This window comes from Methylobacterium sp. 275MFSha3.1, assembly GCF_900108435.1.
GTDB lineage: Bacteria > Pseudomonadota > Alphaproteobacteria > Rhizobiales > Beijerinckiaceae > Methylobacterium.
Map to the genome: position 1 here is coordinate 1 of NZ_FNWP01000034.1, position 42,687 is coordinate 42,687.

The 42,687-nt window shown below is 72.9% G+C and carries 38 protein-coding genes and 1 pseudogene; 25 read left to right on the top strand and 14 right to left on the bottom strand.

Annotation, left to right across the window (positions count from 1 at the left end; translation table 11 throughout):
• On the bottom strand, positions 1-1,862 hold a 1,862-nt coding region (locus BLW78_RS27515), incomplete at its 3' end, for a S8 family peptidase (protein ID WP_244527080.1).
• A 499-nt stretch (positions 1,863-2,361) separates the two neighbouring features.
• Here BLW78_RS27515 and BLW78_RS27520 point away from each other — a divergent pair.
• The gene (locus tag BLW78_RS27520) at positions 2,362-3,417 is read left to right on the top strand and encodes a helix-turn-helix domain-containing protein (RefSeq protein WP_091683300.1); all 1,056 of its coding nucleotides are present in this window, start codon (positions 2,362-2,364) and stop codon (positions 3,415-3,417) included.
• Between the two features lies 1 nt (position 3,418).
• Positions 3,419-4,606: a transporter substrate-binding domain-containing protein gene (locus tag BLW78_RS27525; RefSeq protein ID WP_091683301.1), complete on the top strand. Its 1,188-nt coding sequence runs from the start codon at positions 3,419-3,421 to the stop codon at positions 4,604-4,606.
• A gap of 13 nt (positions 4,607-4,619) precedes the next feature.
• Here the strand turns inward: BLW78_RS27525 and BLW78_RS27530 are convergent, their stop codons facing one another.
• From BLW78_RS27530 to BLW78_RS27555, 6 genes are all read right to left on the bottom strand, one after another.
• Positions 4,620-5,993 carry an LLM class flavin-dependent oxidoreductase gene (locus tag BLW78_RS27530; protein WP_091683302.1) on the bottom strand — a complete coding sequence of 458 codons (1,374 nt, stop codon included), beginning with the start codon at positions 5,991-5,993 and terminating at the stop codon, positions 4,620-4,622.
• Positions 5,993-7,231 carry an SfnB family sulfur acquisition oxidoreductase gene (locus BLW78_RS27535; protein WP_091683303.1) on the bottom strand — a complete coding sequence of 413 codons (1,239 nt, stop codon included), beginning with the start codon at positions 7,229-7,231 and terminating at the stop codon, positions 5,993-5,995. Before BLW78_RS27535 ends, BLW78_RS27530 begins: the two co-directional genes overlap by 1 nt.
• Positions 7,232-7,241: 10 nt before the next feature.
• On the bottom strand, positions 7,242-8,483 hold the full coding sequence (locus tag BLW78_RS27540) for an SfnB family sulfur acquisition oxidoreductase (RefSeq protein ID WP_170855266.1): 1,242 nt from the start codon (positions 8,481-8,483) through the stop codon (positions 7,242-7,244).
• A gap of 208 nt (positions 8,484-8,691) precedes the next feature.
• Positions 8,692-9,345, bottom strand: coding sequence for a methionine ABC transporter permease (locus tag BLW78_RS27545; protein ID WP_020096012.1), 654 nt, complete (start codon positions 9,343-9,345; stop codon positions 8,692-8,694).
• 78 nt (positions 9,346-9,423) lie between these two features.
• Positions 9,424-10,590 (bottom strand): methionine ABC transporter ATP-binding protein, encoded by a 1,167-nt coding sequence (locus BLW78_RS27550; RefSeq protein ID WP_091683304.1) that lies wholly within the window; start codon positions 10,588-10,590, stop codon positions 9,424-9,426.
• A complete protein-coding gene (locus BLW78_RS27555; RefSeq protein WP_091683305.1) occupies positions 10,590-11,390 on the bottom strand; it encodes a MetQ/NlpA family ABC transporter substrate-binding protein in 801 nt (266 codons plus the stop codon). The genes BLW78_RS27550 and BLW78_RS27555 overlap by 1 nt, the downstream gene beginning before the upstream one ends.
• A gap of 562 nt (positions 11,391-11,952) precedes the next feature.
• On the opposite strand from BLW78_RS27555, the gene BLW78_RS27560 reads away from it, so the two are divergent.
• From BLW78_RS27560 to BLW78_RS27590, 7 genes are all read left to right on the top strand, one after another.
• On the top strand, positions 11,953-12,159 hold the full coding sequence (locus tag BLW78_RS27560; RefSeq protein ID WP_091683321.1) for a hypothetical protein: 207 nt from the start codon (positions 11,953-11,955) through the stop codon (positions 12,157-12,159).
• A gap of 334 nt (positions 12,160-12,493) precedes the next feature.
• On the top strand, positions 12,494-13,717 hold the full coding sequence (locus BLW78_RS27565) for a metallophosphoesterase family protein (RefSeq protein ID WP_091683306.1): 1,224 nt from the start codon (positions 12,494-12,496) through the stop codon (positions 13,715-13,717).
• 67 nt (positions 13,718-13,784) lie between these two features.
• A complete protein-coding gene (locus BLW78_RS27570) occupies positions 13,785-15,053 on the top strand; it encodes an arsenic transporter (protein WP_091683307.1) in 1,269 nt (422 codons plus the stop codon).
• Positions 15,054-15,087: 34 nt separating this feature from the next.
• Positions 15,088-16,008, top strand: a complete 921-nt coding sequence (locus BLW78_RS27575) for a DMT family transporter (RefSeq protein WP_020096018.1) — start codon at positions 15,088-15,090, stop codon at positions 16,006-16,008.
• A gap of 12 nt (positions 16,009-16,020) precedes the next feature.
• Positions 16,021-17,418: a TAXI family TRAP transporter solute-binding subunit gene (locus tag BLW78_RS27580; protein WP_091683322.1), complete on the top strand. Its 1,398-nt coding sequence runs from the start codon at positions 16,021-16,023 to the stop codon at positions 17,416-17,418.
• 1 nt (position 17,419) lies between these two features.
• Entirely contained in the window at positions 17,420-18,865 is a 1,446-nt protein-coding gene (locus BLW78_RS27585) for an adenylate/guanylate cyclase domain-containing protein (protein ID WP_244527081.1), read from the top strand.
• 112 nt (positions 18,866-18,977) lie between these two features.
• The gene (locus BLW78_RS27590; RefSeq protein ID WP_020096021.1) at positions 18,978-19,217 is read left to right on the top strand and encodes a hypothetical protein; all 240 of its coding nucleotides are present in this window, start codon (positions 18,978-18,980) and stop codon (positions 19,215-19,217) included.
• An 82-nt stretch (positions 19,218-19,299) separates the two neighbouring features.
• Here the strand turns inward: BLW78_RS27590 and BLW78_RS27595 are convergent, their stop codons facing one another.
• The 4 genes from BLW78_RS27595 to BLW78_RS27610 all read right to left on the bottom strand — a co-directional run bounded on the left by BLW78_RS27595 (position 19,300) and on the right by BLW78_RS27610 (position 25,292).
• Positions 19,300-20,241, bottom strand: a complete 942-nt coding sequence (locus tag BLW78_RS27595) for a hydroxyacid dehydrogenase (protein ID WP_091683308.1) — start codon at positions 20,239-20,241, stop codon at positions 19,300-19,302.
• 88 nt (positions 20,242-20,329) lie between these two features.
• Positions 20,330-22,813 carry a putative bifunctional diguanylate cyclase/phosphodiesterase gene (locus BLW78_RS27600; protein ID WP_244527082.1) on the bottom strand — a complete coding sequence of 828 codons (2,484 nt, stop codon included), beginning with the start codon at positions 22,811-22,813 and terminating at the stop codon, positions 20,330-20,332.
• Entirely contained in the window at positions 22,803-24,260 is a 1,458-nt protein-coding gene (locus BLW78_RS27605) for a cytochrome P450 (RefSeq protein ID WP_091683310.1), read from the bottom strand. Before BLW78_RS27605 ends, BLW78_RS27600 begins: the two co-directional genes overlap by 11 nt.
• 168 nt (positions 24,261-24,428) lie before the next feature.
• A complete protein-coding gene (locus BLW78_RS27610) occupies positions 24,429-25,292 on the bottom strand; it encodes a S1 family peptidase (protein ID WP_091683311.1) in 864 nt (287 codons plus the stop codon).
• A 381-nt stretch (positions 25,293-25,673) separates the two neighbouring features.
• Here BLW78_RS27610 and BLW78_RS27615 point away from each other — a divergent pair, with 381 nt between their 5' ends.
• The 14 genes from BLW78_RS27615 (at position 25,674) to BLW78_RS27680 (ending at position 38,178) form a co-directional block, all read left to right on the top strand.
• The gene (locus BLW78_RS27615) at positions 25,674-27,557 is read left to right on the top strand and encodes a methanol/ethanol family PQQ-dependent dehydrogenase (RefSeq protein WP_026605374.1); all 1,884 of its coding nucleotides are present in this window, start codon (positions 25,674-25,676) and stop codon (positions 27,555-27,557) included.
• Between the two features lie 162 nt (positions 27,558-27,719).
• A complete protein-coding gene (gene moxJ / locus BLW78_RS27620) occupies positions 27,720-28,628 on the top strand; it encodes a methanol oxidation system protein MoxJ (protein ID WP_091683312.1) in 909 nt (302 codons plus the stop codon).
• Between the two features lie 96 nt (positions 28,629-28,724).
• Entirely contained in the window at positions 28,725-29,312 is a 588-nt protein-coding gene (moxG, locus tag BLW78_RS27625) for a cytochrome c(L), periplasmic (protein ID WP_020096029.1), read from the top strand.
• Between the two features lie 86 nt (positions 29,313-29,398).
• Positions 29,399-29,689 carry a methanol dehydrogenase [cytochrome c] subunit gene (locus BLW78_RS27630; protein ID WP_012321128.1) on the top strand — a complete coding sequence of 97 codons (291 nt, stop codon included), beginning with the start codon at positions 29,399-29,401 and terminating at the stop codon, positions 29,687-29,689.
• Positions 29,690-29,791: 102 nt separating this feature from the next.
• Entirely contained in the window at positions 29,792-30,823 is a 1,032-nt protein-coding gene (locus tag BLW78_RS27635; RefSeq protein WP_091683313.1) for an AAA family ATPase, read from the top strand.
• The gene (locus BLW78_RS27640; RefSeq protein ID WP_091683324.1) at positions 30,820-31,674 is read left to right on the top strand and encodes a DUF58 domain-containing protein; all 855 of its coding nucleotides are present in this window, start codon (positions 30,820-30,822) and stop codon (positions 31,672-31,674) included. Before BLW78_RS27635 ends, BLW78_RS27640 begins: the two co-directional genes overlap by 4 nt.
• A gap of 2 nt (positions 31,675-31,676) precedes the next feature.
• On the top strand, positions 31,677-32,693 hold the full coding sequence (locus BLW78_RS27645) for a nonribosomal peptide synthetase MxaA (protein ID WP_244527083.1): 1,017 nt from the start codon (positions 31,677-31,679) through the stop codon (positions 32,691-32,693).
• A 4-nt stretch (positions 32,694-32,697) separates the two neighbouring features.
• A complete protein-coding gene (locus BLW78_RS27650; RefSeq protein ID WP_091683314.1) occupies positions 32,698-33,750 on the top strand; it encodes a vWA domain-containing protein in 1,053 nt (350 codons plus the stop codon).
• On the top strand, positions 33,747-34,379 hold the full coding sequence (locus BLW78_RS27655) for an MxaK protein (RefSeq protein WP_091683315.1): 633 nt from the start codon (positions 33,747-33,749) through the stop codon (positions 34,377-34,379). Before BLW78_RS27650 ends, BLW78_RS27655 begins: the two co-directional genes overlap by 4 nt.
• Positions 34,376-35,443, top strand: coding sequence for a vWA domain-containing protein (locus BLW78_RS27660; RefSeq protein ID WP_091683316.1), 1,068 nt, complete (start codon positions 34,376-34,378; stop codon positions 35,441-35,443). The genes BLW78_RS27655 and BLW78_RS27660 overlap by 4 nt, the downstream gene beginning before the upstream one ends.
• 2 nt (positions 35,444-35,445) lie before the next feature.
• The gene (locus BLW78_RS27665; protein ID WP_056529798.1) at positions 35,446-36,000 is read left to right on the top strand and encodes an SRPBCC family protein; all 555 of its coding nucleotides are present in this window, start codon (positions 35,446-35,448) and stop codon (positions 35,998-36,000) included.
• An 8-nt stretch (positions 36,001-36,008) separates the two neighbouring features.
• Positions 36,009-36,959, top strand: a complete 951-nt coding sequence (locus BLW78_RS27670; protein ID WP_091683317.1) for a YncE family protein — start codon at positions 36,009-36,011, stop codon at positions 36,957-36,959.
• Positions 36,956-37,489, top strand: a complete 534-nt coding sequence (locus tag BLW78_RS27675; RefSeq protein ID WP_091683318.1) for an MxaH protein — start codon at positions 36,956-36,958, stop codon at positions 37,487-37,489. Before BLW78_RS27670 ends, BLW78_RS27675 begins: the two co-directional genes overlap by 4 nt.
• Positions 37,486-38,178: a response regulator transcription factor gene (locus BLW78_RS27680; RefSeq protein ID WP_091683319.1), complete on the top strand. Its 693-nt coding sequence runs from the start codon at positions 37,486-37,488 to the stop codon at positions 38,176-38,178. The genes BLW78_RS27675 and BLW78_RS27680 overlap by 4 nt, the downstream gene beginning before the upstream one ends.
• Before the next feature lie 26 nt (positions 38,179-38,204).
• Here BLW78_RS27680 and BLW78_RS27685 read toward each other — a convergent pair whose 3' ends face one another.
• Positions 38,205-38,639: a hypothetical protein gene (locus BLW78_RS27685; RefSeq protein WP_244527084.1), complete on the bottom strand. Its 435-nt coding sequence runs from the start codon at positions 38,637-38,639 to the stop codon at positions 38,205-38,207.
• Between the two features lie 95 nt (positions 38,640-38,734).
• On the opposite strand from BLW78_RS27685, the gene BLW78_RS27690 reads away from it, so the two are divergent.
• Positions 38,735-39,031, top strand: coding sequence for a hypothetical protein (locus BLW78_RS27690; RefSeq protein ID WP_234081578.1), 297 nt, complete (start codon positions 38,735-38,737; stop codon positions 39,029-39,031).
• Between the two features lie 39 nt (positions 39,032-39,070).
• Here BLW78_RS27690 and BLW78_RS27695 read toward each other — a convergent pair whose 3' ends face one another.
• Entirely contained in the window at positions 39,071-39,427 is a 357-nt protein-coding gene (locus BLW78_RS27695) for a VOC family protein (RefSeq protein ID WP_020096043.1), read from the bottom strand.
• A 246-nt stretch (positions 39,428-39,673) separates the two neighbouring features.
• On the opposite strand from BLW78_RS27695, the gene BLW78_RS27700 reads away from it, so the two are divergent.
• Positions 39,674-41,785, top strand: a complete 2,112-nt coding sequence (locus BLW78_RS27700; RefSeq protein ID WP_020096044.1) for a putative bifunctional diguanylate cyclase/phosphodiesterase — start codon at positions 39,674-39,676, stop codon at positions 41,783-41,785.
• 530 nt (positions 41,786-42,315) lie between these two features.
• Here the strand turns inward: BLW78_RS27700 and BLW78_RS27705 are convergent.
• Positions 42,316-42,687 (bottom strand): annotated as a pseudogene (locus BLW78_RS27705) (porin family protein); the annotation flags it as partial.

Genomic DNA, 42,687 nt, shown 5'->3' on the forward strand with positions numbered 1-42,687 from the left:
CCGGCATTGGCGAGGCCGCCCGTGATGGTGCCGCTGTTGGCGAGGACGCCGAAGTTGCCGACGTTGCCGGAGACGAGGCCGGCATTGAGGAAGCTCGCCGCCGAGCCGACGAGAACGGGCGCGGTGAGGCTGCCGGTGGCGGTCAGGGCCAGGGTGCCGGTGCCGACCAGGGCGCCGCCCGTGAACGTGTTGGCGGCCGAGAGCACGGCGGTGCCGGGGCCGGTCTTGACGAGCACGCCCGGCTGGCTGCCGTCGGCGATCGGCCCCGCGAAGGTGGCGGTGCCGAGGTCGATCTGCAGGGTGCCGGGGCCGGAGAGCGTGAGCGGGCGGGCGGTGGCGAAGCCGTCGGCCAGAACCTCGAGGGTGCCGCCGCCGAGAGTCAGGCCGGTGCCGGCGGCGCCGAGATTGGCGTCGCGGGAGACGGCCAGGGTACCGCCGAGGACGGCGGTGCCGCCGGCATAGGTGTTGGTACCGGCGAGTTCGAGCGTGCCGAAACCAACCTTGATCAGACCGCCGACGCCCGAGATGTCGTTGGCGAAGCGGCCGTAATAGGCTTGGCCATTGTAGGTGGTGTTGACCGTCCAAGTGGAGGTGAACTGACCCGGGCCGTCGATGGCCTTGCCGAGGTTGAGCAGGCCCCAGCCGTAGATGGCGTTCGGGGCGTTGGCGGGCCCGTCACCGAGATGGGTGGCGGTTGTGAACATGGTCTGGGCGATCTGCGGCGCCGTCAGGAACGGGAACGCCTGACGCAATACGGCCGCAGCACCGGCTACGTGCGGCGCGGCCATCGAGGTGCCTTGCAGAGGCCCATAGTTCGAACCATTGAGAATTTTATTGTTGTTGGCGTCGAAGCCGCTGTAGCCCTGTCCGACCTGCACGGTTGAATAGATATTGACGCCCGGTGCCGCGATGCACCACGCTGCCGTAACACCGCACCAGTTGCTGAAATTGGCGATCTTCTTGTTTTCGTTGACCGCGACTACTGACACGATAAAGCCGTCGAGTTTAGAAAAATCGATTTTGCTTTGATCGACGGGGCCGGTGGGCGCATAGTCGGGGCTGGGATCGCCATTAGGGTCAGTCCCGTAGGTGGTATAAAATTGGTAGAGACCGCTATTCGCATTCGCTGGCTTGATGAATGGATAGAATGCGGCGCCGCTCGGGTTTTGAGTTACATCAGGTTGACTTCTTCGATCGTTGCCTGCGGCAAAGACCATGAGCATGTCTGACTGTGCGGCCCTAAGAAGCGCACTGGCCTCTCTCTCATCTGATATCTCGAATTCTTGAATTGACATTCTTCTATAAGTGGGATTTAAAAATCCATCGACAATCGGAGAAGAGGTCGTCGGTCCATAGCTGCCATTCAAGACCAGGGCGCCGCTTTGAGTTGCTGCCTCCACTGCAGAGATTGTATTGCGTAAATTGAATAACGCCAATATATTGCTGTCGAAACCGACCCCCATCATCCCGACGCCATCACGGGCAGCCGCAATTGTACCAGCCACATGGGTTCCATGACTGGATGCAGTGTCCGTATCGAATATAAGGGTTTGATTTAGTCCGGGAATAAAATTTCTTGATTGCTGAGAGATCCGTCCTCGGAATTCTGGATTCGTGGGGTCGATCCCGGAGTCAATCACGGCAACCAATACGCCTAGACCGGTGAAGCCTCGGGCGTAAGCGGTGGCGGCATTAATCGCAGACAAGCCCCAGTCGGCTCTGTATTCGGGCGTGTCGAACTGCGCCGCGGTCAGGGGAACGCCAAAAGCATCGAACGTCGAAGGCGAGCGCGCCGGCACGGTCTGCGCCGCAACAGGTCCGAGAGCCAGCGCGAGCGTCGCGAGCGAGCTGCCGACCAGCAATCCGAGCCGTACGGGGCCGCGCCGCCGGGTTCCGGCGCGCGCGCCCCGGCTCGGATCACAGGATCCGGTCACACGCTCTACATCGCTATACTGTTGGACCACCGGACTGACCCCCGTCATGCCTGCCGCAAGCTTTGCACGGGAGTTAGAAAATGCGGCTTTAACGGACTATCACATCGCGGCCACACCCGGCGCCGCGCGCGACGTCCTGAAACGGGGATCCCCCTTTCTGGGACGGATGGAACCACACCGCCGGCTCGCGGGTCACGTTGATCGGACGTTGCACCGGGGGCGGTCCGGTCGGGCGGCGCCCGCGTCGAATCGCACGCCGCCCCGGCAAACGACAGTGTACAGCCGCCCGGGTCGGCGGGAGACAGGAGGACTGTCCGGGTGGACGCGGCTAACGTGCGGGACGACCGGACCGCGTTGCCACGCGTCACCTTGGGACAGGCCCCCGTTCTTCATCGGTCGCGCGAACAGCAGGTGTCAGGCTCTACGTATGTCTTCCGAGGAGAGAAACCACGACCTGGACGCGGCACCGGCCGGGGGGGAGGCGCCGGGCGGCGAGGTCGCCTGCCTGCGGTTCGAGCCGCCCGGGGATCCCGCGGCGCTGGGGCGGGCGTGGCAGGACCATCTCGCGCCCATCTTCGACGTGAGCTTCCGCCCGGAGACCGATCTCACCGTCCCGATCGCGATGCGCAGCTACCATCTCGGCGACCTGCTGGTCGGCGACGTGGTGGCGCCGGCCCACACCCTCGTGCGGACGCGGGAGATGATCGGCCAGCAGGGCCTCGACCACATCCTGCTGCAATTCTACCGGCGGGGGCAGAGCCGCGTGGAGACCGATCAGGGCACCGGCCCCGTGAACGAGGTGCAGTGCATCGTCTTCGACCTCGCCCAGCCCGTGCGCATCGTGGCGGGTGCGGTCGACGCCACGAACGTCGTGATCCCCCGCGCCTTGCTGGAGAAGCAGGGCTGCCACCCCGACGCCCTGCACGGGCGCCCCCTCGACCACGACGGCGACCCGTTCGGGCGGCTGGTCCACAATTTCGTCGCCAACGTCGTCGCCTGCGGCGACCTCCTCGACCGCCGCGAGGCCCTGGCGGCCTCGGCGGCGATCACCCAGCTCTGCGCCAGCTGGCTGCGCGGGCAGGAGGAGGGGCGCCCCTCCCAGCACCAGGACATCCGGATCCGGGTCCGCCGCCTCGTCGAGGCGGAACTCGGCAACCCGAAGCTGACGCCCGCCCTGATCGCGACCCGGCTCGGCCTGTCGCGCTCGACCCTGTACCGGCTGTTCGCCCCCAACGGCATCGTGGCGTATATCCGCGACCGCCGCCTCATGGCGGCGATGCGGATGCTCGTGCGCGACGATGCCCCCAAACCCCTGCGCATCTCGCAGGTCGCCTTCGCGGTCGGTTTCTCGGACGAGCGGACCTTCCGGCGGGCGTTCAAGCGCCGGTTCGGCTTCATCCCGAGCGACGCGTCCCAGCGCCTGGAGACCGGCCCCGAACCCGCGCCCGGCGCCGTCCTGCGCAACTGGATCGAGAGCCTCTGACGTGCCGCGCCGGTCGGCCGGCCGGCGGCGCGCCGGCGCCGCGGGCGTCCTGTCCCTCTGCCTGTGCCTCTCCCTGTGCTGCGCGGCCGCCGCGCCGCTCGCCCCGGGCCCCGTCCAGGCCGAAACCCGGGAGGCGGCGCCCGCGCTCCGCACCGGCGAGCCCGAGACGTGGCGGGTCGCGACCCATCCGGTGCCGCCCCTGGTCATGGACGAGGACGGCCGGCTGCGCGGGTTCAGCATCGATCTCTGGAACGCCCTCGCGCGGGATCTCGGCGTCCGGACGGCCTACCTGCGCGTCGACGACCTGCCGGCGCTGTTCGCGGCGGTCTCGGACGGGCGCGCGGACCTCGCCATCGCGGCGGTGTCGATCACCGCGGAGCGCGAGCGGCGTTTCGACTTCTCCGTCACGATGCTGGAGACCGGCCTGCGCATCGCCGTCCGGTCGGAGCCGGACGCGACCGGCTCGGCCACCGCGCGGGCTCTCCGGGCGCTCCTGAGCGACGCCGCCTTCCTGCAGGTCCTGCTGGGGCTCGCCGCCCTGATCCTGGCGGTGGCGGCCCTGGTCTGGTGGCTCGAGCGGCGCCACCCCGGCGGCATGGCGGCGCGCTCGGGACCGGCGCGCGGCTTCGCCCACGTCGTCTGGTGGGCCCTGAGCAGCCTCGCCGCCCAGGCGGAGGAGATGCCGCGCAGCCCGCTGGCGCGGGCCGTCACGGTGCTCTGGCTGTTCACCTGCATCGCCCTGGTGGCGTGGTTCACCGCGGGCCTGACCAGCACGGCGACCGTGGAGCGCCTGCGCGGCGCGATCAACGGCCCGCAGGACCTGCCGGGCAAGCGGGTGGGCACGGTCGCCAACACCACCTCGGTCGCCTACCTCGCGGACCATTTCGCCACGCCGGTGAGTTTCGCGACCCTGGAGGAGGCCTGCGCGGCGCTGCAGGCCGGCACGGTCGCGGCAGTGGTCTACGATGCCCCCGCGCTCAGCTACTACGCGACCCGGCCCGGCCACGAGGCCCTGCGCCTGGTCGGCACCGCGTTCAACCGGCAATCCTACGGCATCCTGTTCCCGGCCAACGACCCCCGGCGCAAGCGCGTCAACCAGGCCCTGCTGGGCCTGCGCGAGGACGGCCGCTACGACGAGATCTACGGTCGCTGGTTCGGCTCCGAGAGCGGCGAGTCCCAGGGGCGCTGATCAAGGTCGCTGATCAGGGCCGCCGAGGCGCGCCGCGATAGGCCTCGGCCGGGTGGCGGGCGGGCAGCCGGTCCCCCTGGCCGAACAGCTTCGCTCGCAGCGAGCCCTCGGCGTAGGCGGTCTTGTAGAGGCCGCGGTCCTGCAGTTCCGGGATCACGAGGTCGATGAAGTCGGAGAAACTCTCCGGCACGACGATCCGGCTGAGGTTGAACCCGTCGACCTCGCCCTCCGTGATCCAGGCCTGGAGTTCGTCGGCGATCGTCACGGCGTCGCCGGTGAGGACCGCGTAGCGGCCGCCGAGCTGCAATTCGGCGAGGAGGTCGCGCTTCGTCAGCCCGCGCCTGGCCGCCGCCGCGGTGGCCGACTGGATGGCGTTGCCCGGCGCGTAGGGGATCGGCTCGTCGAGGCCGTAGCGGGCGAAGTCGATCCCCGTGGAGGCGGAGAAATGTGCGAGCCCCGCCTCCGGGCTCGCGTAGGACAGGTACTCGTCCCGCTTGGCCTCGGCCTCCGCCCGGGTCCGCCCGGGGATCACCGCGAGGCCGACGAACACCTTCACGTCGTCGGGTTCCCGGCCGGCCGCGACCGCCTCGGCCCGGATGGCGCGGACGGAGTCGCGGGCGGTGGCCGGGTCGCGGGCCGAGATGAACACGCACTCTGCGTGGCGGCCCGCGAAGGCGCGGCCGCGGCCCGAGGCGCCGGCCTGGTACAGGACCGGCGTGCGCTGTGGCGACGGCTCCGACAGGTGGTAGCCCTCGACCGCGAAGAACTCGCCCCGGTGGACGACCTTGCGGATATGGGCGGGATCGCTGAACACCCGCGCCGCCCGGTCGCGGCGCACGGCCGCGTCGTCCCAGCTGCCCTCCCAGAGCCGGTAGAGCACCTCCAGGTACTCGTCGGCGTAGTCGTAGCGCCGGTCGTGCGCCGGCAACGCGCCGCCGCTCTGGGCGCGGTGGGCGCTGTCGAGGTAGCCGGTGACGACGTTCCAGCCGATCCGGCCGCCCGTCAGGTGGTCGAGGGTCGAGAGGCGCCGGGCGAAGGTGTAGGGCGCCTCCTGGTGGACGTTGATCGTCACCCCGAAGCCGAGATGCTCGGTCACCGCCGCCATGGCGGAGATCATCACGGTCGGGTCGTTGACCGGGAGCTGCACGGCCTCCCGGGCGGTCACGTCGATGCCGCCGCCGTAGACGTCGTAGACGCCGATGATGTCGGCGATGAACAGGCCGTCGAACAGGCCGCGCTCCAGGAGCCTCGCCTGCTCGGTCCAGTAGGACAGCGTGTTGTAATCGGCCGAGCGGTCGCGCGGGTGGGTCCAGAGCCCGTGGTTGATGTGGCCCGCGCAGGTCATGTTGAAGGCGTTCAACAGGATCTGCTTCTTTCCGAGGGCCATCAGAGCGCTCCGTGCCGGGGCGGCTGCCGGCCGTCGAGGTGGTAGGCGCCGATCCAGTGGTACTTCCAGCGCACCGGATCGTGCAGGGTGTGGGTGCGGACGTCGCGCCAGTAGCGGTCGAGCGCCTCGGCCCGGTCGGTGGCCGAGGTGCCGCCGAGCTCGACGAGCTTGTTGGCGGCGAGCAGGCCGGCCCGGTGGCTCGCCGCCCGGGCCTCCGCCACCGCCACGGAGGCGGCCGCGACGCGGTCGGCGTCGGGGGCTTCCTGCGCGGCGTCCACGTAGCGGCCGGCCCGCGCCAGCAGGGCGTCGGCCGCCGCGAGGCGCACCTGGACGTCGCCCAGCGCGTGGAGGGTCAGGGGATCCTCGCTCGCCCGCGCGACCCCGGAATCGATCCACGGCCGGGCGCGGTCGCGCACGAAGGGCAAGGTCGCCGCGAAGGCGCCCGCGCCGATGCCGAGATCGATCCCGGCGTGCAGGATCTGCGCGAAGGGGCCGAGGGCGGTGGGCCGCTCCAGCGAGGCCTGGAACGGCACCACCCAGTCGGGCTCCACGGCGACGCGGTCGAACAGGACCGAGCCCGAGCCGGTGAGGCGCTGCCCGAACCCGTCCCAGTCGTCGACCAGGGTCACGCCCGGCGCGTCCCGGGGGACGAAGACGAGGTAGGCGACCGCCCGGCCGTCCTCCTCGGCATTGGCCAGGGTGGGGATGCGGTGGGCGTAGAGCGAGCCGGTGCAGTAGTCTTTGCGGCCCTCGACAGTCCAGCCGGCCGGGTCGCGCACGAGGCGGGTGCGGCGGGTGTGGTCGCGCGCGCCGGTCTCGGCGAGCGCGTTGCCGAAGCGCTCGCCCGCCAGGACGCGGCCGTAGAGGGCGCGCTTCTGGGCCTCGGTGCCGCCGTTGCGGAGCACCTCCAGGGCGTAGAAATGGTTCTGCGGGATCTGGCCGAGGGAGCCGTCCGCCGCGGCGATCCGGGCGATCACCTGGGCGACCGTGGCGCTGTCGAGGCCGGGGCCGCCGTATTCCCTCGGCACCGTGATCGCCCAGAGGCCGGATTCGGTGAAGCGCGCGATCTCGCCGACCGGCAGGTGGCGCTCCAGGTCGCGCTCGGCGGCGGCCTCGGCGAAAGCCTCCGCCAGCCGGTCGGCGACGGCGAGCGCCGCGGCGGCGTCCGGAAGGACCGGCACCGGGCGCGGCGGCGCGGGTGCCTGCGTGAAGGCGGTCTCGTGGGGCTGGAGCGGCATCGCCCGGTCCTCAGTTCCACTGGTGCCGGGCGGGCAGCACGCCGTTCAGGGCGTGGTTCCCGAGGAGGTGGTACTTCCACCGCACGGGGTCGTGCAGGGTGTGGACCCGGGCGTCGCGCCAGTACCGGCCGAGATTGTACCCGTCGCGGGTCGCCGAGGCGCCGGCGAGCTCGAGCAGCCGCTCGGAGGCTTCCAGGGCGATCTCGGTGGTAAGGATCTTGGCCTGCGCCACCGCCACCGAGGCCTCGGCCGCGCTCTCAGCGGTGACGGGGGCCGCGGCGATCCGGTCGAGCGCCCGTCCGGCCCGGGCCAGGACCTCCTCGGCGGCGTGCAGGTCGACGGTGAGCCGCCCGACCTCGCCGAGGATGTGGGGATCCTCCGCGACGGTCTCGGCGGTGAAGGGATAGGGCCGGGTCCGGGTGCGCAGGAAGTCGAGGGCGGCGGCCGCCGCGCCCCGGGCGAGCCCGGCGTCGATCGCCGCGTGGATCAGCTGCGAGACCGGCCCGAACAGGCCCGGGCGCCCGGCCAGGGGCGCGAGGTCGATCGTCAGCTCCGCCTCGACCGGGGCCTGCGCGAAGATCACGCTGCCGCTCGCCGTGGTGCGCTGGCCGAAGCCCTGCCAGTCGTCCACCACCCGCACGCCGGGGGCGTCCCGGCGCACGAAGACCAGGAGCGGCCCGCCGTCGGGGCCGACCGCGCGCGTCGGGATCCAGTGGGCGAAGAGCGCGCCCGTCGAGTAGAAGCGCGTGCCGCTGAGCCGCGGGCCCTCCGGCCCGGCGGTCAGCCGCGTGTCCACGCCGGTGATCGCCTTGCCGTTGCGGGCGGGGCCGGCATTGCCGATCCGGTGGCCGGCGAGCACGTCCCGGTAGATCCGCGCCTGCTGGGCGGGGCTGGCGGCGGCCGCGACCAGCGCCAGGACGCCGAACTGGTTCTGGGGGATCTGCGCCGCCGAGCCGTCGGCGGCGGCGAGGATCGCGAAGACCTCCGCGAGCGTCGCGTGCGAGACCCCGGCGCCGCCGTGTTCGCGCGGCACCGTGATGCCGCCGAGCCCGCTCTCCGTGAAGGCCGCGATCTCCGCCCAGGGCAGGCGCCGGTCGCGGTCGCGCTCGGCCGCGCCCGCCGCGAAGATCCGGGCCACGGCCCGCGCGGCCGCGATCGCCTCGGCGTCCGAGCGGATCCGGTGCGGCGGCGACGGCGGCGGCAGCCGATCTTCGACCGGGTCGGTGACGGGATCGTCCAGGTGCAGGCTCATACGGTTTCCGGTTGACCGCTCGGGTTGGGACGTCCCGCCGTCATCGCGAGCGCTGCGAAGCGCCCCGGGGGCCGCGCGCGGTCGGAAGACGCGGCGCGGCCTGGACGGCTTCGCTCCGCGCGCGCGGACGGCGATGTCGAGGTCGTCGACCGGGGACGATCCATCGGTGTGGGCTCCCGGTCGGATCGCCCAGATCGGGCGGTTTCGCTCAGCGGGCCCGGAGCCGCCGCACCGCGGTGTCGCCCGCGAACTGGACCGCGCACACGAGGGCGATCAGGATCGCGATCACCACCACCATCACGGTGGTGTCGAAGCGCTGGTAGCCGTACCGGATGGCGACGTCCCCGAGCCCGCCCGCGCCCACCGCGCCCGCCATCGCGGAGGCGCCGATCATCGCCACCACCGTGATGGTGAAGCCGGCCACGATGCCCGGCAGCGCCTCGGGCAGGAGCACGTGGGCGAGGATGTGCCGGCGCCGGCAGCCGATGGACTGGGCGGCCTCGATCAGGCCCGCATCCACCTCCCGCAGCGAGACCTCGGCGATCCGAGCGAAGAACGGGGTCGCGCTCACCGAGAGCGGCACGATCGCCGCCCAGACGCCGATCGTGGTGCCGGCCACCAGCCGGGTGAACGGGATCAGCGCCACCAGCAGCACGATGAAGGGCACGGCCCGGAAGCCGTTGACCACGGTCCCGACCACCCGGTGGGCCGTCGGCGCCGCGAAGATGCCGCCAGGCCCGGAGGTGACGAGGAACAGCGCCAGGGGAATGCCGGCGACCACGGCGATCCCGGCCGAGACCCCGACCATGAGCGCGGTGTCGAGGAAGGCCTGCCAGAGGCGTTCGATCATCTGCGGCGACATGGCGGGCCTCCGGGTTCGGGGTGCAGGGGCGGCGGTGCAGCGGTCGGGGTATCGGGGGAGGAGCGGTCCCGCATCGTCTCACCCCTCCGCCGGGTCGGCGGGGACGTAGCCGACCCGCTCCACGTCGCCGCCGAGCGTCCGCAGCCGCGCCTCGGCGCCCGGATCCTCGGCCGGGACGGCCACCAGCATCCGGCCGACCGCGTGGCCCTGGATCCGCTCGATGCCCGCCTGGAGCAGGCGCACCGGCGCCCCGGCCCCCGCGAGGCCCGAGAGATCCGGCGCGGCCCGGCCCGAGCAGGTGATCCGCAGGATCGCCCAGCCGCCCGGCGCGGGCCGCGGCTGCAGCCGGGCCGCCAGATCCGGCGGCAGGCCGCGGGTCAGGGGTTCGAGCAGCGCCCGGGTGGTCGGGTGCTCGGGCGCCCCGAACACGCGCCAGACCGGCCCGGTCTCGACGACCCGGCCGCCCTCCAGCACCACCACGTCGCTGCAGATCTCGCGGATCACGCTCATCTCGTGGGTGATCAGGATGATGGTGATCCCGAGCCGCCGGTTGATGTCGCGCAGCAGGTCGAGGATCGCCAGCGTCGTCTCCGGGTCGAGGGCGGAGGTCGCCTCGTCGCAGAGCAGGATCTCCGGATCGCTCACGAGCGCCCGGGCGATGCCGACCCGCTGCTTCTGGCCCCCGGAGAGCCGCGACGGGTAGGTGTCGGCCTTGTCCTCCAGGCCGACGAGGCGCAGGGCCTCCGCGACCCGCGGGCCGATCGCGTGCCGCGGGACGCCCGCGACCGTGAGCGGCAGCGCCACGTTCTGCCGGACGGTCTTGGCCGCCAGCAGGTTGAAGTGCTGGAAGATCATGCCGATGCGCCGGCGCAGGGCGACGAGCCCGTCGGTGTCGAGGGCGTCGATCGGGGCGCCGTCGACCAGGACCCGGCCCGAACTCGGCGCCTCCAGCCGGTTGACCGTGCGCAGGAGGCTCGACTTGCCCGCCCCCGAGCGGCCGATGATGCCGAAGATCGCCCCGGCGGGGATCGCGAGGTCCACCCGGTCGAGCGCCTGCACCGGTCCGGCGGCCGAGCGGTAGGTCTTCGAGACGGACTCGAACCGCACCGTTCCGGTCTCCCGGCCGGCCTCGCTGCCGGGCGCGGCGACCGGGGTCCGGGCGGCGGTCGCGGCGCCCGGGCTCGTCCGCCCGGCCGCGGCCGGCGTGCCCGGATCGCGCAGGCTGTCGAAGATCAGGCCGACCATCAGTTCTGCCACGCCAGCAGGTAGAGCTTGTCGCTGTTGGCGAAGGACTTGCGGATCTGCTGTTTCACGGCCTCCGAGTTCTGGAAGAGCGTCACGAATTTCCGGATCACGGGGTCCTCCTTGCGGGCGGCCTTGGTGACGAAGCTCACGGCGAAGCGCCGGTCCTCGATACCGGAATAGATCAATCCGCTGGTCGGGTCGAAACTGCCGGCCGCCACGATGAAGTGCGGGTAGCCCAGGGCGAGGTCGACGTCGCCGGTGATCCGCGCGAGCTGCGGCCCCTCGACCTCGGTGAACCGCAGCGTCTTCGGGTTCTCGACGATGTCGTCGAGGGTGCCGAGGAAGCCGACACCGTCCTTCAGCGTGATCAGCCCGGCCTTCTGGAGGAGCAGCAGGCCGCGGCCCTGGTTCACCGGGTCGTTGGCGATCGCCACCGTGCCGCCCGCCGGGATCTGGTCGAAGCTCTTATGCTTCAGGGAGTACAGGCCGATATTGGACAGGATCCCGAGCCCGACGATGTCGAACGCGTAGCCCTTCTGCTTGGCGGCGTTCTCCATGAAGGGGCGGTGCTGGAAGAAGTTCACGTCGATGTCGCCGGCGTCGAGGGCGACGTTGGGCGTCGTCCAGTCGCTGAACTCGACCACCTTGACGTCGAGGCCCTCGGCCTTGGCCTCCCGGGCCGCGACCGTGACGGCGTCGCCGTAGGCGCCGGGCACGACGCCGACCCGGAGGGTCTCCGCCCCGGCCGGCAGGGCCCCGAGGCTGAGCGCCGCGACGGCGAGGAGACGCAGGAACTTCATCGGGCGGGAACTCTGATCGGGATGGACGGGGGCAAGTCCGGCTGCCGGGCCGCGATGGTTCGCGCCGCATCCGAAGGCATGCGGACACGATCCATCAAGTCGACAGGCGCCGTCTCACGTGGATGATTGTCTCGCGTCAGGTTTAGATCAGCGCGGCCCGCCCCGAAATTCTAAAGATCGTCGTTCGACGACACGAACGATCTCCCGATACCCCTGAACCGGAGAGGCGCATGCTGCGCCCCCGCGGGGCGCCGATCCGTCCCGCGCGCGCGGTCTCAACGAGCGGTCCGGTCGCGGAAACTGGGCAGGGCGCCCAGGCGGGTCCCGGCCGGCCGGACCGGTCGCCGAATACAGGTCGGTCCGGCGGGGGGAGCGCCGGAACAAGCCTTGTCGGATCGGATTGAACCTGCGATTATCCAGTCATCGCAACGGCTTAGTGAAGATCATGCTCTTCCGCGAGCACTCCGCGAACGAAACCTTCTCCCCCATCCTCGATCCGGGGGATGAGCCTTCCCGGGTCGCGGAGATGCCCCGCCGCCCGGTTCCCGAGGCCTGGTCCGGCATCGCCGCGCCGGCCCTCGCCCCGGGCGACGAGGTGGTCTTCGACCGGCTCGACCTCGCCGAGATCCTCGGGATCTGGCGCCATGCCCGCGGCCGGGTCGTGGGGCTCCACCGCCCGTGGGGCGCGGCCGCCACCGTGGACGTGCAGTTCGAGGGACACGAGACCCTGGAACGCTACCTGCCGGACCTGTTCCGGCGCGTGCACTGAGGCGCGCCGACAAACCCGCCGGCCGGCGGAGTCATTGGCTGACCCCGGGCTGACCCCGGGCTGACCTTGCGCCGACATCGCCCGGATCTGTCGGCTGAGAGGACAGCGAGTGTCTGTTTTCACGACACTTCGCGGCGCCGGGCACGGATCGGGCCCGCGCTCACGAAAATGTAGGGCCCCACCGGCGCGCGTCTCCCCCCGGGGCCGGAACCCCGCCGGCTCCGAAACGTCGGGCCGGTCGCGACCACCGCGGCCGATCTCCCGGCCGGGGCGGACGGGCCTGTCCGGGGGGCACGATGGCTCAGGGAAACCACAGACGGCGCGCGGGCGCGCCATGACGGCGAGCCACGGCGTGTTCGCCTTCGCGCATGTCGGCGACCTGCATCTCGAGCGGGCCTCCGACCCCCACGCCGCCGACCTGCGGGCGATGCTCGCCGAGGTGGCGGGGCTGCACCGACACGGTCTCCTCGACTTCGTCTACATCCCCGGCGACCTCGCCGAGGACGGGCGGGCGGAGCAGTACGCGGTCCTGCGCGAGGCCCTGGACCGGCACTCGGACCTGCCGGTGCGCCTGATCGCCGGCGACCACGACCGCCAGCACGGCACGATGGCAGATTTCGACGCCCTGTTCGCCGCGGTCGCGGGCAGCCCGCGCGGCGGCGGCCACGCGGCGCGGCGCCACGACCTGCCGCGCCCGCGCGACCCCGTCTCGGTGACGCACTACTACTTCGCCGAGACCTGGGCGGGCGTGCGCTGCCTGTTCCTCGACATGGTCAGCCCCGGCTACGGCCAGAAGGGCTTCGGCCTCGATTTCCGCCTCGGCCCCCACCAGCTCGCGTGGCTCGGCGAGGAGCTGGCCCGGGCCGAGCGGGAGGGCCAGCCCTGCGCGGTCTTCGCCCACACCTACCCGGACGACCTCTGCGTGCCCGACGAGCGGGCGGCGCTCGCCGGCCTGATCCGCCACTACGGCGTCCGCCTCGTCGAGATGGGCCACACCCACTACAACGAGCTTGCCCCGGACGGGCGCACCCTCTACGCCGCGGCCCGCTCGGTCGGCCAGAACGAGGACGGCTCGGTCGGCTACGCGGTCGCGGCGATCGACGGGCCGGTCGCGAGCTGGCGGTTCAAGCCCCTCGACCGGGCGCTGCCCTTCGTGATGGTCACGAGCCCCGCCGACCGGCGCCTCGCCACGGCGCCCCTCGACGCCGCCGACGGCACGGTCTCGGTGCGCGCCCTCGTGCTGTCGGACCGGCCGCGGGCCGCGTGGCGCTGTCACCTGCGCGTCGATGGCGGCCCGGCCCACCCGATGGTGCCGGACGGCCCCCGGACGGTCCACGCCCGCATCCCCTGGCGGGACGGCGCGCGTCGCCTCGCCGTCACGGTCGCGGACGGCACCGGCCACACCGACACCGAGGTGATCGAGCCCGTGGACCGGAGCTTCGTGCCGCCGCCCGCGCACGAGCGGCCCGGCAGCGACGCGTTCCGCCTGCCGGCCTGGCCCGAGAAGGGGCTCCGGGGCGACCAGCTCGGGCCGAACCGCAACGGCCGGCACTGGTAGCCGGTCCCGCCCGAATCGCGGCACACCGCGCCGCACGATCCACCCCACCAGAGGACCACCGCAACCGATGGGCGCGCTGACGCTGACCCCCAACATCGCGACCTGGACGATCGCCGGCCTCGCGACCCTCGGCGTCATCCTGCGGCCGTTCGCGTGGCCGGAGGCGATCTGGGCCGTGCTCGGGGCCGGCGCCCTCGTGGCCCTCGGCCTGCTCGCCCCCGCCACCGCCTGGGACGGCGTGCTGAAGGGGACCGACGTCTACCTGTTCCTCGTCGGCATGATGCTGATGTCGGAGGTGGCCCGGAAGGAGGGCCTGTTCGACTGGCTCGCCTCGATCGCCGTGCGCGCCGCCAAGGGCTCGGCGACCCGGCTGTTCACCCTCGTGTACCTCGTCGGCACCGTCGTCACGGTGTTCCTGTCCAACGACGCCTGCGCGGTGGTGCTCACGCCCGCCGTCTACGCGGCCACCAAGGCCGCCAAGGTGGAGAACCCCCTCCCCTACCTGTTCATCTGCGCCTTCATCGCCAACGCGGCGAGCTTCGTGCTGCCGATCTCGAACCCGGCCAACCTCGTGGTCTTCGCCGAGCACATGCCGCCGCTGGTGCGCTGGCTCGGCCTGTTCGCCCTGCCCTCGCTGCTGGCCATCGCGACGACCTACGCGGTGCTGCGGCTGACACAGGCGAAGACCCTGCGCGGGCAGGAGGTCGCCACCGACGTCGAGGCACAGCCGCTCTCCCGCACCGGCCTCGTGGCGGGGATCGGCATCGTGGCGACCGGCGGCGTGCTGATCGCGGCTTCCGCGCTCGGCCTCGATCTCGGCCTGCCCACCTTCGTGGCCGGGCTCGCCACCACGATCGTCGTGCTGCTGCTCAAGCGCGGCGGCCTCGTCGAGGTGGCCAAGGACGTGTCGTGGAGCGTGCTGCCGCTGGTGGCCGGGCTGTTCGTCCTGGTGGAGGCCCTGGAGAAGACCGGCGTCCTGGCGATGCTGGCGGACCTCCTCAAGGGCTACGCCCACGCCGCCCCGGAGGCCACCGCCTGGGGGGCGGGCGGCCTCGTCGCGGTGCTGTGCAACCTCGTCAACAACCTGCCGGCCGGGCTGATCGCGGGCGCCGCCGTCCAGACCGCCCACGTGCCCGAGAAGGTGGCGGGCGCGATCCTGATCGGCGTCGATCTCGGGCCGAACCTGTCGGTGACCGGCTCGCTCGCGACGATCCTCTGGCTCACCGCCATCCGCCGCGAGGGCCAGGATGTCGGCGCCTGGACCTTCCTCAAGCTCGGCCTGCTGGTGATGCCGCCGGCCCTCGCGCTGGCGCTCGCTGGCCTGCTCCTCGTCTGACCCTCCCTCCCGGCAAACCCGAAGGTCCGCGCGCGTGACGGCTGCCCTCCTCTATCCCTTCATCCTGGTGGCGGGCGCGCTGCAGGCGATCGGCAACGCCATGAACGCGCAGCTGCGCGGCCGCATGGTCAATCCGTGGCTCGCCGCGACGGTGTCGTTCCTGCCGATCGTCTTCGTGTTCACGACCCTGTTCCTCACGATGCCGACGCCGCTGCCGAGCCTCGACTCCCTGGGCAAGATGCCCTGGTACGCGCCCCTCGGAGGCCTCGCCGGCGCGGTCGCGGTGTTCGGCGGGCTCGCCTTCATCGACAAGGTCGGCGCCGGGCCGTTCAACGGCCTGACGCTCACCGCCAACATCCTCACCTCCCTGGCGATGGACGCGCTCGGCCTGTTCGGCCTGCAGGCGGCGGGCTTCAAGCCGATGCCCTGGCTCGGCGGCCTGCTGATGGCGGTGGGCGTCACCTTCATCGCGCGCTCGGGCGGCAAGAGCGACGGCGGCGGCTCGGGGGTCGGCGGCAAGCTGCTCTACCCGTTCATCCTCGTGGCCGGCGCCCTGATGGCGATCGGCGTGGTCTGGAACGCGCAGCTCCGCGGGGCCCTGGAGAATCCCTGGCTCGCCGCGACGGTGTCGTTCGTGCCGGTCGTGTTCGTGTTCGCGCTGATGTTCCTGCTGCGGCCGTCGCCGCTGCCGACCCGCGACGACGTCGCGGGCGTTCGCTGGTGGATGCCCCTCGCCGGCCTCACCGGGGCGGTCGCGGTCTTCGCCGGGCTGCTCTTCGTCGACAAGGTCGGGGCCGGCGCCTTCAACGGCCTGCTCATCACCGCCAACCTCCTGACCTCGGTGGCGCTCGATCATTTCGGCTGGTTCGGCATGAAGCGGGTCAAGGCCGGCCCGCCGCGCCTGATCGGCGCCGCCCTGATGGTCGGCGGCATCGTGCTGATCTCGCTGTTCTGAGTGGCCGGGGCGATGTGGACCCTCCCCGCCTGGATCCTGCGCCGGGAGACCCTGCTCCTGGCCGGGGCCGCCCTCCTGGGCGCGGGCGGGGTCGCGGCGTGGTACCTGCTCCAGGCGACGGTGCTCACCATCGCGGTCGCTCCCCGGGACGGGACCGAGCCCGGCCTGATCAAGGCCTACGCGGACGCGCTCGAGGCCGCGCACGAGAATGTCCGGCTGAAGATCCTGTCCTTCGACGACGTGCGCGAGAGCGCCGCCGCCCTGCAGGACGGGCGCGCCGACCTCGCGGTGGTCCGCCCCGACGTGCTCCTGCCGACGAACGGCCTGACCCTGGCGATCCTGCGCGACCAGGCGATGGTCATCGCCTCGCCCGAGCAGGCCGGGATCACCAGCTTCCCGAAGCTCGCCGGCAAGCGGCTCGGCATCGCGGCGCACCGGGACGCCGATCTCTGGCTGCTCCGGAACCTCCTCGGCTATTACGGGCTCACCCTGGAGGAGGCCGCCGGCCCGGCCCGGGACTCGACGGTCCTGCTGGTCCCGGTCGACCAGGAGGCGGTGGCCGGCGCCTTCCGCGAGAAGCGGATCGACGCCTTCGTCAGCATCATCGCGCCCTCGGCGCCGAAGGCGCTGGCCCTGGTCTCGGCCGTGCAGGGCGTCGCCCGCGGCGGCAAGGTGGCGTTCGTCGCCGTGGAGGATGACGGCGCGGTGATCGAGCGCTTCCCGCGGCTCCAGGCGGTCACCGTCCCGGGCGGCCTGTTCGGCGGCCGCCCGAAGCTGCCGGCCGACGACGTGAAGACGGTGGGCGCCTCGTACCGGCTGATGGCCCGGGCTTCCTTAAGCCGCGTCGTGGCGGCCGACGTGACCCAGCAGCTCTTCGAGAAGCGCGGCGCCGCCGCCCTGGCGACGGACGCCGCCGAGTACGTCCAGGCCCCGGCCTACGACACGACCGTGGCGGCCACCAGCGCCCGCATCCCGATCCATCCGGGGGCGATCGACTATTACGAGCGCGACCAGCACGGCTTCATCGAGCGCTACGGCGACACGCTCTACCTCCTCGGCGCGCTGGTGGGCGGCCTCGTCTCGGTGCTGGCCTGGATCCGGCAGCGCCTCGCCAGCCTGCGCCGCGAGCGCATCGACGAGCTCCTGGACCGGCTCCTGGAGATCGCCGGGCAGGCCCGGGCGCTGCGCGACCCGGCGGCGATCGAGGCGCTCACCGTCGAGGTCGACGCGCTGGCCATGGACGTCGTCCGCTACGCCCGCGAGCGGGAGCCGGACACCCGCACCATGTCGGCGGCGTCCGTCGCGATCGACACGGCGCGGGCGACCATCGCGGATTGCCGGGCGCGGGCGGCCGAGGACGGGGGGCGGACCGGGCGGCCCGTCCGGCTGCACGGCGCGGGCGGGGCCTGACATGTCCGTCCCAGCGCCCGCGCCCGCCGCCGTGCCCGCCACCGCAACAGAATCGGACCGGAGCGACGCCGCGCCGGACGCCGCCTCGGTCAGGGCGCGTGTCGGCGCGCGCGTGGGGGCGCGGGTGCAGCGATCCCTGCGCTCGCGCACCGTGACCTGGATGACGGTGGGGTTCGCCACGATCCTGGTGATGACCGCCATCGCGCTCGGCGCCTTCGTGTACCAGCAGCGCGGCGTCGACGCCGTGCGCCACACCGTGGCGGTGGACGGGCGCCTCGCCCGGGTCCTGTCGGCGGTGCAGGACGCCGAGACCGGCCAGCGCGGCTACCTGCTCACCGGCGACGAGGCCTTCCTGCTGCCCTTCACAGAGGGGCGGCTGAACGTCGACCAGCAGCTCGATCTCCTGCGCGACCTCGTCCAGGACGATCCCGACCAGCGGGGCGACCTCGACACCCTGGCCGGGCTGATCCGCCGGAAGCTCGACGAGCTCGGCGCCAGCGTCGCCCTCACGCGCGCCGGCGACGGCGCGGCGGCCCGCGCCTCCGTGGCGGACGGGCGCGGCAAGCAGGTGATGGACGCGATCCGCAACCGGGTGCGCCGCATGGAGGCGCACGAGGCGCGGCGGATGGAGCGGCGGCAGGCGACGGTGTCGCGGATCGCCCTGGCCATCTGGGTCATGGTCGGGGCCCTGGCGGTGCTGTTCGTGCTGTTCGCCGTGTCGGCCCTGCGGGAGGCGACCCGGCGCAACCGGCTGTCGCGGTTCCTGCCGCAGGAGCTGGTCCTGCGGCTCGCCGACGGCGACGGGAGCCTGAAGGCCGGCCGCCGCCAGCAGGCCGCCATCGTGTTCGTCGACATGCGCGGCTCGACCACCCTGGCCGAGAGCCTGGATCCGCACCGGCTCTCCGAGTTCCTGTCCGCCTTCCGGCGGCGGGTGACGCGCCTCGCCCGCCTGCGGGGCGGCGTGGTCGACAAGTTCATCGGCGACGGCGCCCTGGTGGTGTTCGGCCTGCCCGAGCCCCGGCCCGACGACGCGGCCCGCGCCCTCGCCTTCGCGCAGGACCTCGTCGCGGTGATCGCCCGCTGGACCGACAGGGCCGCACCCGCGCAGGCCGTGCGCATCGGTGTCGGCGTCCATCACGGCGAGGTGTTCTGCGGGATCATCGGCGAGGAGGCGCGCTACGAGTTCACCGTGCTGGGCGACGCCGTCAACGTCGCCGCCCGCCTCGAGCAGGCGACCAAGCTCCACGGCGTCCCGATCCTGGTCTCGGAGGCCGCGCGGCGGGCCGCGGGGGCGCCGGCCGAGGCGTGGCGCGAAGTCAGCCGCGAGCCCCTGCGGGGGCGCCGCGAGCCCATGGCCTACCACACGCCCGCCGCCCCGGGAGCGGGCGGTCCCGGCCCCCGCCGGGAAGAAGATATCGCGTTTCCGGCGGTCGAACCGGCCCTCTGAGAAGAACCTGCCTGTCGTCGGGATCGAATGGAGAACAAGCATCTCCGTGCGCAGCGAAATTCGAAAGACGTGTCCATTGCGAACGGACCTGCCGAGCGCGACATTCGGCACCATGCGCAGCGCCTCTGAAAACCAGTCGCCGGCCTTCGATCCGTTCGGCGAGCCCGTCGCCGACGGCGTCGCCGGCGCCTGCCCGGCCACCTCGACCGGCGACCGCACGGCGCGGCGCGTCGGCGGTGCGGTGTTCTGGACGCTGGCGCTCGCGATCCTGGCCGGCCGCGTCTACGCCTACGATCTCCCGGCCGTGCAGGCCGTCGCCTCGCACGCTGCCCAGGTGCTCGCCCTGCGCTGAGCCTCCCGGTCGAGCCCGTCGAAGGCGACCCGCGCGGCGCGCAGGTTGCCGTCGATGTGCATCAGCGCGCGGGCCCTCCGGTTCAGTCCCTCGTGAGGTGGCGGCGGACGGCCGCGGCCGTGACGGCGGAGACGCGCACGTTCGATTCCTGCGTCACCCCGGCGATGTGCGGCGTGAGGATCAGGTTCGGCACGTCGGCGAAGACGGCGCCCGCCGCCGCGTCGAGGGGCTCGCGGTCGAACACGTCCAGCGCCGCGCCGCCGAGATGGCCGGACCGCAGGGCTTGCGCCACGGCGGCCTCGTCCACCACCCCGCCCCTTGCCGCGTTGATCAGGATCGCGCCCTTCGGCATCCGCGCCAGCACCGCCGCGTCGATCAACCCGCGGGTCTGATCGGTGAGTGGCACGTGCAGCGAGAGCACGTCGCTCTGGGCGATCAGCGCGTCGAGCGCCAGGGGCCGCACAGGGCCGTAGGCCGGGTTCCAGGCCGGGTCGCCCGCGGCCACGAAGGGGTCGTGGGCGGCGACCGTCATGCCGAGGGCCGCCGCCCTCCGGGCGGTCTCGCGGGCGATCGACCCGAAGCCGACGAGGCCGAGGCGCTTGCCGGCGATCTCGCGGCCCATCAGGGCGTTGCGCGGCCACGTCCCGGCCGCCACGCGGGCCGTGGCCCCGTAGGCGCCGCGCAGGAGCAGCAGCGCGGTGGCGACCACGTACTCGGCGACCGCGCCGTCGTTGGCGCCGGTGGCCGGGTAGACCGCGATGCCCCGGTCCCGGCAGGCCGGGACGTCGATGTTGTCGAGGCCGACGCCGAGGCGGCCGACGACCTTGAGGTCGCGGGCGGCGTCGAGCAGCGCGCCGCGCACCTGCGTCCGGTTGCGCACGATCAGGGCGTCGGCCCGGGCCACGGCGGCGGCGAGGTCCCCGGGCCGGTCGACGAGACCCGGATCGTACTGCACGTCGAGGCCGGCGAGCTCGGCCGCGATCGCGGCCTCGTCCATGAACTCGCTGATGACGACCTTGGGCATGGCGCGCCTGTGTCCCGGTTCCGCGTGGTCGTCTCCCGCTAGAGCCGTTCCGGCCCGCGTGGCAACCCGGATCCGGGTTCGCCCGCCCTCAGGCGACCGCGCGGACCGCCCGCTCCGTCGGGAGCGCCCGCCGGGGCAGGCTCTCGATCAGGCCGGGGATCTCCTCGGGCGGCCGGGCCGGGCTGTACAGGAAGCCCTGCGCGCTGTTGCAGCGCCGCAGCCGGAGCAGCTCGGCCTGCTGCTCGGTCTCGACGCCCTCCACGGTGACGTCGATGCGCAGGTCGCGGGCGATGACCATGATCGCCTCGATCACCGTCAGGCATTCGGGGCGGCTGCTCAGGTCGCGCACGAAGGCGCGGTCGATCTTGATCTTGTCGACCGGGAACTGCGTCAGGTAGCTCAGCGAGGAGTAGCCCGTCCCGAAATCGTCGAGGGCGATCCGCACGCCGAGCGCCCGCAAGGAGCGGAGATTGTCCAGCACGTGCGGCGTGTTGGCGAGGAAGATCGACTCGGTGATCTCGATCTCCAGGCGGTCCGCCGCGAGGCCGGTCTCGACCAGCACCGCCGCGACGTCGGCGAAGAAGTCGGGCCGGCGGAAATGGACCGACGAGATGTTGACGGCGACGCGCAGGCGCACCGGCCAGGTCAGCGCCTCCGCGCAGGCCCGCCGCAGGGCCCAGCGCCCGAGCGCGAGGATGAAGCCCGTTCCCTCGGCGATCGGGATCAGCTCGGCGGGCGAGACGGGGCCGAGACCGGGCCGGGTCCAGCGGAGCAGCGCCTCGCAGCCGACCACTTGGCCGTCCTGCAGGCTGACCAAAGGCTGGTAGTGCAGCGCCATCTCGCCGTCGGCTAGGGCCTGGCGCATCGCCTCGTCGAGTTCGTGCCGGCGCTGGACGCGCACGTCCAGGTCGCGGTCGAAGCCCCGCCAGCGCCCCTTGCCGCCCTGCTTGGCGCTGTAGAGCGCGAGATCCGCCTTCCGGAGCAGGTCCTCGGGCTCGGTCGCGTCCGCGGGGGCGCAGGCGATCCCGATGCTGACGCCGATCTCCGCCCGGACGCCGTCGATGAGGTAGGGCTCGCGCAGGGTCGCGATCGTGGCCTCGGCCAGGGCCTGCGCGGCCGCGCCGTCCCGGCCGCGCTGCAGGATCGCGAACTCGTCGCCCCCGAGACGGAACGCCTGCGCGTCGGCCGGGAGCAGGGCGCGCAGGCGATCGGCGACCTGCCCCAGCAGGGCGTCGCCCGCGGCGTGGCCGATGCTGTCGTTGACGGTCTTGAAGCCGTCGAGGTCGAGGTAGAGCAGGCTGACCGTCGCGTCCGGGGCCGGTTGCGCGTTCTGCGGCGCATTCTGCGCGGCGGCCGCGCAGGCCTCGGACGCGACGTCGTGGAACATGACCCGGTTCGACAGGCCGGTCATCGGGTCCCGGGTGGCCAGATAGGCGATGTGCGCCTCCGCCCGGCGGGCCTCGGTCACGTCGGAGCCGACGCCCCGGAACCCGGCGAAGCGCCCCTTCTGGTCGAGGAACGGCTTGCCGCTCAGCCGGAGCCAGCGCCGGCCGGCCGGCGTGTCGACGGCGATCAGGTGCTGGTGGAAGGCGACGCCGCGCCGGAGACGGTCCACGAGGTCGGCGCTCTGGTCGGCCTCGGGGGGCGCCTCCGCCCGGCCGGCGAGCAGCGCCGGGAACGAGGCGTGCTGGAGCCTCTGCACCGGGCAGGCCAGCACGTCCGCCATCCGGGTGGAGACGTGCTGGAACCGTCCGGTCCCGTCCGTCTCCCACAGCCAGTCGCTGGCATTCGCCTCGAAGGCGTTGAGCAGCAGCCCGATCGTCTCGCTCTGGTCCTCGACCCGCACGCGGTCGAGGATGCGCTGGCGCGACAGGCGGCTCATGCGGCTCACGCTCGTCACCACGAAGATCGCGTAGACGGCGAGCAGGAAGCCGATGCTGAGCGCGACCGGCTCCCCGGACCGGGCCAGCCCGACGAAGCTGCCGACGATGACCGGGACCGCGAACAGGTACGAGACCGACAGGAGCGGGCCGACCACGTAGGCGTCCGAGATCAGGCCGGCCACGATGGCGACGACGAGCAGCCGCGCGTCGCCGCCGGAGGGGGCGAACAGCACGACCGGCAGGGTCGCCCAGGCGAGGCCCAGGGCGAAGGCGAGGCCGGCGGAGATCCGGCAGCCCCACCGGACGGTGTGCGCCGAGGCGGTGTCGCCGTGGGTGCGCCAGTAGAGCCAGGTCGCGTAGGTCGCCGCCGTGATCAGCACCGCGACCACGGCGAGCAGGCCGAGGAGGTAGGTGTGCGAGGCCGAACTCCAGAAGAAGTACGCGACGGCCAGCGCGATGATCAGGTGCGTCACCGCCGAGTAGGTGGCGAGCTTCAGCGTCTCGTCGAGGAGCCCCGCCCGCACCTGCAGGCGGTAGCGGCTCGGCAGCGCGTCGTCGGCGTCGGGACCGAAGAGGCGGCCGAGCAGCGATCCCGGCCGGCGGTCCGGCCAGGTCCCCCGCCGCGCGCCCGGCCCGGTCGCGCCCGCGGAGATCTCGGGCGACACCTCGGGCGACATCTCAGGCGGCATGGGCCGCCCCCTGCTCGGCCCCGTGCCCGTCCCCCTGCCCGGCCCCGTGGCGGGGCGCGACCCTCATGGTCAGGCCGCCCCTGGGCCGCAGGGTCACGCGGAACTGCGCCGCCGGCATCTCCGCCGTCACCGGCCGGAGGCGGAAGGCGGGCAGCAGCGTCGCCAGGACGACGAGGCACTCGGTCAGGGCGAGGCCCATGCCGATGCAGACCCGCGGGCCGGCTCCGAACGGCAGGTAGGCGTAGCGGTCGCGCGCGGCGGCCCGCTCCGGCGCGAAGCGGCCCGGGTCGAACGCCTCCGGCCTGTCCCAGAGCAGCGCGTGCCGGTGCAGGGCGTAGACCGGCACGTGGACCGACTGCCCGGCCGGCACGATCGTGTCCCCGAGCCGGACCGGGGCCCGCGTCCGCCGCACGATCAGCGGGGCCGGCGGATAGAGGCGCATCACCTCAAGGAGCACCTGACGCGTGTAGGGGAGCCGGTCCACGGAACCGGGATCGGACTCGGGATCGGCGCCGAGGCGCGCCATCTCGGCGACGACGCGCTCCTCCACCTCCGGGTGCTCGGCCAGGACCCGGAAGGTCCAGGCCAGCGCCAGGGCGGTGGTCTCGTGGCCGGCGGACACGAAGGTCAGCAGGTTGTCGACGAGGCTCGCCTCCGTGAGCGGCGCGCCGGTCTCCGGGTCCCGCGCCTGCAGCAGGAGGCCGAGGAGGTCGGAGCCGGGCTCGCCGCGGGCCCGGCGGCGCGCGATCGTGCGGGCGACCTCGCCGCGCAGGTAGCGCACCGCCTCCGCCCCGGCCCGGGACCCCGGATGCGGGACCCAGGCCGGCGCCCGCAGCATCTCCAGGGCGATCTTCCAGCTGGTCTGGCCGAGATAGGCGTCCATCGCGGCCCCGAAGGACCCGACCTCCAGGTGGGGATCGCCCGACACCATCGTGGCGACGATGACGTCGAACGTCGTGCGCATCATCTCGCGCAGGATGTCCCGCTCGCTCCCGGCGGGACCGGCGTCGCGCCAGCGCGCCCGCGTCGCCGCGGCGGCCCGGGCCATGGCCGGCACGAAGCTCCGGACCCGGTCCGGGCGGAACATCGGGGTCGCGGTCCTGCGCTGACGCCGCCAGTGGTCCCCGTCCGCGGTGAGGACCCCCGCCCCGAGGGCCGGGGCCAGCGCCCGGAGCATGAACGGCTCCCGCTCCAGCGCCTCGGCCTGGTCGACCATCAGGCCGCGGATGTGGCCGGGATCGCAGACGTAGGTGGTCCGCTGGCCGAGGAAGCGGGTGGTCACCAGGGGTTGTGTGTAGATCTGCCGGGGCCAGGCCTCGATCAGGCTGCCCAGCATCGTGACGAGCACGGATGGTAGCGCGACCGCCTCGGCCACGCCCTCTGCCACGGCCGCCGCGAACGGCGGCCGTCCCGGCGCGCAGACCCTGAACGTTCCGACAGCGGGCATACCGGCTCCCTCGCGGGACCAGATTCGAGGTTCAACGTTAAGTTTTGGCTTGCCGCCGCGGCGCCGTCGAGCGCTTCCCCCGGCGCCGGGGCGGAAACCGCCGCCTTGCTTACCGGGAGCTTACCGGATTCCCGGGGAGGCGCCGCGGACACCCGGGGGCGGCCCGCCCTAGCGGTCCCGGGTCGCGCGGGCCTGAGCCTCGAGGGCCTCGCGGAGCCGGCCCTCGATCAGCAGGGCCGAGCCGTAATGGAACTCGATGTCGAAGGCGTGGCGCTGGTTCATCGAGAGCGACGCGCTCTGCATCGCGATGAGATGGCCCTCCGCGTCGAACAGGCCCGAGCCCGATCCGCCGTAGCCGTCGTTGCAATCGTGGCGGGCGCGGCGGATCGCGCCCTCGCTCGGCGGATCGATCCGCCGGACGGCGCAGGATTCCCGGCTGCTCTGCCCCCGGTAGTTCTCGTGCCCGGCCGGTGAGACCATCGTCACCGGGAGCGTCAGGTCGCCGGTCGGAAGGGTGGGCGGGTCCGGGATCGGCTGCGGCCGCGCCTCGGCCGGCTCGGCGAGGCGCAGCAGCGCCCAGTCGTCGGTGATGTGCAGGCGCCGCGCCTCGGGCTCGACGCCGAGTTCCAGGATCTCGGGCACGAAGGCGTAGTTCCGACCTGCTATCTGAAAGTAGCAGTCGGCGACGTTTCGAGTAACCTCCAGTTGTCGATTGCGGAAATTGTGCGCGTTCATCAGCACGAGGGACCGGCTCCCGATCAGCCACGCGGCGGCGGCCTTCTGGGGAATCCCGTCCGGGCGCCGGCACCACAGGACACCCGCGCCGGGAAAGCGCTCCAGGTCGGCCCCCGTCAGCTCGCGCCGCCCGTCCTGCTGGTAGAGCGCCGCGAGACGGCGTTCCCCGCCGGTCCCGGCCGCCAGGGCCGCAGGCGCCAAGGTCGCGGGTGCCAGAGCCGCAGGCGCCAGGGCGAGAGCCGCCCAGCAGGCGGCCAGCGCCGGAGAGCGGGCCGCGCAGCCCGTGACATGACCCATGGCGTCCTCCCGGGACGGGTCGGCGGACGGCTCCGGGCCCGCACGCCCGCGTATCGTTCCCACCTGTCTGGCCCACCTGTCTGGGATAGCGGCCGGCTCTCGGTCAAGGTCTCCGTGATCTTACCAGATCTCCGGTGTTCTGTTGCCAAATCATCCCGAAAAGAAATGTTTCGTTTTGCAAAGACACGCATTACAAGCCGTGCGAATAATCAAGTGGCGCACAACGATAATAAGTCTTTCATAAGCTCAGCGAATACTGGAAATAGCCCGGTTATCGCGACGCTGGAGGCGGATTTTTCGGTGAAAGTCGTGTCGCCATCGAATCAACACCACGATGACTGCGAGGCCAAACGGCGTGGCAGTCCGGCGAGGAGACGCAGGATGATCAGGCTCCGGAATTCCGTCTCGGCATTGGCGATCATGGCGCTCGCGCCGGTCGCCATGGCGGGCGTGGCGCAGGCCAACGACAAGCTCGTCGAGAAATCGAAGAGCGACGAGAACTGGGTGATGCCCGGTAAGAACTACGACTCGAACAATTACAGCGACCTGACGCAGATCAACAAGAGCAACGTCAAGCAGCTCAAGCCGTCCTGGACGTTCTCCACCGGCCTGCTCAACGGCCACGAGGGCGCGCCGCTCGTCGTCGACGGCGTCATGTACATCCACACCTCGTTCCCCAACAACACCTTCGCCCTCGGCCTCGACGATCCGGGCAAGATCCTCTGGCAGGACAAGCCCAAGCAGAACCCGGCCGCGCGCTCGGTGGCCTGCTGCGATCTCGTGAACCGCGGCCTCGCCTACTGGCCCGGCGACGGCAAGACCCCGGCGCTGATCCTCAAGACCCAGCTCGACGGCAACGTCGCCGCCCTCAACGCCCAGACCGGCGAGACGGTGTGGAAGGTCGAGAACTCCGACATCAAGGTCGGCTCGACCCTCACGATCGCCCCCTACGTGGTGAAGGACAAGGTGATCATCGGCTCCTCGGGCGCCGAGCTCGGCGTGCGCGGCTACCTCACCGCCTACGACGTCAAGACCGGCGCGCAGGTCTGGCGCGCCTACGCCACCGGCCCGGACGAGGACCTGCTGCTCGCCAAGGACTTCAACATCCACAACGCCCATTACGGCCAGAAGGGCCTCGGCACCTCGACCTGGGAGGGCGACGCCTGGAAGATCGGCGGCGGCACCAACTGGGGCTGGTACGCCTACGATCCGGGCACCAACTTGATCTATTTCGGCACCGGCAACCCGGCGCCGTGGAACGAGACCATGCGTCCCGGCGACAACAAGTGGACGATGACGATCTTCGGCCGCGACGCCGACACCGGCGAGGCGAAGTTCGGCTACCAGAAGACGCCCCACGACGAGTGGGACTATGCCGGCGTCAACGTGATGATGCTGTCCGACCAGAAGGACAAGGACGGGAAGATGAGGAAGCTCCTCACCCACCCGGACCGCAACGGCATCGTCTACACCCTCGACCGGACGGACGGCACGCTGGTCTCGGCCAACAAGATCGACGACACCGTCAACGTGTTCAAGTCGGTGGATCTGAAGACCGGCACGCCGGTGCGCGATCCGGAATACGGCACCCGGATGGACCACCTCGCCAAGGACATCTGCCCCTCGGCGATGGGCTACCACAACCAGGGCCACGATTCCTACGACCCGAAGCGGCAAGCCTTCTACATGGGCATCAACCACATCTGCATGGATTGGGAGCCCTTCATGCTGCCCTACCGCGCGGGTCAGTTCTTCGTCGGTGCGACGCTGAACATGTATCCGGGCCCGAAGGGTGACCGGCAGAACTACGAGGGCCTCGGCCAGATCAAGAGCTACAACGCCATCACCGGCAAGTTCAACTGGGAGAAGATGGAGCGCTTCGCGGTCTGGGGTGGCACCACCGCCACCGCCGGCGACCTCGTCCTCTACGGGACGCTGGACGGCTTCATCAAGGCGCGCGACTCCGACAACGGCGACCTCCTCTGGAAGTTCAAGCTGCCGTCGGGCGCCATCGGCTACCCGATCACCTACACCCACAAGGGCACGCAGTACGTCGCCATCTACTACGGCGTCGGCGGCTGGCCGGGCGTGGGCCTGGTGTTCGACCTCGCCGACCCGACCGCCGGTCTCGGCGCGGTGGGCGCCTTCAAGAAGCTCGCCAACTACACCCAGATGGGCGGCGGCGTGATGGTGTTCTCGCTGGACGGCAAGGGCCCGTACGACGACCCGAACGTCGGCGAGTACGCGCAGCACGCCGCCAAGTAAGGCCCCCCAGTAACCGCCGCCTGCATCCCGTCGGCCCCTCGGCCGGCGGGGTGCTGGGATCAGATCCCGACAGGCGAGGCCCTCTGGCGCCCCGCCTGTCCCTCCGGACATGCCATCCGGACATGCCATCAAGAAACGCTTCGACAACAGGGATCAACGTCCATGCCGCGCCCGCGCGCACGCATCCTGGCGGCCCGCTTCGCCGCCGTCCTGACGCTCGCCACCCTGGCCGCCGGGCCGGTGGCGGCCCAGGAATCCGAGGCCCAGGCCATCCAGTCGGATCCCGGCAAGGCCCCGGCCGCCCCGCCGGCCGACCCCGCGACCCTGCGGATCTGCGCCTCCGAGAAGCAGCCGCCCCTCTCGATGAAGGACGGCTCCGGGCTCGAGAACCGCGTCGCGGTCGCCGTCGCCGAGGCGATGGGGAAGAAGCCCGTCTTCGTCTGGCTCGAGAAGCCCGCGATCTACCTCGTCCGCGACGGCCTGGAGAAGCGGACCTGCGACGTGGTCGTCGGCCTCGACAGCGACGACCCGCGGGTGCTGACCACCCGGCCGTACTACCGGAGCGGCTACGTCTTCATCACCCGCGCCGACAAGGATCTCGACGTGAAGTCCTGGTCCGACCCGCGGCTCAAGACCCTCGACCACATGGTGGTGCCGTTCGGCTCCCCCGGCGAGGCGATGCTCAAGGATATCGGCCGCTACGAGGAGGACATGGCCTACCTCTACTCGCTGGTGAACTTCCGCTCGCCGCGCAACCAGTACACCCAGATCGACCCGGCCCGCATCGTCAGCGAGGTCGCCAACGACAAGGCCGATGTCGGCGTCGCCTTCGGCCCGGACGTGGCCCGCTACGTCAAGGATTCCCCGACGCCGCTGCGCATGACGCTGGTCCCGGCCGACACGGTCGGCAGCGACGGCCGCAAGGTCCCGCAGGTCTTCGACCAGTCGATGGGCGTGCGCAAGGACGACGAGGCCCTGCGCAAGGCCCTCGACGCCGGGATCGAGAAGGCCCGGCCCGCCATCGCGACGATCCTCAAGCAGGACGGTGTGCCGGTCGTCGCCTCGAACTGAGGCTGCCCCACCGAGACCGCCCCACCGAGACCGCCCCACCGAGACCGGCCCGGCGCGTCCGGGCCATCGATCAGGACATCAGGACCCGCTCAACAGATGCACATCGTACGTTCGGCCCGCGTCGCCCTTCTCACCCTCGCCGTGGCGATGCCCGCCGCGGCCCGCGCGCAGCCCCAGTCCGGCCCGCAGACCGGCATCGTCTTCCGCAACACCATCACCGGCGAGGCGATGGACACGGCCGAGGGCAAGCCGGGCGGGCGGGACACGCAGGCGGTCAAGACCTTCTTCCAGACCGGGAAGAACCTCTACATCGACGACAAGTCCTGCCTGCGGAACGGCGAGAGCCTGTTCCTGACCTCGTGCTCCGGCTGCCACGGCCATCTCGGCGAGGGCAAGGTCGGGCCCGGCCTCAACGACGATTACTGGACCTACCCGGCGAACACGACCGATGTCGGCCTGTTCGCGACCCTCTGGGGCGGCGCCAACGGCATGATGGGACCGCACAACGAGGATCTCAATCCCGACGAGATGCTGCAGGTCATCGCCTGGATCCGTCATCTCTACACGGGCCCGGTGAAGGATGCCGAGTGGCTCACCGACGAGCAGAAGAAGACCTACAAGCCCTTCAAGGAGGGCGAGACCTTTGCCAAGGACGTGCCCGGCCAGTGCAAGCCGCTGGACTAGCCGTTCTCGGCAAGTCGCGCCCCGCGCAAGACGGGGCGAACCGGCGGCCCGACCGGCCGCCCCAGGAAGAGACGGAGGAATCTACGATGCGCACAGTGATCACGGCGGCGATGCTGATCGCGGGGGCGGCCTTCGCGGTGCCGGCGCTGGCCTACGACGGTCAGACCTGCAAGGCGCCGGGCAATTGCTGGCAGCCGAAGCCCGGCTTCCCCGAGAAGGTCGCCGGGACCAAGTACGATCCCAAGCACGACCCGAAGGAGGTCAGCAAGCAGGCCGAATCCATCAAGCAGATGGAGGAGCGCAACAGGAAGCGGATCGAGAACGCCAAGAAGACCGGCAAGTTCGAGTACGACGTCGCCAAGATCTCTTCGAACTGATCGCGACCGATCCGACCGTCCTGGGGCCGGCCCGCGCCGCGGCGCCGGCCCACAGCGACGCTCGGCAGCGCACGCCGCATCGACACGCGCAGGCACCGCCTCATGAACACCCTCCGTTCCGGAGACACGATGCTCACCGACTGGCGGGCGGCGGCGGCCCGCTTCGAGGCGGAGGTCGCCAAGGCGGTGGTCGGCCAGGAGCGGGCGATCCGCCTCGTGACGATCGCGATCTTCGCCCGCGGCCACGTGATGCTCGAGGGCGATGTCGGCGTCGGCAAGACCACCCTGCTGCGGGCGGTGGCCCGGGCGCTGGGCGGGGCCTACGAGCGCGTCGAGGGCACGGTCGACATGATGCCGACCGACCTGATCTACCACACCTATCTCGGCCCCGACGGCCGGCCGCGGGTCGATCCCGGCCCGGTCCTGGCCCGGGCCGAGGATCTCTCGGTGTTCTTCTTCAACGAGATCAACCGGGCGCGGCCGCAGGTCCACGCCCTGCTGCTCCGGCTGATGGCCGAGCGCAGCGTCCAGGCCTTCGGCCGCACCTACGCGTTCCCGAACCTGCAGGTCTTCGCCGACCGCAACCGCGTCGAGCGCGAGGAGACCTTCGAGCTGCCGGCCGCGGCCCGCGACCGCTTCCTGATGGAGATCGGGCTGGAGGCGCCCCGGGACGCGGCGGTGCGCCGGAGCCTGGTCTTCGACCCGCGCTTCCACGACACCGACGCCCTCGTCGGCGCGGTCGCCGAGGGCGTGCTCGACCACGCCCGGATCGGCGGCATCGCGGCCGCGATCCAGCATGCCGTCCGCGCGGAGCCGTCGATCGAGGCCTACGTGGTGGCCCTCTGGGACGCGCTGGTCCGCCCCGCGGAGGCCGGGATCCGGCTCCCGGGCCTCGACACCGCCACCCTGGTGCAGGGCGGTGCCTCCCCGCGCGGCGTCGCCTTCCTGGTGCGCGCCGCCCGGGTGCGGGCGTGGCTGGAGGGCCGCGAGTGGCTGGTGCCGGAGGACGTGCGGGCGGTCTTCACCGAGGTGATGGCCCACCGCGTCTTCCTCGAGCCCGTCCACGAATTGCAGCGCGGCGCGATCGTGCCCGCCCTGTGCCGGGCCGCGTTCGAGACGGTGCCGGCGCCGTGAGCGACCCGCGCACGGCCGACATCGTCTACCTGCCGCGCTGGCGGCCGCGCGGCAGCCGGGCCGGCCTCCACCGGGGGCGCGACGCCGGCGGCGCCGGCCCGTTCCGCGATCAGGTGCCGTTCCTGCAACTGCCGGATGCCCGCCGCATCGACCTGCGCGCGACGCTGCGCGACCCGTTCGAGGGCGTGCATGTCCGCCGCTTCGAGGCGCGGACCGCGGTCGAGACCTGGGTCCTGGTCGATCTCTCGGCCTCGATGGGCTTTTCCGGCACGGCCGACCGGGCGCGGCTCACGGGCGATCTCTGCCGGGCCCTGGCCGTGTCGGCGACCCGGATCAGCGACGGGTTCGGCCTGATCGGCTGCGACGAGACCCTGCGCGACGACCTCACCCTGCCCGCCACCCGCCACCGGGGCGCGGCCGTCGCCGCGGCCGAGCGGGTCGCGGGCGCGCCGCGCGCGGGACGCGGCTGCGCCGGCATGCTCGAGGCCGCGCGGCGGCTCGCCGGGCGGCCGAAGCTCGTCTTCCTCGCCTCCGACTTCCGCTGGCCCGAGGCCCTGATCGCCCGGGTCTTCGCCGCCCTGGCGCCGCACGACACGGTGCCGATCCTGCTCGCCGACCCCGCCGAGGCGGAGGCGCTGCCGGCCTTCGGCCTCGTCGAACTCGACGATCTCGAGGGCGGCGGCCGCCGCGTGGTCCTGCTGCGCCCGAGCCTGCGCCGGGCCTGGATCGCCCGGGAGCGGGACCGGATCGCCGCCCTGGAGCGCGCCGCCGCGCCCTTCGCCCGCCGGGTCTTCCAGCTCGCCGGGCGCTTCGACGCCCAGGCGCTCACCCGCCACCTGATGACGACCTGAGCATGGGCGCGCGCGGTCCCGCCCTCCTGCCGGCCGGCCTCTCCGCCGGCCTCTCCGCCAGCCTCTTCGCCAGCCTCCGCGCCGGCGTCCTCGCCGGTGTCCTGGCCGGCATCCTGGCCGCGCCGCTCGCCCTGACGGCCGGCCCGGCCGCCGCGCAGGTGCGCTCCGTCGAGGTGCGCAGCCCCCGGCCCTTCGGGATCTTCCTGGGCGACCTGGTCGAGGCGCAGGTGGAGATCCTGGCCGATCCCGACTTCCGGCTGCAGCGCGCGACCCTGCCCCGACCCGGTCCGGTGACCTACTGGCTCGACCTGCGCGCCGTCGCGGTCGACGAGGCCCCGGCGGCCGGCGGCCGGCGGGTGCGCCTGCGCCTCACCTACCAGAGCTTCTACGCCGCCCTCGACGCCCGCACCCTGGAGGTGCCGGGCTTCCCCCTGACGCTGGCGAGCGAGGCGGCGACCGGGCTCACCACCGCGGCCGTCCAGGTGCCGGGCTGGAGCCTCGGCGTCTCGCCCCTGCGCGAGGTGCAGCCGCAGCGGCGCGAGGATCCGGCCGAGTACCTGCGCCCGGACGGCCGGAGCGGGCGGATCGATCCCGGGCCGGACGTCGCGGCGGCGGCGGGTCTCGGCGCCCTCGCGGGCCTCGCCGCGCTGGCGCTGGCGCACGATCGGGCCTGGGGACCGTTCCGGCAGCGGCGGGGCCGGCCCTTCGCGGCGGCTCTGCGCGCGCTCCGGCGGCAGCGGGCGGGGGCCGGGCCCGATCAGGCCTACCGGGCGGCGCTGCTGGCCCTGCACCGGGGCCTCGATGGGACCGACGGGAGGCGGGTGCTGGCCGACGATCTCGGCGCCTTCCTCGCCCGGCACGGGGCCTTCAGGGGCCAGGCGGCGGGGCTCGCGCGCTTCTTCGAGGCCTCGCGCCTCGCCTTCTTCGGCGGTCGCCTGCCGGCCGCGCGCGCGGCTTGGCCCCGCGCCGAGGCCGAGGCGCTCCTGGCGCGCCTCGCGGCGGCGGAGCGGAGCGCGTGAGGCCGTGACCGATCTCCTCGCCCGCCTCGGCGCGACCGATCCCTGGGTCCTGTGGCTGCTGCCGCTGGCGCTGCTGCCGCTGGCCCGCTCGGCCCTGCGCCGGACGGCCGTGCCGGCGGTCGCCGCCGCCCCGGCCGACCCCCTCTCGGCCTGGCTCGGCCGGGCGCTGACGCTCGCCGGCGTCCTGGCCATCGCCGGCCTGATCGTGGCCCTGGCGGGCCCCTACCGGACGGGCGCAAGGATCGAGCGCCTCGGCATCGGCGCGCAGGTCTCGCTGCTGATCGACCGCTCGGGCAGCATGAACGAGACCTTCGCGGGCCGGCAGCCCTCCGGCGCCGAGGAATCGAAGGCCGCGGCCTCCCGGCGCCTCCTGGCCGATTTCGTCGGCGCCCGGGCGCACGATCTGTTCGCCGTGACGGCCTTCTCCACCGCGCCGATGCTGGTCATGCCGATGACCGACCGCCACGACGCCGTGCGGGCGGCGATCGCCGCCATCGACCGGCCCGGCCTCGACTACACCAATATCGGCCGGGGCCTCGGCATGGCCCTGTCGCAGTTCGGAATCGATGTCGGCGCCTCGCGGGTTCTCCTGCTGGTCTCCGACGGCGCGGCGGTGATCGACCCGCGCATCCAGGACCAGCTGCGCGCCGCGGTCGCGCGAATCCGGCCGAACCTGTACTGGCTGTTCCTGCGCACGCAGGGATCGCCCGGCATCGCCGACCGGCCGGCCGGCGAGGACACGCCCCAGGCCGCTCCGGAGCGCCATCTCGACCTGTTCTTCAAGAGCCTCGGCGTGCCCTACCGCGCCTTCGAGGCCGAGGGCGCCGAGGCGGTGGCCGCCGCCATCCGGCAGATCGAGGCCCTGGAGCGGGACCCGATCCCCTACGTCGAGGAGCGCCCGCGCCGGGACCTGACCGGGCTCGCCGCCGCGCTCGCCGCCCTCGGCCTCGCCGCGCTCGTCCTGGCCAAGCTCGCCGAGGCGGACCTCGCGGGGGCCCCGGCCGGTGCGGAGACCGCGACGGAGGCCGCGGGCGCGGCGGCGCGGAGGGCGGCATGAGCGCCGGCGCCCTCCTCGACGGCCCGGCCCCGCGCCGCCGCGCCGCCCTCCCCCGCCTCGGCGCCGCGGCGGCGTGGCGCCGGGTCCGGCCGGCCCTGCTGGTCGCGCTGCCGCTGGTCCTCGCGGCCGCCGCCCTGTGGTTCGCCGTCTCGGGCTGGAGAGCCGCGCGCGACGACGACCGGATCGCCGCCCTGGAGGCGGGCCGCGACCGGCCGGTCGAGCCGGATGCGCGGCCGGCCCTCCTGGCGGCGCGGATCGGATTCCTCGCCGCCCGGGACCGTCTCGGCGAGACCGAGCCCCTCCTCGACGCCCTCGACCGCGCCGGCGCGGTGCGGGAGGCGGCCCGGGCGCGGTACGTCATCGGCAACGCGCGGATGCGGCAGGCCTTCGCGCTGATCGGCCGGGGCGACCTCGACAAGGCCGCGCCCCAGGTGACGCTGGCGCGGCAGGATTACCGCCGCGCCCTCCAGGCCCGGCCCGAGTTCTGGGACGCCAAGTACAACCTCGACGTCGCCTCGCGCCTCGTGCGCGACTACCCGGAATTCGACCGCAAGACCGGGGACGAGCTGCGCGCCGAGCCGAAGAAGATCTGGACCGACATCCCCGGCCAGCCGCGGGGCGGCCCGTGAGCCCGCGGCGCGTCCTTCCCCCCGTCCTGCCCTCGGTCCTGCCCACCCTCGTCGCCCGCAACCTGCGCGACGGGCGGTTCCGCGCCCTGGCGGCCGCCCTCGCGCTGGCGCTGGCGGCCCTGGTCGCGCCGCCGATCCCGGTCACCCGCACCGGCGTGTCGGTGTTGGCGTTGGTCGACATCACCGGCAGCATGGCGGTGCGCGACTATCCTGCCGCCGGCGGGTCGATGAGCCGGCTCGAGACCGTAAAGGCGGCGCTGCGGGCGATGCTGCCCGACCTCCCCTGCGGCTCGCGGGTGGCGCTCGGCCTGTTCACCGACCGGCGGCCGTTCCTGCTGTTCACGCCGGTCGAGGTCTGCGCCGACTTCGCGCCGCTGGACGGCGCCATCGCGGCCCTCGACCCGCGCATGGCCTGGGAGGGGGACAGCCGCATCGCGGCCGGCCTGTTCCGGTCGATCGCCATGGCGGGGGAGATCGACGCCGACCTCCTGTTCCTCACCGACGGCCAGGAGACGCCGCCCCTGCCCGCCTCCGGCGGCCCGACCTTCGACGGCAGGCCCGGCGCGGTGCGCGGGCTGATCGTCGGCGCGGGCGGCTACGGCCTGTCGCCGATCCCGCGCTTCGACGATCGCGGGCGCGAGACGGGCTTCCTCGGCGAGGGCGACGTCCAGCAGGAGAACCGCTCCGGGCCGCCCCCGGCCGACGCGGAGTCGCGCGAGGGCTACAACCCGCGCAACGCCCCCTTCGGAGCCCAGGCCGCCCACGGCACCGAGCACCTCTCGTCGGTCCGCGAGCCCTACCTGAAGCGCCTCGCCGCCGAGACCGGCCTCGACTACGTCCATCTCGACGGCCCGGGCGGTCTCGCCGCCCCTCTGCGCGCCGCGGCGACGCCGCGCCCGCTGCCCGGCCGCCTCGACCCGCGGCCCGCCCTCCTGGCGACGGCCCTGGTTCTGACGCTCCTGGCCCTCCTGGCGGGCCCCCTCGCCCGCGCCCTTCGCGCGCTCCGCGGGCGCGCGGGCCACCCTGCTCTAACCCCTGCTCCAACCGGAGCGATCAGGACCTGACCATGCGGATGCCCCTCGCCCTCTTTCCGGCCCTCGCCCCGGCCCTCGCCGTCGTCGGCCTCGCCGGCGCGGCGCTGGCCCACGGGCCGACGCCGCAGAAGATCGACCAGTCGATCACCATCCAGGCGCCCCCGGAGGCGGTCTGGAAGGTGGTGGGCGATTTCGGCGGCATCGGGCGCTGGCACCCGGACGTGGCCAAGGCCGAGGCCAGTGGCGGCAACGTCGAGGGCACGACCCGCCGGGTGACCCTCAAGGCCGGCGGCACCCTGGTCGAGGGGCTGGACGAGTGGCTGGCCGACGGCCGGACCTACTCGTACCGAATGTCCGACCCGGACCTGAAGGCGCTCCCCGTCTCCTCCTACTCGGCGACGCTCACCGTGACCCCGGACGGGACCGGCTCCAAGGTGTCGTGGATCGGCCGCTTCTACCGGGGCGACACCGGCAACGAGCCGCCGGAGACTCTCAGCGACGAGGCCGGGCGCACGGCGATGAACCGCTACTTCGCGGACGGGCTCAAGGGCTTGAAGGCGGCCGTCGAGGGCCGGACGACCCATTGAGGCCCCGCATGCGCCACCTGTGGCTGATCGCGACGCTCGCGGTCGCGGTCGCGGCCGGGACCGGCGCCGGGACCAGTGACGCGTCCGCGGCCGGCGACCCGGTCTGGGTCGTCAGCCAGCAGGGGGCCGAGCTGGCGCGGATCGAGGCCGGGAAAGTGGCCGGGCGGATCCCGCTCGGACCGGCGCCGGTGGCGGCGGCGACCGACCGGGCCGGCCGCCTCTATCTGACCCACCCGGACGGGCACGCCGTCACCGTCGTCGCGCCCGGCGCGCCGCCCCGGCGCCTGCCCGTCCCCGGCCAGGCCTTCGGCCTCGCGGCGAGCCCGGACGGGGCGCACCTCTTCGTCGGCGACTGGTCGGGCGACCGCGTCCTGCGGATCTCCGCGGCGACCGGCGCCGTCGAGGGCGCGGCGGCGGTGGGCCGCGACCCGGCCCACCTCGTCCTCGACCGGCGCGGGCGGCTCTACGTCGCCGACCGCGAGAGTCGTCAGGTCAGCGTGATCGACACCGGGACGATGGCCCGCGTGGCCGTGGTCCCGACCGGCGAGGCGCCCTTCGCCCTGGCGCTCGCACCGGACGAGGCCAGCCTCTACGTCGCCAACGTGCGCAGCGGCGACCTCACGGTGATCGACACGGCGACGCTGCGGGCCCGCGCCACGGTTCCGGCCGGCCGGATGCCCTACGGCGTGGCGGTCACCGGGGACGGCAGCCGCGTCCTGGTCACTAACCAGCACGCCGCCGCCGTGACGGTGATCGACGCGGCCCGGCTCGAGATCGTCGCCACCGTGGCGGTGGGCCCCTATCCCGAGGGCATCGCGGTGGCAGGTCCGCTTGCCTACGTGGCGAACTGGTTCTCGGACGACGTCTCGGTGATCGACCTCGCCACGTGGCGCGAGACGGCGCGCATCAAGGTGGCGGAGGGCCCGCGCACGGTCCTGGCGGGGGAGCCCGCGCGATGAGACGGGCCGGCCGCATCGGGATCGCGTCCGGGCTGGTCCTGCTGGCCCTCGGCGCCTGCGACCGCGGGGCGGACGAGCGCGCCGACGCGCGCGCCGACGAGGCCGGCGCGGTGGTGGCCACCACCGCCGAGGGCACCCTGCCGGCCTGGCTCGCGCCGACCGACGGGACCGACCCGGCCCGCTGGCTCGCGGGCCGCGAGGCCGGCAAGGCCCTGCCGGCCGACGATCCCCGCGTGCGCGCGATGGCGACGGCGCTGGCCGGAGCCCGGGACGGCTTCATCGAGGACCCGCGCATGATCGCCAACCGCACCGTCCAGCTCGGCCAGATGCTGGCCGAGGCCGACATCGGCGAGGGCTACGGCGCGATCCTCGACGGTCTCGGCGGCATCGCGGCGGGGCGCGGCCGCCGCAAGAGCCTCTACGGCGAGATGTGCCAGCACTACTACAACGCCCGGATGCAGGGGGCCGACCACGCGGCCGCGCTGGCGCGCCTCGCCGGCCCGCACCCGGTCGGCGAGGGGACGCCGTGAGCGTCGCCCGGGCCTCGGCCGACCGTCCGGCGGGGCGGGACGGCCCGCGGGTTCTCGACGCGGTGCTGATCGTCGACGACCACCCGGTCGTGCGGCGCGGCTTCCGCCATCTCGCCGAGGATGCCGGCGTCCGGGCGGTCCACGAGGCCGCGGACGTGGTGTCGGGCTACCGCACCTTCCACCGCCACCGGCCCGGGCTGGTGGTGACCGACCTGGGCTTCCGCGACCAGGGGCTGTCGGGCCTGTCGCTGATCCGCCGGGTGCGGGCCCTCGAGCCGGCGACCCGGATCCTCGCCTTCAGCATGCACGACGATCCGGTGATCGTCGCCCGGGCCATCGAGGGCGGGGCGCACGGCTTCGTCCTGAAGGACACGGCGGTGACGCGCTTCCACGAGGCGCTGGCGACCGTGTCGGCCGGGCACAGCTACCTGCCGCACGAGGTCGCGACCAAGATCGCGATGCTGAATGCCGGGCTCCTGGAATCGCCCCTGGCACGCCTGACCGCGCGGGAGGTTCAGGTGCTGTCGCTGCTGGGGGCGGGCAAGTCCAACGAGGCGATCGCCGACAGCCTGTCGATGAGCCACCGGAGCGTGTCGGCCGTCGTCTCGGGCATGAAGCAGAAGCTCGGCGCCGGCAGCCTAGCCGACCTCCTGCGCATCGCCCTGTCGCGGGACGGGCGCCCGGTGTGACGACGACCGCCGTCAGCGGGCCGGGGCTACCGCGGCACGATCAGGCCGGGAACGATCGATCCCTGCGGCCCGAACGTCGCCTCGGCCTTCCGGCAATTGGCCGCGACGTCCTTCTGGTAGGCCGCGATGTAGCGGGTCGCGGTCAGGTGCAGGTCGCCGGTCTCCAGACTCGCCGCGTCGACGCCCAGGGCCTCGACGGTCTGCTTGAGGCGCGCGGGATCGCTGCGCAGGCCGGGACATTCGAGGTTCACGAAACCGGCGAGCCCCGCGAGCTTCGCGGCCTGATTGCGCCGCGGATCGGCGGCCGCCGGGTCCTGCGCCTGCATCGGGGGCTGTCCCTGGGGCTGGATCGGGGGTTGCGGGATGGGCTGCGCGGGGGGCTGCGCCTGAGCGTGGGCCTGGGCCGTCAGAAGACCCAGGAGGCCGGCCGAGATCGGGCCGGAAAGACGGATCGCGCGCATCGCTTCTCCCATCCAGTCGCAGGAGCAGCGCGTCCGTCGACCGTCACCGCTGCGAAGAGTCGCGCAGTTCTATGCCGCTGGATCGGAGATTTACAATGCAGACCAAGCTTATAATCGTCTTAGTGACTCTGGCCTGCGCGACTTTGCCGGCGAAGGCCGCCCGCCTGACCGTGGACGACAAGGCCTCGCTGTGGCCGCGGGCGAGCGCGACCGACAAGATCGATTTCTCGACCCGGATGGGCCGGGCCTTCCACACGCTGTCGCCCAAGCTGGACGCGGCGTACTTCATGCGCTGTCTGGAGGAGACCGCCAATATCGGGGACACCAAGGACCTGCGGCTCGAGGAGATGGTGCGGACCTGCATCTCCCTGGTCCGGGACGAGGCCGAGTGAGCGGCCGGCCCGGCCTCACGGAGGGCCTCGCGCGCGGCCTCACGCCAGATGGGCGACGATGTTGACCAGCCGGTCGAACGGGTCGCGGACGTAGAACCGCTCCACGCCCCAGGGCTCACGGGCCGGGCCGTACAGCACGGGCAGGCCCGCCCGCCTCACGCGGGCGAGGACCTCCGCCAGGTCGTCGACCTCGACCGAGATGTCGGGAACCGGCGTGCCCGAGCCGCCCGCGCTGGCCACGCTGATCTGCGGCGTCGCCGACATCCCGGGGGCCGCGAAGGTCAGGATCCAGCCGTGATCCATGACCACTTCCAGGCCGAGCACCTCCGCGTAGAAGGACCGCGCCGCCTCGACCTGCGTGGTCCGGATGTTGGTGACGATCCGCTTCACGGCCATGGCCCGGTCCCCGCTGCGCGCCGCCTATCAGAGGGCTCCGCGGGCGGCCCGGCAAGGCCCGGGACGGCGCCTCGGGAATCCGCGCCCCGGCCTCGTCGCGGTCCGCCGCCCGGAAGTGCACGCAGCGATTGAAAGCGGGCCTCCGGAAAGAATCCGGAAAGCTCCCCGATGGTACCGTCCGCGCCGGTGGGACCTCGCACCGTCCAGCAGAATGTTCGCCCAGGCGGACGATTGGGATCCCCGGGTATGAACAGTGGGACGGTCGCGCTGCGGGAGAAGGCGAAGCTCCTCGACACCGTTCTCGACACGATGGATCAGGGGCTGATGATGATCGACGCCGCCGGCGTCGTTCAGGTCTGTAATGCCCGCGCCCTCGCGCTGCTCGACCTGCCGCCGGACCTGATGCGGTCCCGCCCGACCTTCGAGGCGGTGCGGCAATACCAGATCGCGCGGGGCGAGTTCGGGAAGGCGAGCGAGACCCTGCAGCGCTGGGTGGCCGCGGGCGGCCTGGAGTGCCGCGCCCACACCTACGAGCGCGAGCGCCCCGACGGCACCGTGCTGGAGATCCGCACCGTGCCGCTGCCCGACGGCGGTGCGGTGCGGACCTTCACGGACATCACCGCGCGCAAGCGGGCGGAGGAGACGCTGCAGGTCAGCGAGACCCGCCTCGCCCTGGCGCAGGATGCGGGCAGCGACGGGCTCTGGGACTGCGATCTCACGACCGGGGAGGCGTGGTCCTCCGACCGCTGGTGGGGGGTCCTGGGCTACGAGCCCGGCGAACTGGCGAGCCACGCGCGGACGTGGCGGGCCCTGCTCCACCCGGAGGATGCGGGCGCGGCCGAGCGGGCCCTGATCGAGCACCTGAGCGGGCGGGCGCCGACCTACATGTCCGAGCATCGCATGCGCCGCAAGGACGGCTCCTGGGCCTGGATGATGACGCGCGGCAAGGTGGTGGCGCGCGCCGCCGACGGCCGCGCGGTGCGCTTCATCGGCACCCAGATCGACATCAGCGCCCGCAAGGCCGCCGAGGGGCAGGTCGCCCACATGGCGCGCCACGACGGCCTCACCGACCTGCCCAACCGCGCCCTGTTCTACGAGCGGCTCGAGATCCGGCTCGCCGACCTGCATCTGAACGGCGGCACCTGCGCGGTGCTGTGCCTCGACCTCGACCGCTTCAAGGCCGTCAACGACAGCCTCGGCCACGCGGCCGGGGACTTCCTGCTCCGGGCGGTGGCCCATCGCATCCGCGCGGTGCTGCGGGCCGACGACATGGTGGCGCGCTTCAGCGGCGACGAGTTCGCCGTGCTGGTTGCCGATGCGGACGACCCCACCCGCGCGGAGGCCCTGGCGGCGCGCCTGATCGCGGCCGTCCAGGCGCCGATCCCCTTCGGCAAGCGGCGGCTGAAGGTGGGCCTGAGCGTCGGCATCGCCCGGGCACCCGGCCACGGCTTCGACAGCGAGACGCTGGTCCGCCGCGCCGACCTCGCCCTGTACCGGGCGAAGACCGAGGGGCGGAACACCCACCGGGTGTTCGAGCCCGCGATGGACGCGGCCGAGGCGGCCCGGCGCGATCTGGAGCGCGACCTGCGCCAGGCGATCGAGGGCGACGAGCTCATCCTGCACTATCAACCGCAGGTGAGCACCGCCACCGGCCGGCTTCTCGGGTTCGAGGCGCTCGTGCGCTGGGAGCATCCGACCCGCGGCCTCGTGCCGCCGAACGCCTTCATCCCCCTGGCGGAGGAGAGCGGGCTGATCCTGCCGCTCGGCGAGTGGGTGCTCCGGGCCGCCTGCCGCGAGGCGGCCCGCTGGGCGCACCCGCTGAAGGTGGCGGTGAACCTGTCGCCGCGCCAGTTCCAGCAGGCGGATCTGCCCGAGCGCGTGCTGGCCATCCTGACCGAGACGGGCCTCGCGCCGACGCGGCTCGAACTCGAGATCACCGAGACCCTGATCATCAACGACATGGCGCGGGCGCTCGGCATCCTGCGCCGGCTGAAGGCCTTCGGCGTGTCCATCGCGATGGACGATTTCGGCACCGGCTACTCGTCCCTCGCGACGCTGCAGGCCTTCCCCTTCGACAAGATCAAGATCGACCGGTCCTTCGTGGGCCATGTCGAGGTCAGCCCGCAGGCGGCGGTGATCGTGCGGGCGGTTCTGGGGCTCGGCCGCAGCCTCGGGATGAGCGTCGTGGCGGAGGGCGTCGAGACGGAGGCGCAGATGCGCTTCCTGGCCGCGGAGGCCTGCGACGAGGTCCAGGGCTACCTGATCAGCAGTCCGCAGCCGATCGAGCGGTTCGCCGCGCAGATCGACGCGTCCGAAACGTTCGTGCCACCCGGCCGCCCCGACTCGGCCGTCGCCTGAGGCGCGCCGCGACGCCCCGGCGACGGCCCGGACGCCCGAACGCTCGTCGCGGTACCGGTGCGGAGCGCCGAGCGGCGGCCCTGCCGCCGGCCTCTGTGGCACGGCCGCGACACCCGCCGACGACCGCCTGTGGATGACGCGACCTGCCCCCGATCCGTCAAGGTTCGGATGCCAGCGTGACCGCGCACCTCCGATCCGGCTCCCTCAGCTCCGCCATCCCATGTTCGCCCAGCCCCACGCCCTCATCCTCCGCCATCGCGAGCGCGTCGCCGTGCTCATCTCCTCAGCGCTGTTCCTGGCGGGCGCCCTGCCGCTCTTCTGGGCGATCGGCTGAGGCTCGATCCCGGGCCGGCCGCATCGTCGGCCGGCCGTCGAGCTTCCGCGCCGCCGCGCTCGCGAGGACGGCGGGCCGCGTTCGGCCCGCCTGAACGGCGAAGGGGCCGCCTCCTGTGGGAAGCGGCCCCTTCGCGTGTCGGGTCGGGTGCGACGGTCGGGATGCGAGCGTCGCACCCGACCGTCGCTGGTCGATCTCAGTAGGAGCCGAACTTGTAGTTCAGGCCGGCGCGGACGACGGCGAACTCGTCGGAGCGGCGGCCGATGCCGCTGTAGACGACCGGGAAGTTGTTGGCGGCGTTGATGACGAACGCGCCCTGGTTGCGGGTGTTGCGGTCGAGGTTGACGTACAGGCCTTCGACCTTGAGCGTCACGGCCGAGGAGCGGAAGAAGTTCAGGAACGAGTCGGTGGGCAGGGCGTACTCGATGCCGCCGCCGACGGCCCAGCCGGTGCGGAAGCTGTCGTTGCCGGCGTAGCCGCCGAAGGAGCGGTCGGCGCTGCCCGAGCCGTAGGCGAAGCCGCCGGTGCCGTACACGAGGGTGCGGTCGAAGGCGTAGCCGAGGCGGCC

What these genes read in the sequence shown, in the direction of transcription:
- BLW78_RS27585 (WP_244527081.1), top strand. Translation starts at nt 17,420, where the DNA reads ATGTCCGTCCCAGCGCCCGCGCCCGCCGCCGTGCCCGCCACCGCAACA.
- BLW78_RS27565 (WP_091683306.1), top strand. Translation starts at nt 12,494, where the DNA reads ATGACGGCGAGCCACGGCGTGTTCGCCTTCGCGCATGTCGGCGACCTG.
- BLW78_RS27605 (WP_091683310.1), bottom strand. Translation starts at nt 24,260, where the DNA reads ATGCCCGCTGTCGGAACGTTCAGGGTCTGCGCGCCGGGACGGCCGCCG.
- BLW78_RS27655 (WP_091683315.1), top strand. Translation starts at nt 33,747, where the DNA reads ATGAGCGCCGGCGCCCTCCTCGACGGCCCGGCCCCGCGCCGCCGCGCC.
- BLW78_RS27600 (WP_244527082.1), bottom strand. Translation starts at nt 22,813, where the DNA reads ATGCCGCCTGAGATGTCGCCCGAGGTGTCGCCCGAGATCTCCGCGGGC.
- BLW78_RS27695 (WP_020096043.1), bottom strand. Translation starts at nt 39,427, where the DNA reads ATGGCCGTGAAGCGGATCGTCACCAACATCCGGACCACGCAGGTCGAG.
- BLW78_RS27580 (WP_091683322.1), top strand. Translation starts at nt 16,021, where the DNA reads ATGTGGACCCTCCCCGCCTGGATCCTGCGCCGGGAGACCCTGCTCCTG.
- BLW78_RS27530 (WP_091683302.1), bottom strand. Translation starts at nt 5,993, where the DNA reads ATGGCCCTCGGAAAGAAGCAGATCCTGTTGAACGCCTTCAACATGACC.
- moxG (WP_020096029.1), top strand. Translation starts at nt 28,725, where the DNA reads ATGCACATCGTACGTTCGGCCCGCGTCGCCCTTCTCACCCTCGCCGTG.
- BLW78_RS27595 (WP_091683308.1), bottom strand. Translation starts at nt 20,241, where the DNA reads ATGCCCAAGGTCGTCATCAGCGAGTTCATGGACGAGGCCGCGATCGCG.
- BLW78_RS27690 (WP_234081578.1), top strand. Translation starts at nt 38,735, where the DNA reads ATGCAGACCAAGCTTATAATCGTCTTAGTGACTCTGGCCTGCGCGACT.
- BLW78_RS27675 (WP_091683318.1), top strand. Translation starts at nt 36,956, where the DNA reads ATGAGACGGGCCGGCCGCATCGGGATCGCGTCCGGGCTGGTCCTGCTG.
- BLW78_RS27550 (WP_091683304.1), bottom strand. Translation starts at nt 10,590, where the DNA reads ATGGTCGGCCTGATCTTCGACAGCCTGCGCGATCCGGGCACGCCGGCC.
- BLW78_RS27635 (WP_091683313.1), top strand. Translation starts at nt 29,792, where the DNA reads ATGAACACCCTCCGTTCCGGAGACACGATGCTCACCGACTGGCGGGCG.
- moxJ (WP_091683312.1), top strand. Translation starts at nt 27,720, where the DNA reads ATGCCGCGCCCGCGCGCACGCATCCTGGCGGCCCGCTTCGCCGCCGTC.
- BLW78_RS27630 (WP_012321128.1), top strand. Translation starts at nt 29,399, where the DNA reads ATGCGCACAGTGATCACGGCGGCGATGCTGATCGCGGGGGCGGCCTTC.
- BLW78_RS27555 (WP_091683305.1), bottom strand. Translation starts at nt 11,390, where the DNA reads ATGAAGTTCCTGCGTCTCCTCGCCGTCGCGGCGCTCAGCCTCGGGGCC.
- BLW78_RS27700 (WP_020096044.1), top strand. Translation starts at nt 39,674, where the DNA reads ATGAACAGTGGGACGGTCGCGCTGCGGGAGAAGGCGAAGCTCCTCGAC.
- BLW78_RS27670 (WP_091683317.1), top strand. Translation starts at nt 36,009, where the DNA reads ATGCGCCACCTGTGGCTGATCGCGACGCTCGCGGTCGCGGTCGCGGCC.
- BLW78_RS27645 (WP_244527083.1), top strand. Translation starts at nt 31,677, where the DNA reads ATGGGCGCGCGCGGTCCCGCCCTCCTGCCGGCCGGCCTCTCCGCCGGC.
- BLW78_RS27535 (WP_091683303.1), bottom strand. Translation starts at nt 7,231, where the DNA reads ATGCCGCTCCAGCCCCACGAGACCGCCTTCACGCAGGCACCCGCGCCG.
- BLW78_RS27665 (WP_056529798.1), top strand. Translation starts at nt 35,446, where the DNA reads ATGCGGATGCCCCTCGCCCTCTTTCCGGCCCTCGCCCCGGCCCTCGCC.
- BLW78_RS27685 (WP_244527084.1), bottom strand. Translation starts at nt 38,639, where the DNA reads ATGCGCGCGATCCGTCTTTCCGGCCCGATCTCGGCCGGCCTCCTGGGT.
- BLW78_RS27615 (WP_026605374.1), top strand. Translation starts at nt 25,674, where the DNA reads ATGATCAGGCTCCGGAATTCCGTCTCGGCATTGGCGATCATGGCGCTC.
- BLW78_RS27610 (WP_091683311.1), bottom strand. Translation starts at nt 25,292, where the DNA reads ATGGGTCATGTCACGGGCTGCGCGGCCCGCTCTCCGGCGCTGGCCGCC.
- BLW78_RS27520 (WP_091683300.1), top strand. Translation starts at nt 2,362, where the DNA reads ATGTCTTCCGAGGAGAGAAACCACGACCTGGACGCGGCACCGGCCGGG.
- BLW78_RS27590 (WP_020096021.1), top strand. Translation starts at nt 18,978, where the DNA reads ATGCGCAGCGCCTCTGAAAACCAGTCGCCGGCCTTCGATCCGTTCGGC.
- BLW78_RS27540 (WP_170855266.1), bottom strand. Translation starts at nt 8,483, where the DNA reads ATGAGCCTGCACCTGGACGATCCCGTCACCGACCCGGTCGAAGATCGG.
- BLW78_RS27545 (WP_020096012.1), bottom strand. Translation starts at nt 9,345, where the DNA reads ATGTCGCCGCAGATGATCGAACGCCTCTGGCAGGCCTTCCTCGACACC.
- BLW78_RS27570 (WP_091683307.1), top strand. Translation starts at nt 13,785, where the DNA reads ATGGGCGCGCTGACGCTGACCCCCAACATCGCGACCTGGACGATCGCC.